This window comes from Pseudomonas sp. Leaf129 (genome assembly GCF_001423465.1).
Lineage (GTDB): Bacteria > Pseudomonadota > Gammaproteobacteria > Pseudomonadales > Pseudomonadaceae > Aquipseudomonas > Aquipseudomonas coleopterorum.
Genome location: NZ_LMOC01000001.1, coordinates 1,200,697 through 1,256,206 on the forward strand (window position 1 = coordinate 1,200,697; position 55,510 = coordinate 1,256,206).

Sequence of the window (55,510 nt, forward strand, 5' to 3'; positions counted from 1 at the left end):
TCTGGCACGGTGACGCCCAGCGCATGCCGGAAGTGGTGCCGCTCTGGCGCGAAATGACCGAGTCGCGCGGCTTCGTGCCCTTCGGCTACGGTGCGATGTTCGATCTGGACAGCAACGCCGACGCCCCACTGCAGACCGGCCGAGTCCTGCGTGGCGGCCGCCATGCCCTCAAGCAGTTCTTCGCGCAGCAACGCGATGCCGGCATCAACCACGTCGCCCTGAACCTCAAACCCACCCGGCGCCCGGCGCTGGAGGTGATTGCGGAGTTGCAGGAAGAAATTCTCCCCGAGTTTTCGGTGAAGGCGACTTCCTGACAAGAAGTGACCTGAGCGAGCGGCCAGAATGAAAGCCCGCATTCGCGCTGTCGCCAGCTGACGTTTTACCCCGCAGCGCTCGGGGTTTTGCAACGGGTGTACTCCAACTGGTAAAGCGTCGCTTCCGGGGTGCTGGATTGCCCTTCCAGCAACCGGTGCAGCTCGACCAGAAAGGCCTCGCCCGCGGCCTCGACATAGTCGGCAGCACAGCCTTCGATCATGACGATCCAGGCCGGAATCTGCGTGCCTTCGGCGCGGGCCTTTTTCTCGGCGGTTTCGACCTTGCTGACCGCCTCGTCAGCCACGCACAAATGCACGCCCGTGATGCCCTGCCTGTCAGCCAGCGGGGCCAGGACCCGTTGACGCAACGCATCGGAAACGGGCTTGTGCTGCTCCTGTTCAACGTCGAAGCGGACAGTCAGTAGATAGGCGCCCTGCCCCACGCCGCTGGTGTACGTCACATCGCAGATCGAGCGTGCGACGTTGCGATAGGATTTCACCGACTGTTGCGTCCAGGGCGTCGGCGTATTGAGACGCGACAGGTAGTCCTGTCCGCCCAGGACCTGCACGCTGTCAGCCTCGTAAAGGTTGAAGTAGGTCGGCCCCGCATTCAGCGCAATGTAGCGACGCCCGCGCAGAAAGCCTGGAATACCGGCACGCTCGGGCATGTGCTCGCGGTTGTGCCATTCATAGAACTCATCCCGCGCTTCGGGCAAAAGATCGTGCCAGATCGCGACTACACCTGTTCCTGCAAAACTCATGGTGTTCCCCTCTGGTAGTAGTCAGTCAACGTTCGGATGGCGACCGGCTACCCAGGCAGCACCCATTTCGGCCACGTAAGGCACCACTGCCTGAGTTTGCTCACCCAGCCCCTGGCCGCCGACGCGCATGATGTCACCTGCCTTGAGGAACACCGGTGGCTTCTGCCCCAGGCCGACCCCCGGTGGCGTGCCGGTAATGATCACGTCACCTGGCATCAGCGGCATGAAGCGGCTCAGGTACGCGACAATGTGGGCGACGCTGAAAATCATCGTGCGGGTGTTGCCGGCCTGCAGGCGCTTGCCGTTGACGTCGAGCCAGAGGTCGAGCGTCTGTGGGTCGGCGATCTCGTCACGGGTAACCAGCCATGGCCCCAGCGGCGCGAAGGAAAAACCGCTTTTACCCTTGGTCCACTGACCTTCGTACTCAAGCTGGTAGGCCCGTTCCGACACATCGTTGGCCAGGCAGTAACCGGCGATATGTTCCAGCGCCTGCGACTCCGGGATCTGCCAGGCAGGCGTGCCGATGACGATGGCCAGCTCCACTTCCCAATCGAGCTTTTCGGCACCGGTCGGCAGGATGACCGGATCGTCGGGACCGCTGATGGAGCCGGTGTGCTTGTTGAACACCACCGGCTGGCTCGGGATGGGTGTATTGGTTTCTGCAGCGTGGTCGGAGTAGTTCAGGCCGATGCAGATCAGGTTCGGCACACTGCCCACGCAGGGACCCAGGCGAGTGCCGGGCGCCACCGGTGGCAATTTTTCAATGTCGACGCCGCGCAACTTCTGCAGCACATCCGGGCTGAGGGCCGATGCATCGATGTCATCGACGATGCCCGAAAGGTCGCGGACCTCTCCCTTCGAATCCAGAATGCCTGGTAGTTCCTGCCCCGGTGAACCGAAACGAACTAAGCGCATGTATTACTCCTTGAGCGTTGAGAAATGGACAGACATGGAGCCTGCACGGCCGAACCGAATGTGCAGCGGCTCATTGATGGGTACATCGAGCACACCGGCATAGGATCCGGTGATGATCACCTGGCCTGCCCGCAGGCCTATGCCCTGTGTAGACAGAAAATTGGCCAGCCAGACGATGGGCAGAATGGGGTCGGCGTCCGGGTGTCGCCCGTTGATTTCGATTGGCTGGGCGGCACCGCGCACTGAAATGTCCAGTTCGGCTGGCAACCTTGCACAGGACAACGTCGTCCGCGGCCCAAGGACCAATCCGTGGTTGAACAGGCCGTCGGCCAGCAATTGCTCGAACGGCAGCGATTGCGGATCGGTGTATCGGCAGCCGATCACCTCCAGGGCCAAGTGGGTATCGCCGATGGCAGCGATGATGTGTTCGGCGGTGTAGGGTTCGCCTCTTACCGGCAGATCGCGGGTCAGGATGCAGGCAAGCTCGGGCTCGATCCGCGCCTGCTGGGTATCGGCGGGTAACTCATAACGCTCGCCGCTGACGATGCTGTCGCTGTAGAGGGGCGCCACGATCCACTTGCCGGTGGGTGGCAATGCACATTTCCATCCGCCCACGGTCTTGCCGGCCAATGGCCCGACGCGCTGCTGAATGGCGAAGCCTTCGGCCAGGCTGGTGGGCCGGCCAGACTCCGGCAGCGCTGTCAGGCGGATACCTTCGCGGCGGGCGTGGACCAGGGCAGCGGCTGCGGTGTCCAGCGCAGTTGCTGTTTCACTATGGACAGTTTCACTGCGGGCGCAAGGCTGCTCGTTCATGGACTCACCGAGTGCACATCGTTCTGCCGCGGCCACACCGTGCCCACCTTGTGGGCGGCGTCTTCGAGCAGTGCATGCAGCTCTTCGTAGCGATCCGGCTGCATGCGCATGACCGGGCCTGCGATGCTCATGGTGCCCACCACCGACCCGCCGGGAATGAGCCTGACCGGCACCGCGATCGCCCACACCCCGGCTTCGGCCTCTTCAACGACCAGACCATACCCGCGCTCGCGCGTTAGCTTCAGGTCGCTGAGCAGCGATTCGATGGTGCTGAGCGCTTTGGGCACCTGACCGGGATTCGCCTCGGTGCTCCCCAGTCCACTGCGCAGCGCAAGCTCGACGGCCTGCTCATCGGGCATCGACGCCAGCCAGGCCTTGCCGTTGGCTGTCGCGTACAGATTGATCGGGTGATCAATGGCGGGCGAATAGACCAACCCCGGCGCCGCGCCTTGCGCTGACGACAGCCAGGACAGGCTGCCTTCGCTGACGACGGTGAGCCGCACCAGTTCCTGGCACTGCCTGGCAACCTGCTCGATGATCGGCTGAACGCGCTCGGGCAAGCCGATGCCGTGCAGGTAACGCTGGCCCAGCAGCGCCAGCTTCAGGGTCAGGCGATACTGCGACGTTGCCTCGTCCTGTTCCGCCCAACCCTGTTCGACCAGTTGCGCGAGCACGCGGTGAGCCGGTCCCTTTTCCAGGCCCAGGTCGGCAGCGATGTCGGACATACGCATCCAGCGGGCTTCACGTGCCAGCAGCTCGATGGCTTCAAGACAACGGTCGACGGCACCTTTGACGACTCTCATATTTTTCTCGACTTATCTTTGACATCACGGTGGATTTGATCAACATTGCTCTTAACGGAACAGTGTTCCAGCAGTATGCAGTCCCCGTTGGATAAGTCAAACCGCTGCGGATATTCCATGCATGTACCAGAGAATCCGACCTTGCCTACAGCAAGCCGCGTGCCGCGAGGTTATGCATCAGTGCCCTCAGGCCATAGGTCCATGGCGCCGCTTCATGGCTGTAGGTCACCGTATTGCGCAGGCTGCCCAGCAGCGCGCTGCCGATGCTCACCTCGTCACCCTGCTTGTGGGTGAAGCCGCTGCCTGGGGCTTCACGATCCTGGGTGGGCGCAAAGAGGGTGCCTAGAAACAGCATGAAGCCATCGGGGTATTGATGTTCACCGTTCAGCGTCTGGGCCACGAGTTCCAGTGGATCCCGGCTGATCAACGCCATGGAGCTGCTGCCTTGCAGGGTGAATCCGTCCTCACCCTGAACGTGCAGATCGACCACACAGTTGCGCACGTCCTCGAGGCTGAAGGTCTCGTCGAACAACCGAATGAAAGGACCGATGGCGCAGGACGCATTGTTGTCTTTGGCCTTGCTCAACAGCAGTGCACTGCGGCCCTCGAAATCCCGCAGGTTGACGTCGTTGCCCAAGGTCACGCCATGCACGACGCCTTGGCTGTTCACCGCGAGCACGATCTCCGGTTCCGGATTGTTCCATTCGGATTTGCGATGGATGCCGATTTCGCTGCCACTGCCGACTGCAGCCATCACCGGGGCCTTGGTGAAGATCTCCGCATCCGGACCGATCCCCACTTCCAGATACTGCGACCACATCCCCTGCTCGATGAGCACGGCTTTCAGACGCATCGCCGCAGGCGAGCCGGGCTCGATGGCGCGCAGGTTGTCGCCTATCGCTTCCTGAACCAGGCGCCTCACGCTTTCGGCCTTGCCTGCGTCACCACGCGCCTGCTCCTCGATCACGCGCTCGATCATGCTGGATGCGAAGGTCACACCCGCCGCCTTGATCACCTGGAAATCGGCCGGCGGCAGCAGCGACGGCGCATCCGGGCTAATGTGGCTGCCGGTATTGGCCAGCAACGCCTCGACCGTGCCGATGTACCGGCCCGGCGTCAGACGAACCGCCGACACCGGCGAGCGGTGCTCCAACAGGTCGCTCATCGTGGAAAAGCTGTCGGAAAGATCGAATACGCCCTCAGGTCGAATCACGATCGGCGAAGGTCCTGCGATAGCACCTGGGACCCAGGCGCGGCCAATCAATGTGCCGGCTACGCCATCCACCGGCAGTGTGTTCTGGCGCGTCAGTTTCGAAAGTCCCATCGCAGGTTCCATTTCAGTCGGCTATCGGAGCCTTGAAAGTGCTGGACGGGCTTCGAAAATCCCAATGACTCAATCTCACCCATCAATGCTGTTTCGTTATCGACGCGCAGGGGCTCACCGACATGCACAGCGACCACATCACGTTTTCCAGCGTCACACGGTGGCTGAAGATTAAGCACTTGGTTCTGGTCAACAGCCTGGCCAAGACCCGGAACATGCACACCACTGCGCAACAGATGAATGTCACGCAGCCCGCCATCAGCAAACTGCTGCGAGACCTGGAAGAGCTGTTGGGATTTCCACTGTTCGAGCGACAGACCCGCAATCTGGTGCTGACCGAACTGGGCGTATTCGTCGCCCGCTACGCACGCGTCACCCTGGAAGACACGGAGTCATTCGTGGACCAGGTCAACAAGCTGCGCAAAGGCGGCCATGGCCACTTGAAGATCGGCACCATCTTCGCAGCCACCTCGGTCGTGCTGCCCGAGGCCATCGCCTGCATCAAACGCAAACGTCCGCTGCTGGCCATCGAGGTGATCGAGCAAACCAGCAATCAGTTGCTGGAGATGCTGGAGCAGAAAAAACTCGACCTGATCATCGCGCGCTTCACCCACGACGATTGCCAGTCGTTCGAATTCGTCCCGCTGGGGCCCGAGCCGCTTTGCCTGGTCGCCAACCACGCCCATCCGCTCTGCCAGCTCGACGAAGTACCCTGCGCAGCGCTGAGCGAGTGGCCATGGGTCATGTACCCGTTCAATACCCCCATTCGCAGGCGCATGGAGCGTGCCTTCCGGCTGTTCGACATCGCGTCGCCCACCAATACGGTGGAAACCATTTCGATGCAGACCTTCCTGCAGCTGCTCCAGTCCGGCCCGATGCTGGCCATGCTGCCGGAGTCGATGGTCCAGTCGCACGTGCAGAGCGGACAGTTGCGAGTGCTCAGGACGCCCTTCAGCGTCGAGTCCCAGGATTACGGTGTCATCACCCGAAAGGACGAGCAGGTATCGGAACCGACGCAGAGCTTCATCGATACACTGCTCTGGTTCGCCAGCCAGAGGCGCGCTGCCACCGGCGATGGATGAGCGCGTCGAACCCTGCCATGAGACAAAGTTATCGAGCAATCGAAAGCTCTCATTGGGCAGCCTTTGCGCCGAATCCTATAGTGCCGGCACAAGAATGCGGCGCGCACTGGCGACCGCGCATCACCCCGCAGCCCGTGAGGATGCAATGGACCTGATCATGAAAACCGGCGCCGCCCCCGTGCTGCGCTTGAATGCCCTGGACGATGTGTTGATCGCCAGACGACCCTTGCTGGAAGGCGAAGTACTCGAGCAGGAGGGCATCACCGTTCGGCAATCGATCGTTCCGGGCCACAAGGTTGCCTGCCGCCGTATCGAAGCCGGTCAACCGGTGAAGCGCTATGGGCAGATCATCGGTTTCGCCATCGCCGCCATCGAACCCGGCGATCACGTCCATGTACACAACCTGGCCATGGGTGAGTTCTCGCGTGATTATGCATTCGGTGTCGATGTACGGGCTGCGTCGACGCCGGCCCGGATTCCCACCTTCATGGGCATCGTACGCCGCGACGGACGCGTGGCGACGCGCAACTTCATCGGCATTCTCACGTCGGTGAATCGCTCGGCCACGGTGGCCCGCGCCATCGCCGACCATTTCCGCAGGGACATCAACCCTGCCGCCCTGCAGGCCTATCCGAACGTGGACGGCGTCGTGGCACTGACCCACTCGGCCGGTTGTGCGGTCGATGCCTAGGGCGATGGCCTGAGCCTGCTGCGGCGGACGCTCGCCGGCTACGCGACCCATCCTAACTTCGCAGCCGTCCTGGTCATCGGCCTGGGCTGCGAGACCAACCAGATCGACGCCTTGCTCAGCACTCAAGGCCTCTCGCGCAGTGACACCCTGCGCACATTCAGCATTCAGGATACTGGGGGCACCTCCAAATCGATTGCCAAGGGAATCGCCCAGGTCCAGGCACTGCTGGGCGAAGCCAATCGGGTCCGACGCGAGCCGGTCGGCGTGCAGCACCTCACCGTGGGGCTGCAGTGCGGCGGTTCGGATGGCTACTCGGGCATCACGGCCAATCCCGCGCTGGGCAATGCGGTGGATCGGCTGGTGGCCTGCGGGGGCACCGCGAGTCTTTCCGAAACGCCGGAAATCTACGGCGCCGAGCACCTGCTCACCCGTCGAGCCGTCAGCCGCGAGGTGGGCGAAAAGCTGATCGCGCGAATCCACTGGTGGGAGCATTACTGCGCGCGCATGGGCGCCGAGTTGAACAACAACCCCTCGGCGGGCAACAAGGCAGGCGGCTTGACCACCATTCTTGAGAAGTCGCTGGGCGCGGTGGCGAAGGCCGGCTCGAGCAACCTGACCGATGTCTACGAATACGCGCAAACCGTGACGGCCCATGGCCTGGTGTTCATGGACACCCCTGGCTACGACCCGGTGTCCGCCACAGGGCAAGTGGCCGGCGGGGCCAACCTGATCGCCTTTACCACGGGCCGCGGATCGGCCTATGGATGTGCGCCCGCCCCCTCGATCAAGCTGGCGACCAACAGCGCCCTGTGGGCTCGACAGCGCGAGGACATGGACATCAATTGCGGCGAGATCGCCGAAGACAAACAGACCATCGAAGCCTGCGGCGCGGCGATATTCGACGCGATGCTGCGTATTGCGTCAGGCGAGCGCAGCATGAGCGAGCAACACGGGTACGGGCAGAACGAGTTCGTGCCGTGGCAGATCGATGCCGTGACCTGAGTGTGCAGCAACGCTTTCGACACCGCGCCTATCATCACCGGACATTGGGCAATCATGGCCACACACATCAAAGGCTCCACTCGACTCTACGGATTGGTCGGCCATCGGTTGGCCGCTGCCAAATCCCCACAGCTGCTCAATCCCGTGTTCATGGACCAGGGCGAAGACGCGGTCTGCATTCCGTTTGAGGTAACGCCCGATGGCTTGTCCAACTTCGTGATCGGCGCCAGAGCCTTGAACAACCTGGCAGGCCTGCTGGTCACCATGCCACACAAGCAAAGCATGTTGGCCCTGGTCGACGAGCTTCACCCAACGGCTCGCCAGGTGGGTGCGATCAACGTGGTCCGATGCGAAAGCGATGGACGCTGGGTCGGTGCGGTGTTCGACAGCCTGGGCTGTGTTCTGGGCATGCAACAGGAAGGTCACGAGCCTGCGGGCAAGAGCGTGCTGTTGGTGGGCGCGGGCGGCGCCGGCCGCGCGATTGCCTTCGCTGTCGCAGGCGCGGGCGCCCGGTCACTCACGGTGTGCGATGCCGACGAGCAGCGAGCTCGGAGCCTGGCCGAGTCCGTGGCGGCAGAAACGGGCTGCGCCACACGTGTGGGCCCACCTGATCCGCGCGGTCACCATATCGTGATCAACGCAACCCCTCTGGGCATGGGCGCAGACGACCCCCTGCCCGTCGACCCGGAACGGCTCGAGCCCGACATGCTGGTCGTCGACATCATCAACTCGCCGCACTCGACACCCCTTTGCCGAGCGGCCCGCGACAGAGGCTGCAGTACCCAGGACGGCGGCTATCTGCATCGCGGCCAGGCACTCTTGGTGCTGCGCTTCCTGGGATTCGATCAACAGGCGGGTAGCGAACCTGGAGGCTTGCCTCAAGAGCGTTGCGCTCGGTCAGGCTAACGGCAGCACAGCGGTGAAGCAGGTTGACGCCGTCATGCATCGGCGGTTGGCCCGGCAGCTTCAGCATGCTGCACACACAGTCGATTCTTGCCGCTGCGTTTGGCCCGGTACAGCGCATCGTCCGTGGCCTTGATCCAGTCACGCTCGCTGGCGTATTGGTGAGAGTAAGGCACCAGCCCGATACTGAGCGTCACATCGAGCGGCACGGTTGCGTCGACCCACTCGGAAAATTTTCTGCGGATGTCGTCCAACCGCTGAGTGGCTTCACCCAGGCTCATATCGAACAGCAGCAGACAGAATTCATCGCCGCCATAGCGCCCAGGTGCAGCCGATGCGCCCAGTCCCGAGCGCAGCAGATTGGCCAGGCGGCCGATGATCGCGTCGCCCATCAGATGGCCGTGCTCGTCGTTGATTCGCTTGAAGTTGTCGATGTCTATCAACGCCACCATCGCGATGACCTCACCTCGTCGGCATCGAGGAAAGATCTCCACCAGCTTTTCCATCCACGAAGCGTGGTGCAGCAGGCGGGTCATGCCGTCCAGCTTGCTGATGAGCTTGAAGGCTTTCTTGTGCACCGCCAGTTGCACTGAAACGTCGTAGCTGGCGCGGGCCACGATCAGCGGATAGATGATCAGCATCGGCAGGCAGGCCAGTTGCTGCAGCGCGCTGGTCGCCAACGACAACTCGAAGCCCCTTAAGCCCAAGGCCAGAAGCAGTCCCACCCCCTGCAACCCGACAGTGATCCGCAACAGGCGCCATCCGCCCGCTGCCATCGCGTTCATGGCGACCATGGACAGCAGCAGCACGGATGGCAGCAGGTTCAGCGCCATCAGCCCCGCCCAGCCGCCGGCGAACAGGCCATCCAGCGCGAGGCTGCGCAGCTCGACCGAGAACGGATCTGCGGCTCTGCGTGCGAGGAGGTAGGCAAGGGTCGGCCAGACCATGAGGTTGGTCAGCATTGCGGCCCACGCCCACATCGGCGTGTCGGGGTCGACCCCCAGCACCGTACCGATGAACGTTGCACTCAACAGGCAGCCAATGGAACGGGGCCCGTAGATGCGGCGTGCAAACGTTTCTCCCAACTCACGACGACTGAGTGGCATTCCAAGGCTCTCCGGCGCTGCAATCGAGGTGCCCTATCAGAGCTTGGCAGTGCCGGTGATCCGCCAGGAACTTCAGGTCAGGCGGGATGGCACTTTGGCATCGATTTTATAGCAAGCCGGGCATGCAGTCAGCAGCCATTCGGTAGATACAAACAGGTTGGCGACGAACGCCGGACCGCACCTTCACTGCGCCTTTCCGTAGTCCTCGTCGGTGACCTGCTCCAGCCACTCCACGACATTGCCGTCCAGCGCCTCGGCAATGGCAATGTGGCTCATGCCGGTATCCGGCGTTGCGCCGTGCCAATGCTTGACCTGGGGAGGAATCCAGACCGTGTCGCCGGGACGAATCGATTGCCGAACCTGACCCTCCTGCTGCACGTAGCCGGCGCCTGCGGTCACGATCAGCGTCTGCCCCAGTGGATGGGTGTGCCAGGCAGTCCGCGCACCCGGCTCAAAGGTCACGGTGGCGCCGCCGATGCGCGCGCCGTCGGTGCCTTTGAACGGCGCATCGACGCGTACCTTCCCGGTAAAGTATTCGACGGGTCCGACGGCGGACGGCTGGGAACCTGCGGGCGTGACGGTGATATTCATGGGCTGAGCTCCTTCACTTTCGAAAGCTGACAAGGACAATGAGAGCGCGGCGATCGCGAGTGTTTTCATCAAGCGTCCTTTTGGGGTTCGTGCAAGGGCTTCCAATCTACCGGTTACCTGCCCGTTCGATTAGTCGTCGCAAGCTGCATGCATAAGTGAACGGGGCTCATCAATGCGGCGAGAAGACGCCCATGGGCTGCTCGCCTTTCTCGCGTTAATCGATAAGCGAGGTTGCAGGCTTCGGCCGCAACAGGTGGTTACGTCGTACCACCTTCAGCAACGCCACCCTGGTCACTCGTAATACCAAGAATTTTCCCAAGACAGAACAAGGCGTGCAGGTGCCGTATCACCTGTAGCGTTTTCAGAAAAATAGCGCCGAAGCCCCGCTGTGGCGCCGAGCTGACTCGGGACTGAGGCTCAAGGCAGCGGTACAGACTGACAACTGTTAGGTCATCTATTGACGGTCTATATGTGAAGGGCTATGTTTCACCTACCTAACACACGTTAGGTAAGAACGTTTTCTCTTCAGGACCCGCCCATGACCACCAAACCGCAGCTCTTTACCTCCCCTTCCGCCTTCCCCAATCCGCAACGGCTGCGGTTGTTCATGCATGAGAAGGGCATCGCCGATCAGTTTGACGAGGTTATCTATGACATGGCCCCGGGTGGGCAGCAGCGCGGCTGGCGCCACCTGAACATGAACCCGTGGGGCGAAACGCCGACGCTGCAACTGGCCGATGGCAGCTACCTGGCCGAAACGGCGGCCATCGCGCGTTATCTGGACCAGACTTATCCAGGCCGCAAGATCATGGGCGACAGCGCGCTGGAACAGGGTCTGGACACTATGTGGGACAACCGCATCTGGGTGCACATCCTCTATCGCATCGTCACCGCGTTCCATGTGTTGCACACCGGTCTGGGGTTCAAACTCGAACTGACCAAGAACGAAGCATGGGGCGAGCATTGCCGCAAAGAAGCGCTGGCCCATGCGGCCCTGGTAAACCGTCATCTGGCCGATGGCCGTGAATGGCTACTGGGCGGCGCCGAGCCCACGTTCGCCGATATCACCTTGGCCACTGCCATCGCTTTCTCCAAGTTCCCGGTCAACGCCACCCCGCTCGACGAGCGTTTCGAACACCTGGACGCCTACTGGCAGCGCTGGCAGCAACGCCCGGCCTTCAAGGCGGCCTACGCGGATCGCAGCAGCGGCATCCCGGAGCTGGACTCGCCTGCTGCGTGAGGTGCCGCAAGGGGTATCGATAACCGCGACCGCCAACCCATGGCGGTCGCGGTGTGAGTCATGCCGGTCCCTTTTGTTTTAAGATGACCGGCTTCCCCGAGAACACGTCCGACGCACACAAGGCACGACAATGAGCATCAACGCCCGCGAGGCCATACTTCTGGCTGCCCGCAACATTGCCCAGTCACAGGGCTACAACGGCCTGAATTACCGCGATTTGGCCAGCGCCGTGGGCATCAAGCCGGCCAGCATCTATTACCACTTCCCCAGCAAGGCCGACCTGGGCATTGCCGTGGCTCGACGGTACTGGGAAGACGGAGCGGCGGCACTTGAAGTCATCTGCGAGCAAACCCCGAACCCTCTGCAGGCACTGCAACGCTTCCCGGAGATCTTTCGGCGCTCGCTCGAGGCGGATAACCGGCTGTGCCTGGGCAGCTTCGTAGGGGCCGAAACCGATAATCTTCCCCCTGCCATGGCCGAGGAGATCCAGGCGTTTGCCCAGGTCAACATTGCCTGGCTGAGCCGTCAGCTAGTCGCTGCACAGGTATGCGAAGCATGCGACAGCGACGCGCGGGCACGGGCCATTTTTTCGGCCGTGGCCGGTGCACAACTCATCGCCCGAAGCCGGGCGGACATCTCGTTGTACGACACGCTGATCGAATCCTATCGAGCCTATGGGCCGTTGCCGGCGTGACGCCGCTATCGACTCAACTCCACGCTGCGGAAATAAAAGTGGTTACTCATCGGCTTTGCCAACTATTTACTAAACGTTGATTGAGCTTTGCGATGAGCGGTCGATACCCCTTGAAGAGGGATACATCCAATCCGAGGGTAACAACGTGTTCAATTCAGCGCTGAAACGTAAGTTGCAATCCCAGGACGCTGAAATCATCAAACACCAAGGATTGGTGAATGCTCTGGACCGCTCGATGGCAATCGTCGAGTTGGGTCTGGATGGCAAAGTCATTCGTGCCAACGATAACTTCTTGAGGATCATGGGCTATCGCGCCGAGCAGATTCTCGGCGTGGCGCATTCGGATCTTTGTCCGACCGCGTTGGTTCGCAGCTCGGCGTATAACGAGTTCTGGGGCCGTCTTCGAGCCGGAGAGTTCGTGTCCGGCACTTTCCAGCGGGTCGGTGCCGACGGGCGAAAAGTGTGGCTGGAAGCCAGTTACAGCCCGGTGCTGGATGAGCAGGGAAAAGTCTGCAAGGTCGTCAAGTTCGCACTGGATGTCACGCAAAAGGTGCTGCAGGATGCCGAGGCCAACAGCAAGCTCAACGCGCTGGATCGGGCAATGGCGGTCATCGAGTTCGACCTCAAAGGTAATATTCTTCAGGCCAATCAGAACTTCCTGAACACCATGGGCTATGCCCAGGCTGACCTGAAAGGAAAACATCACCGAATGTTCTGCGAACCGGATCTGGTCGCCAGTAGCGAATACAGCGAGTTCTGGAAGCGGCTCAATTCCGGTGAGTTTTTCAGCGGGCAGTTCAAGCGCATCGGCAAGCACGGAAGGACGCTGTGGCTTGAAGCGACCTACAACCCCGTCTTCGATGCGGATGGCACGCTGACCAAAATCGTCAAGTTCGCCAGCGACATCACCGAGCGTGTGGAGAAGTTCGAGGAAGACTCGCGCAGCGCGTCACGCGCCTACCATATCTCGGCCGAAACCGAGAAAGTCGCCGAGCAGGGCGCAGAAGTCATTCAGCAAACAGCGGTGGAAATGCGCCTGATTGCCGACCATATCGAGTCCTCTGCGCGCCTCGTGGGCCAACTGGGTGATCGCTCGGAGCAGATCACCGCGATCGTCAACACCATCCGCAGCATCGCTGATCAGACCAACCTGCTGGCCCTCAACGCGGCCATCGAAGCGGCGCGCGCTGGCGACCAGGGTCGCGGCTTTGCCGTGGTGGCCGACGAAGTCAGGCAACTGGCGGGGCGCACCAGTCGGTCGACCAGCGAGATCGCCGAGATGATCGGCAAGATTCTGGCCGAGACCCGGGATGCGGTGACCAGCATCAACTCCACCCACGAAGGCGCGCAACGCGGTGTCTTGCTGGCGGAACAGGCCGGCCTGGTCATTCTGCAGATCCGCACCGGTACCAGTGATGCCGTGGAGGCGGTCAGCATGTTCGCGTCCAAACTGGATGAATCGGAGGTGATTCCAAAGACGGCAGTTGGCTGGATGGGCTGATTCACATAAACACATTCGAATGTGTTAATGTATGGCCACTTTCAGTAGCCCTACGGAATCACCATGACCGACGCCAGCTTGTTCACCCCTCTCCCACTCGGTGGCCTGACGCTCAAGAACCGCATTGCCCTCCCTCCTCTGACGCGGTCCCGGAGCAGCCAGCCGGGCGACGTCCCCAATGCCTTGATGAGCACCTATTACCGGCAGCGCGCCAGTGCAGGGTTCATGATCACCGAAGGCACGCAGATAGAACCACGCGGCCAGGGTTATGCCTGGACGCCTGGCATCTACAGCCAGGAGCAGATTGCCGGCTGGCAACAGGTGACCCGCGCCGTTCATGAAGAAGGCGGTGTGATCTTCTGCCAGCTCTGGCACGTCGGGCGCGTGTCCCATAACAGCCTGCAACCTGACAACCAGCCACCCGTCGCGCCCTCCGCCATTACAGCAACGGCGGTGAAAGTGTTCATCGAGACCGGTCCTGAAACGGGCGAGCTGGCAGACCCCAGCCTGCCTCGCGCACTGTCCACGGCAGAGGTCAAAGCGCTGGTGGAGTTGTACCGCGTGGCCGCCGTGAACGCGAAGGAAGCAGGCTTCGACGGCGTCGAACTGCATTCGGCCAACGGTTACCTGCTCAATCAGTTCCTGTCCGAACACACCAACCAGCGCACCGACGAATACGGCGGCTCTCTGGAAAACCGTCTGCGTTTTCTGCGTGAAGTGACCGAAGCGGTGATCTCCGTGTTCGGCCGCGAGCGTGTCGGCGTGCGTTTCGCGCCGCTTTTCGAAACCACCGAGGAGGCCCGTGTCTACCTGGGCCTGGTGGAAAGCGATCCTCATGCCACCTACGTTCAGGCGGCGGCCATGTTGAATTCGCTGGGGATCGGTTACCTGTCCATTGCCGAAGCCGACTGGGACAACGCTCCGGAGTTGCCTGTGAGCTTCCGCCAGGCACTGCGCGAGACCTTCGACAATCCGATCATGTATTCCGGCTGCTACACCCGGGAGAAAGCCGAACGGGTGCTCGCTGACGGTCATGGCGATCTGTTCGGATTCGGGCGCACGTTCATCGCCAACCCGGATTTGCCGAAGCGCTTCGCGCACGGCGCACCCCTTAATCCGGTCGACCACGCAACGCTTTATGGCGGTGGAGAACGGGGTTACATCGACTATCCGCTCATGACCCCTTAAAATAAATGCTTCCGGGCGGGTTCACCCTCGCCCATCCACAGGGTCAGGCATCCACATGACGGCGTTGAACGAGGCATTGAAAGTTCTATCCAGCCCTACGCGGCGAGCCGTCCTGACCTGGCTCAAGGATCCTCATCGATCGTTCGCAGGCTACAGCCAGCTGTACGATTTCAGTGTGCACGGCGTCTGTGCCAGCCTGATTCAGGACAAGGCCGGGCTGTCGCAGCCGGCCACCTCCATCTGCCTCAAAGCCTTGCTCGACCAAGGTTTCGTCGAAGCCATCAAAGTGGGCAAATGGACCTACTACAAACGCAACGAGGAGCAGATCACGGCGGCGATGGCCGGGTTGCTGACCGATCTGGAAGTCGACATCGCGGATCGATAGCGCACGCTCCGTCATGCCGAGTTCTGGTCCTGCGCTTCGCGCCCTCTTTTGAAATCCATGATCTGGGGCAGGTTGTCCTCGATCCAATCCACCACCGTTTCCAGCTTCGTAGCGGCCTGAGTGCCCAGCGGCGTCAGGCTGTACTCGACGTACGGTGGTACCACCGGCAGCGCCAGACGCTGCACCAGTCCGTCGCCTTCGAGCCGTTGCAGCGTCTGCGCGAGCATCTTCTCGCTGACGCCGCCGATCTTGCGCCGCAGCTCGCTGAAGCGATGGGTGCCTCCCAGCAGCACCACCAGCACCAGCACGCCCCAGCGACTGGTCATGTGCTGGAGGATCTCCCGCGAAGGACAGTCCGCCTGCAACACTTCGCCGCGACGCAGCTTCTCGGCAAACCGGTGCGAATCGCTTTCAGCATGAGACATGGCACTTACCTTTTCGTACGTACTTACTTTTCGTAAGCTTGTATTCTAGCATCGGATTTTCTTCAACGAGAATCGAGGTGCTTTCATGATCGCCATTACCGGTGCAACGGGCCAACTGGGCCGCTTGGTCATCGATGCATTGCTGAAAAATCAGAAACCCGCAGCCCTGATCGCGTTGGTGCGTGACCCGGCCAAGGCGCGTGACCTGGCCGCCAAAGGCATCGACGTGCGGGCAGCGGACTACAACGAACCCGAAACCTTGCACAGCGCGCTGACAGGCGTGGAGCGTCTGTTGCTGATCTCATCCAGTGAAGTCGGGCAACGCCGTGCACAGCACCGCGCCGTCATCGAAGCCGCCCGGTCCGCAGGCGTGAAATTGCTGGCCTACACCAGCCTGCTGCATGCCGACACATCGGCGCTCGGCCTGGCGTCGGAGCATCGTGACACCGAACAGGCACTGGCCGAGTCTGGCCTGCCCCACGTCATCCTGCGCAATGGTTGGTACAACGAGAATTACACTGCCGGCATTGCACCGGCTGTCGAACACGGCGCGATTCTGGGCAGCGCGAGGGATGGTCGAATTTCCTCGGCAGCCCGTGCCGACTACGCCGAGGCCGCAGCGGCGGTGCTGACCCGCGACGACCAGGCCGGCAAGGTCTACGAACTGGCCGGCGACGACAGCTACACCCTGGCCGAGCTGGCTGCCGAAGTGGCGCAACAGTCAGGTAAGGCCGTCGTCTACAACGACCTGCCGCAAGCGCAGTACCAAGAGGCGCTGGTCAGTGTCGGCCTGCCTGTCGAATTAGCGGCGATGCTGGCCGACTCGGACGCCGGCGCAGCCAAAGGTGACCTGTACGACAACAGCCGGCAGTTGAGCCAACTGCTGGGTCACCCGACGACACCGATTGCCCAGTCGGTCAGCGCCGCCCTGAAACACTGATCAACGCTTCAGGGATCGGCAGGGGCAAGGGCGAGCCTGAGGCAGCGCCCCTGCCCGCCTACCTTCAGTGACCGCTGACCACTTGCGCGGAAACCCGACCTCCCCCAGCAAATCCATGCACTCGCGCCTGGTAGGCAATGCCCAGGCCGATGAGCGTCAAGGCCAGCAACACCCAGGGAAACGTACCCACGCCCCAATGGCCCAGCAAGACGCCCCCGAGTAACCCACCACCTGCGATCGCGCTGTTCCAGACCACGACATTCATCGACAGGGCCACATCGGCGCCCCGGCCCGCGGAGTCGGCCAGTGCCGTCTGCAACAGGGTGGCGGCGCCGCCAAACGTCAGCCCCCAGATCGCCACGCCCAGATAAATCGCGATCGCCGAGGTCATGAACAGGCCGAGGAATACCGCAACGGCGGCAAAGCTGGCCAGACTGAACAGGACCGCTGTGCGCAGATGACGATCGACCAGACGCCCCGTCACCCAGATCCCCGCCAGCGCGGCGATGCCGAAGGCCAGCAGGACCAGATCGACATCGTTGGCCAGTCCCGCCTTGGCTACGAAAGGTGCGATGTAGGTGTAGAGGATGTTGTGCGCCAGCATCCAGGTGAACACCACGCCCAGCACCGGCCGCACCCCGGGGGTGAAAAAGACCTCGTGCAACGCCAGCCGCTGGGTCGAGGACTGCCCTGGATAGTCAGGCACCTTGACCAGCACCCAGCCGATCAGCACTAGCGTCAAGACGGACATCAACGCAAACGCCATGCGCCAGCCCATGAAACCGCCCAGCCAGGTACCCAGGGGCACGCCCAGCGACAGGGCAATCGGCGTGCCTATCATCGCCACGGCCAGCGCCCGGCCCTGCAATTGCGGCACGACCATGCGTCGCGCATACCCGGCAATCAAGCTCCAGGCCAGACCCGCCGACACACCCGCAAAGAACCTGGCGACCAAGGTCAGTACGTAATGGGACGACCAGGCCGTGATGGAATTGAACAGCAGAAATCCTGCGATCGTCAGCAGCAGGACGGTTCTGCGCCGCCAACTCTGCGTCGCGATGGTCAACGGGATGGCCGCCAGCAACGATCCCAAGGCATAGACGGTCACCATCTGACCGGCCAACGAGGGCGAAATGCCCAGGCCGCTGCCGATCTGCGGGAGCAGACCAGCGGGCAGCGTCTCGGTGACGATGCAGATGAAACCGGTCATCGCCAGTGCCAGTAAAGCGCCGAGCGGGAGTGTGTCGCGTTGTGTTTCATCCGTGGTCATCCGGTGTGCTCCTATGGATTTATATATCGATCGGTATAAATCTAAAGAAGCTGCTCGTCGTGGTCAACCATTTATGTATCGTTTAGTATCTATGTGCCACCGAAGGAGATACGACATGGCTCAGATGGGACGCCCTCGTACGTTCGACCGCGATGAGGCAATCACTCAGGCGATGCACCTGTTCTGGGAGCATGGCTACGACGCCACCTCGCTCAGCCAGCTCAAGGCCAGCATTGGCGGGGGTATCACCGCGCCCAGTTTCTACGCCGCCTTCGGCTCCAAGCAGGCGCTGTTCCATGAGGTTGTCGAGCGCTATCTCGGCACCCACGGCCGCGTCACGGAAAGTCTGTTCGATCCCGCCCTGCCTCCCAGGACGGCCATCGAACTGACCCTGCGCCGCTCGGCCAGCATGCAGTCCGAGGCCGGTCACCCAACCGGATGTCTGGTCGCGCTGGGTCTGATGAGCGCCTGTTCGGCCGAGAGCAAAATCATCTCCAATCCGTTGGTGAACGCGAGAAATGCCAATCGGGCCGGCCTGCGCACCTGCGTCGAGCGCGGAATCAACACCGGTGAACTCCCGAAAACCGTGATCCCTGAAGTGCTTGCCACCGCGTTCGACAGCTTTCTGCTGGGTTTGTCGACCCTGGCTCGCGACGGTGTGACGGCGGCCACCCTAGACGCAGCCGTCGATCAAATGATGGGACTGTGGGACAGCCTGAGCACAGGTCACACTGCCTGATCGCTGTTCGGGTCAGCCTCGGATAGCGGTGCGATGAACGTCAGCCTCTGTGATTTTCTCTCCACGCCATTACTGAGCGCCATTCACTGCTTCATCCCGCCCATCGACGTTATCGTCACTCGCCTGATGCCTTAACCTTGAAGGGTGTAGGGGATCTGCTTCAGCAGCTGCTGGATTCACCTGCCTCAATCCGACGTGTCCTTTGCGTGGGTCATTGTTGTTCGTGCCGACGGGCATTGCTGAAGGAGAGAGTGATTTGGATCATCTGCAGCCCAAAGACGGCCTCAGGCTGTCTCGCCGACAGGTATTGGTGGGAACGGCAGGCTCGGCCGTGTCGATGGCCCTCTCGGCTGCGCCCGTGAACGCCGTCGAGCCGGGCAAGACGGCCCCGCACGCACCGGCTAGCTCTTCTGTGACCTTCACGTTGAACGGTCGCCGGCAGACCCTTGAGGTGGACAACCGAACCACGTTGCTGGATGTGTTGCGCGAGCGCCTGAAACTCACCGGGACCAAGAAAGGCTGCGACCATGGCCAATGCGGCGCCTGCACCGTGTTGGTGGAGGGACGCCGGATCAATGCATGCCTGAGCCTGGCGGTCATGCATGAAGGCGACAGCATCACCACCATCGAAGGCCTGGGCACGCCGGAGCGTCTGCACCCGATGCAGGCCGCCTTCATCAAGCATGACGGCTATCAATGCGGCTACTGCACGCCTGGACAGATCTGCTCGGCGGTGGCGGTGCTGGCCGAATTGAAGGCCGGCATTCCCAGTCACGTCACCCAGGACCTGATCGCGCCGGTGGTGCAGACCCCAGCCGAACTGCGTGAACGCATGAGCGGCAACATCTGCCGCTGCGGCGCCTACTCCAACATCATCGATGCCATTGCCGAGGTTGCCACGGGGGAAACCGCATGAGGTCATTTACCTACGAACGTGCGACGTCGCCCGAGCACGCCGTCGCGGCAGCAGCGGCCAACCCCGCAGCGCGCTTCATTGCCGGGGGCACCAATCTGCTGGATTTGATGAAGCTGGAGATCGAAACCCCACAGCACCTGATCGACGTCAACGGCCTGGCCTTCGATACCCTCGAGGCCACGCGCGAGGGTGGTTTGCGCATCGGCGCGCTGGTGCGCAACACCGACCTGGCTGCCGCGCCCGAAGTCAGGCGCGACTATGCCGTGCTGTCCAGGGCCCTGGTGTCGGGCGCATCCGGGCAGCTGCGGAACAAGGCGACCACGGCGGGCAATCTGCTGCAGCGAACGCGCTGCTCTTACTTCTACGACACCAACCAGCCCTGCAACAAACGCCGTCCCGGTACCGGTTGCTCAGCGCTGGGCGGCATGAGCCGTCAGCAGGCCGTGATCGGTGTCAGCGATGCCTGCATCGCCAGCCATCCCAGCGACATGGCGGTGGCCATGCAGGCACTGGATGCCGCTGTCGAAACCCTGAACGCCAGCGGCCAGACCCGCACGTTTCCGCTCGCGCAGCTCTACAAGGCGCCCGGCGATACGCCTCACCTGGAGTACACCTTGACCCCGGGCGAATTGATCACGGCGGTCATCCTGCCCAAACCGGCAGGCGGCAGACACATCTACTACAAGGTCCGTGACCGCGCCTCGTACGCCTTTGCCCTGGTCTCGGTGGCGGCAGTGGTGCAGCCGGATCGAACGGGACGGATCGTGCTCGGAGGCGTCGCCTACAAGCCGTGGCACGACGTCGCCGCAGACGCTTTGCTGCCTCAAGGCGCGGCCGCAGTGAGCGCCCGCCTGCTCGGCGACGCCCGCCCCACGGCGCAAAACGCATTCAAGGTGAAACTCGCCGAGCGCACGCTGGGTCTGGCACTGGCTCAAGCGTCGTCGTAACGCCGCCCATTGCATGTCGCGCTAGCCGACCGGCGAACCGAACAGGAAGATTGCCCATGAAATTCGATACGCCCGCGACGACCAATCCGATCGATCAGCTCAATGTCATCGGCCAGCCCAAAGACCGCATCGATGGCAAGCTCAAGACCACCGGCACTGCCACCTACGCCTATGAGCAGAATGCGGCGGTCACCCATCCTGCCTATGGTTATGTGGTCGGGGCGGCGATCAGCAAGGGGCGCATCTCGTCGATCGACTCGGAGCAAGCCAGGCTGGCATCGGGCGTGATCACTATCGTCACTCATGAAAATGCCGGCAAGCTGGACAAGGGCGAGTTCTATGTCAGCCGGGCGCTGGGCGGCCCCCAGGTGGATCACTATCACCAGGCCGTGGCCATCGTGGTGGCCGAAACCTTCGAACAGGCTCGCGCGGCGTCTGCACTGCTGCGCATCTATTACGTTCGGGAGGCTGGACAGTTCGACCTGAAAGCCCAGAAAGACGCGGCGCAAACGCCGCCGCCCGCCGCCTTCGGTCCCCCCGCGCAAACCGACGTCGGCGATTTCGACGGCGCGTTCCAACGCGCGGCGGTGCAACTCGACGAAACCTACAGCACCCCGGATCAAGCTCACGCCATGATGGAACCCCATGCCACCATCGCTCAATGGCAAGGCGATCAGCTGACCCTCTGGACCTCGATCCAGCAGATGAACTGGGGCGTTCGCGACTTGGCCAAGACACTCGGCATCGCCAAGGAGCAGGTCCATTTGATCTCGCCCTACATCGGCGGCGGTTTCGGCGGCAAAGGTACGATCCTGTGCGACGCGGTGCTGGCGTCGCTCGCGGCCAGAGAGGCGCGGCGCCCGGTCAAGGTCGCCCTGCCCCGGCCGCTGATGTTCAACAATCTGACCCACCGCCCGGCCACCCTGCAGCGTATACGCCTCGGTACGGACAGCAATGGCAGCATCACTGCCATAGGTCACGAGAGCTGGTCGGGCAATCTACGCGGAGGCCGTACCGAACCGGCGACGGCGGCGACCCGCTCGCTGTACGCAGGTGCGAATCGTCTGACGCGCCTGAAACTGGCCGTCCTGGATCTGGCCGAGGGCAACGCCATGCGCGCGCCCGGTGAGGCGCCGGGCATGATGGCGCTGGAAATCGCCATGGATGAAATGGCCGCCAAGCTGAACATGGACCCTGTCCGGTTTCGGGTCATGAACGATACGCAGGTCGATCCCGAACAACCCACCCGACCCTTTTCCAAGCGTCAATTGATCGAGTGCCTGACCCTCGGCGCCGAGCGCTTCGGATGGAGCAGACGGCGCCCGGCGCCGGCTCAGGTCCTGGACGACGGCTGGTTCATCGGCATGGGGGTGGCCTCAGCCATCCGGGGCGCGCCGACGAGTAAATCCGCCGCTCGCGTACGAGTCGACCGGCAAGGCCGGGTCACCGTGGAAACCGACATGACGGACATCGGCACCGGCACGTACACCATCATTGCCCAGACCGCCGCTGAAATGATGGGCGTGGATATCGATCACGTCGAGGTCCGTCTCGGTGACTCGCGATTCCCCGAGTCTGCCGGGTCAGGCGGCCAATGGGGGGCGGCCTCCTCCACCGCGGGTGTCTATGCCGCCTGTGTGAAGCTGCGCGAAGCCGTTGCGCAGAAACTCGGCCTGGACCCGGTGACGGCCGAGTTCGTCGACGGCCAGGTGCGCGACGCCGACGCCAGCTTTGCGCTGGCCAGCGCTGCGGCGCACGGCGATATCGAGGCTGAGGATCTGATGGAATATGGCGATCTGGCCAAACGCTTCTCCCAGCAGACGTTCGGTGCGCACTTCGTCGAGGTCGGGGTGAATGCAGCCACCGGCGAGATTCGCATCCGCCGCCAACTGGCGGTGTGCGCCGCCGGCCGTATCTTGAATCCGAAAACGGCACGAAGCCAGATCATCGGCGGCATGACCATGGGCGCCGGCGCCGCCTTGATGGAGGACATGGTGGTGGATCGCCGCCTGGGTTTCTTCGTGAATCACGACCTGGCGGGTTACGAGGTCCCCGTGCACGCCGACATTCCCCATCAGGAGGTCATCTTTCTCGATGAAGTCGACCCGTACGCAACGCCGTTGAAAGCCAAGGGGGTGGGTGAGCTGGGCATCTCCGGTGCGGCCGCCGCCATTGCCAATGCCATCTACAACGCCACTGGGGTGCGGGTTCGGGATTATCCGATCACCCTGGACAAGCTCATCGATCAGTTACCCGCTTCTGTATGATTGCCCTTTCAAGTGCTCCGCTAGCGAGTGATCCATGCAACTGAGTCGTGCGAACCTGGCTGACATCATCTATTTCCTGGCCATTGCCAAGCACCAGAGCTTCAGCCGCGCGAGCGTTGAGGTCGGCATCAGCGCTTCGGCGCTCAGCCATGCCATGAAAGGCCTGGAGGCACGCCTGGGCGTTCGCCTGCTCAATCGCACCACCCGCAGCGTGACCCTTACCGCTGCCGGGGAAGAGCTGCAGGGGCTGGTCAGCCACCCACTGACCGACATCAGCAACGCCCTGGAGACCCTCAACCGGTTGCGCGACGAGCCCGCGGGTCGCATTCGTTTGAACGTCCTCAGCGATGGCGCGAAATTACTGCTTGGCCCTGTCCTGCCGGTGTTCGTGGAGCGCTATCCCGACATCGAAGTGGACCTGACCGTTACCAACCGGATGATCGATGTGATTGGCGAGGGCCACGACGCAGGTATTCGTTTCGGCGGCACGGTGCCCAGCGACATGATCGCGCAGCGACTGTCCCCGGACGTGCGCTGGAGCGTGGTGGGCACACCCGGCTATCTTGAGCGTTTCGGTGTGCCCACCCATCCCGAGCAGTTGAAAGAGCATCGGTGCCTGAAGATCCGCCTCGGCAATGCGCGATTGTATGACTGGGAGTTCGTCAAGGACGGCCAGAAACTCGAGGTGCAGGTACCCGGCGCGATCACCATCGACGAAACCCGCGTCGGCGTTGCATTGGTGACCCGCGGAGCCGGTCTGATGTACGTACCTGAACGTGTCATCGCCCGGTACATCGAGGACGGTACCGTGCAGGAGGTCCTGAAGGACTGGGCCCACACCGATCCCGGCTTCCACATCTACTACTCGAGCTTTCGACAGGTGCCCGTCGGCCTCCGGCTGCTGATCGATCTGATCCGGGAGCTGGAGCCCATGGGACCGCTGCCTTGACGCCAGGATCGTCGGGTGACCGGGCGGAATACGATCTGATTGCGCGCTAAATATATCGACGCTAACTTAGGCTCATTTGCAGTTCAGGATGATTCCATGAGCGTCGACGACAGCCGTCCCATTGCACCCGTCGCAGAGCGCAGCCACCTGTTGCTGGCCAACCAGCTGTGCTTTTCCCTGCACTCCACGTCGCTGATGATGACCAAGGTGTACAAACCGCTGCTTCAGGCCCTCCACCTGACCTATCCTCAGTACCTGGCCATGCTGGTGCTATGGGAGGAGGACGGGCTGACCGTGTCGGACCTCAGCGCCAGGCTGCTCACCGATCCGGGCTCGATGACGCCCCTGCTTAAACGGCTTGAAGCCGAAGGCTTGATCATGCGCACCCGCAGCAGGGACGATGAACGGGTCGTCCGGCTTGTGCTGACCGACGCCGGCAAGGCGCTTCGCCAGAAAGCCGAGAACATCCCGGCCTGCATTCTGGCGGCGTGCGGCATCGCGCAGCAGAAACTGGAAGCCCTGCAAGGGGAGCTTCTGACACTTCGCAGCCAGCTTCAGACGAGCCTGACTCCGCCAGATCAGTAAAAAATCCAGGCGAATCAGAGCGTTGTCGACGCGCATGAAAAACTTCGAAATATTATCTTGCGAACTAAGCATTAGCGCGATAAATTAATTCTAGCTGCCCAGCCCGCACAGGTAAAGCTGGCGGCACCTCAATCCTGTCCTGAAGAGATAAATCCATGAACGTTCTCTATACCGCAACCGCAACTGCCACCGGTGGCCGTGATGGCCGTGCTGTCTCCAGTGACAAGATCCTCGACGTGGCACTGGCAACGCCGAAAGAACTGGGCGGTGCCGGCGGTGCAGCGACCAACCCGGAGCAGCTGTTCGCGGCTGGCTACTCGGCCTGCTTCATCGGCGCCCTGAAATTCGTCGCCGGCCAGACCAAGCGCAGCGTGCCGGCCGACACCTCGATCACGGCCAAAGTGGGCATCGGCCAGATCCCCGGCGGTTTCGGTCTGGACATCGATCTGCACATCCACCTGCCAGGTCTGGAACAGGCCGACGCCGAAGCGCTGGTCGAAGCGGCCCACCAGGTCTGCCCGTACTCCAATGCTACCCGCGGCAACGTCGACGTTCGTCTGCACGTCACTGTCTGATGCACCCCTGCGATCGCTCTGATCGCAATGGCTGGCCCCGCAGTTCGCCTGAACTGTGGGGCCTCCTTACACGCTACTGATGTGATATCGACGACAAGCAAACTTCGCTGTCCTGCCTCCTGCTTGCTGGCCTAGAATGCCGCAATGCCCATCTCCACTGTCTCCCTCGTATTATTCGCCGCCCTGTTGCATGCCGGTTGGAACGCCCTGCTGCGCGGTGGCGCGGATCGGCTGTGGTCGATGACCGTCATGTGCCTGGCCGTGGCCGCGACCTGCATCGTGCTGGCCTTGTTCATGCCTGTCCCCGCCCAGGCAAGCTGGCCCTATGCCGTGCTCTCGGGCGTGCTGCACGTGGGCTACAACCTGTTTCTGGTGCGCAGCTACCGGATGGGCGACCTCGGGCAGACCTATCCGGTTGCCCGCGGCTCGTCGCCGATCCTGATCGCGCTGGGTGCAGCGATATTCGCCGGCGAGCACATCCAGGCCAGTGCCTTGGCCGGCATCTGCCTGGTCTCGGGAGGGATCATTCTGCTGGCCTTCAGCAAGGGCAAACTGGCCGTTCCCAGCTTGCCGTACGCCCTGGGCACCGGCGCGTTCATCGCGGCCTACAGCGTCACCGACGGCATCGGTGCGCGCCTGTCCGGCGCCCCCATGGCCTATACCGTGTGGATGTGTGTGCTGTGGGGGGTGCTGATGCCGATGGTGTATATCGGTCGGCGCGGAGCGCGCAGCCTGTTTGCCTATCGTCCCGGAATGGCGACGGCTGCCGCCGGTGGCCTGGTGTCGCTGCTGGCCTACGGCATCGTCATCCAGGCGATGACCGATGCGCCCATGGGCATGGTCTCGGCGCTGCGCGAGACCAGCGTGCTGTTCGCAGCCTTGATCGGCTGGTTCTTCCTGGGCGAAAGCCTGACCGTGCGCAAGGTGCTGGCGTGTACGATCATCGCCGCAGGCACCATCATCATCGGTTGACCGCCCAGGCTTGGTATCACCCGCTCGCCGCTCCTTGGAACGGCAACAGTTCCACCACCCACTCGATGAACACCCGAAGTTTCAAGCTGATGTGTCGATTGGGCGGATAGGCGATGTACATCGGCATGGACTCCAGTTGCCAGTCCTGGAACAACGCAACGAGCTCGCCGCGCGCCACGGGTGCGCTGGCCATGTACTCCGGCAGCCACAAGACACCCATGCCGGCCAGCCCGGCAGCCAGATAGGCATTGCCGTCGTCGACCGAAAGCACCGCTTGGCCGCGTACGGTCACGCGCTCGCCGTCACGCTGCAGGGTGTAGGCCAGCGCCCTGCCCGTCCGCGCCCAGAGAAAGCCGATCACGCGGTGATCGGACGCTTCCAGATCGCCGGGATGCTGGGGCGTGCCGAGTCGGCGCAAATAGCCGGGCGCTGCATAGACCCCCAGTTGCAGGTCGCCCAGGCGGCGCGCCATCAGCGATTGATCGGTCAGTTCACCACCGCGCACGACACAGTCCACGTTCTCGCCGATGATGTCGACCATACGGTCGCTGACGCCCATGTCGATCTGGATATCCGGGTAGCGGCGATGAAACTCGGGCAGGGCCGGCATCAGCACATGGCTGGCGAAGGGACTGGGCACGTCGACCCGCAGCCTGCCACGCGGCACGGTGGCGGCACTGGACAGACCGGTCTCGGCGTCGTCCAGATCGGCCAGCAGACGCACCACCCTGTCGTAGTAGGCGGCGCCGTCGGCGGTGACGTTGACCCGGCGCGTGGTGCGGTTGAGCAGCTTCACCCGCAGACGCGCTTCGAGCTGCTGCACCAGCTGGGTCACCGTGGTCTTGCTCATGTGCAGGGTGTGCGCCGCCTGGGTGAAACTGCCCGTCTCCACCACTCGCGCGAAGGCCTGCATGGCATCGAAACGGTCCATCGGTACCTCGTTGTCAGGAGCCATTGTTTGGGAAACGCAAACAGTCCTGGTCAGACTTGCTCGTTTATCCCGCCGGGGCAAGCCTCTACTGTTTCCCTTCGATAGATAACGGGTCGCCCGGCCCGCTTACGGAGGCAATCCCATGACTCAACGTGACGTCGTTTTTCCAATCGGCCGCCAGGCCCTTTATGAACGCAACCGCTATTCACCCGCCGTTCGCAGCAATGGCCTGCTGTTCGTGTCCGGCCAGGTCGGCAGCCGCGAGGACGGCTCACCCGAGCCGGACCTGCGAGACCAGGTACGCCTGGCCTTCCAGAACCTCAACGCCGTGCTGCACGCGGCGCAGTGCACCTTCGACGATGTGGTGGACGTGACGGTGTTCATCGTCGACCCGCAGTCCCGGTTCGAAACCATCTGGGAAGTGGTGCCTGAATACTGGGGCCAGGCGCCTTTCCCGAACATCACCTGCGTGGGGGTGACGTGGTTGTATGGCTTCGATTTCGAGATCAAGGTGATAGCGAAGCTGCCTGAGGTTTGAAGGGTCCAAGGCGACAAGCGTGCGTTGTATCGGCGTCATGGCGGATAACGATGGAAACCAAGACTCAAGACGTTCAGAAGAGTCCAACGTCATGCCTATGAGGTATGCATGTCATCGGGTCTGGATGAAGTTTGCGCGAGATAGTTTCGAATGTATTCGAGTACCTGATTCGCACCCGAGTGAGAGTCGATCATATCGATCGGGCGTTGATCGCCCAGATAGGGGTTCACTTGCTCCATCCATTTGAATACGGCTGCCTTGCTTCCGCGTACAGGGGCAGCCAACTCCAGAATCGCTTTGAGCAACTTAGGTTGGGCATACCAGGATTCAGGCTTTATGGTCGCCTTTCTCCCCGGAATGACACGGGGTAATTGGCAAGTTGCCAGCTCTTGAGGATTGGTATGCTCCCGTTTCCAGTGGGCAAGCTTCACCAGATCGGTATTGGGAGGGCGGCGCTGGTCGATGGTTGGTACGACTACACCGATCAGCACGGTGGTATGGGCTCTGATCATTTGCAGCGCTGGAGCGATATCGGTGTCGTTGGTGACGATGACGGCGTGGTCAATCTGGCCAGTAATGGCGTCATGATAGGCTTGCAGAGCGAGGTTCACGTCACTTTGCTTTTCTTCGACTTTCCAGGCCTGTACCTCCCGGCACTCGCGTGGAGCACGGTTCGGGCAATCAGGATCGACGACCTTCACCTTCATCTTGTTGACCGCGTAGTAACCTTCGACCAACTCGACACGCGTTTCATATAGCTTTCTCAACGCAGTGTGATAACGCGCTTGCGACGAAACGGAATCGGCCGCGCGAGCGACTGACTCGACGATTTTCGCGGTAAAGAACTTTATCGAAGGGGATTCAAGCAGGATCGATTGTCTGATCCGGCCCTCTTCATCCTTCACCAGTGCTGACGGGAGGATATGTCTTTCAAAGAGAGGCAGCAGATCCAGCCACTTGTAAGGGGTGCCCCTCAGACATCCGTAGTAAAAGTTGTATCCATCAATGTAAATGCGAGTGCGCAGAGGCTCCGGCTGGGGCGGTAGCTGCATTTGCCATACTCCAGAAACGAAAAAACCGGCTCGCGCCGGCTTTTTCCTCCTCCAACCAGATGGCCAAACCACGCCAGTCACGAGGATTAGTTGTTGGAAGCGATTATCGGCCAGTACCGAATGTGATGCAAGCCAATCGAGCAAACCGTTCCCCTATCACCCGCGCCGGATGGATGAATCCGAAACATCGGTACAACCCTCTTTGGACCTACTCCCCCGCCCGCGCCGCAGCCATCTGGTCGTTGAAGTTCGTGAAGAGCTGTCCATAGCCGCCATTGGCTTCGGCGAAACGCAACGGCTTGACCCGCTCGACGAGAATTTCCTCGGCATCCGGCGAGCGTTCGAAAATCGCCATGACTTCGTCGATGAACTCCGCCAGCGGCATCGCGTGGGGGTCGTTGGCTTGGCGCTGGCCCATCAGTTCGGTCTGGACGTACGGCGGCACCAGTTCGTGGACCTTCACGGCGGTGTCCTTGAGTTGGTAGCGCAGCGACTGACTGTAGGAATGGACCGCCGCCTTGGTTGCGCAGTAGCTTGGGGTCAGGGCCAACGGAACGAACGCCAGCCCGGAGGAAACGGTCACGATAGCCGCGTGGGGTCGAGTGAGAAAGTGCGGCAGCAGCAGGCCATCCAGGTGAATGGGGCCCAACAGGTTGGTAGCGACCGTGGCTTCAAGTTCGGTAGCGCCTGCCTGCAATGACTCGCCGCGCATGATGCCGGCCGAGTGAATGACCGTGTTGAGGCCCGGGTGGCGTTCGATCAGTTGTTCGACGACTCGTTGCCGGTCCTGCGCATCGCTGGTGTCGAGTACGGTGTAGTGCAAGCCCGGATTGGCCGCGACTACCTGTTTGAGCAGCGCTTCTCGGCGTCCTGCGATGATTACCTCGTTGCCTCGGGCCAGAAAGGCTTCGGCCAAAGCGCGACCGATGCCGCTGCCGCCACCGGTGATCAGGATCGTGTTGCCCGTGGTTTGCATGGGAGTCTCCAGTGAGATGGGGAAGTCATTGCGCTTGAGTCTGGTCTACCATAGGACGCGCGGGAGCAAGGCGCCAGCTGCCCCGCATCTCCGTTCATTCGTTTGCCTTGCGAGCCACTCATGCAGATCGTCCTCATCGTCAACGGCCAAAGGTTGCAACCTCCTCATCAGACGGAGCATGCAGTGCCATGGTGGAGCTTCACCAAGACGGTGCTGGCGGCCACGGCGCTGGCTCTGGTGCGTGACGGACGGCTGCGTCTGGACGACCCGCTCGCCGGCGCCCGCTACACCTTGCGCCAACTGCTGCGGCACGAGGCAGGGCTCGCAGACTACGGCGAGCTCGCCGACTACCACGCCGCCGTCGCGCGTCACGAGACTGCGTGGCCAGCGCAGGAAATGCTCGAACGATTGCAGGCCGAGCGTCTGCGGTACACCCCTGGCGAAGGCTGGCGCTATTCGAACGTCGGCTACTGGCAGGTGGCCCGGCTGATAGAGCGCACCAGCGACCTGTCGCTGGCCGACGCCGTCCGCACGCGCGTGCTGCAGCCGCTGAACATCGCTGACACGGTACGTTTCGCGACGTCCAGGGTAGAGCTCGGGCAATCCTGCGCCAGCCTTGCCCGCTATGATCCGGGCTGGGTGTATCACGGCTTGCTGATCGGCCCGCTGTCGCAGGCGGCGCTGCTGGTCGATGGTCTGCTGGGGGGTGATCTGCTGCCCGCCGGGTTGCTCCAGACCATGCAGGACACCACGACACTGGGCGGGCCGATACCCGGTCGACCGTGGCTGGCGCCAGGCTATGCGCTGGGGCTGATGCGTGGGCCCGTGGCTGGGGGCCTGGTATTGGCGGGACACACCGGATGCGGGCCCGGCAGCGTCCTCGCGGTGTACAGGGACGTCATGGACAATCGATCGGTGAGCTGTGCTGCTTTTGCCGAGGCCGCAGGCGAAGGTGAGGTCGAGGCCGCCGTGGTCGAGCAGATACGCCAGCATGTCTCAGGGTGATGCACCACGGCAGTCTCTTCACGGTCATCAAGCGCTCCGGCGAGAGGGTGAACCCTGGTCACCAGTCCGCAGATACCGTCATCGATGCAGCCGCGCCGCTCAGTCGAGTCCCGGCGGCAGCGGATGAAGGTCCCGATTGCGCCCCGCCTTCGCCACCTGCCCCGGCATCTCATGCCCCAACAGTGCCGGCAAGGTGCGGGACAGCTCGAGCAGACGGGGCAGATCGATGCCAGTGGGAATGCCCATTTCCTCGCACAGGTTCACCAAGTCCTCAGTGCAGATGTTGCCCGACGCGCCGGGTGCGAACGGGCATCCGCCCAAGCCACCCAGCGATGCATCGAAGCGCCGGGCACCGGCTTCATAGGCTGCCAGCACGTTGCTCAGCCCCAGCCCGCGGGTGTTGTGAAAGTGCAGCGTCAGCGCATCGGCGGGCAGTTGTTCCAACACCCGCCGGACCAGTCCATATACTTGGCGCGGATTGGCCATGCCGGTGGTGTCGGCCAAGGTTACGCCTTGCAGGCCCAACTGCTGGTAGGCATCGACCAGGCCCATCACAACCTTTTCATCGATGCGCCCTTCGAACGGACAGCCGAAGGTCGTGGCAACGGTGCCGTTAAGGCTGACCGACGTGCCGCGAGCCAGCTCGATCACCTCGGCGAAGCCCGCCAGGGACTGCTCCCGACTCATGCGCATGTTGGCGAGGTTATGGCTCTGGCTGGCCGACAACACCAGGTTGAGCTCGTCGGCCTTGGCTGCGAGGGCACGCTGCGCACCCTTGAGGTTCGGGATCAATGCCACGTAGGTGACGCCCGGCTGGCGTACGATGCCGCCAAACACCTGCTCACCATCGCGCAAGGCTGGCACGGCCTTGGGCGAAACGAAGGAGCCAGCCTCTATACGGCTGAAGCCGGCGAGCGAGAGCTGGTCGATCAAGGCGATCTTGTCTTCGGTGGCGACCCACATCGGTTCGATCTGCAGGCCGTCACGCGGCGCCACCTCCTGAACGATGAGACGTTGCGAGTAATCGCTGATCATTGCACGATGCCCTCATCCTTCAGGCGCTGGATCGCGCGCTCGCTCAAACCCAGCTCGGTCAGTACGGCCTGGGTGTGTTGGCCCAGGCTCGGCCCTTGCCAGTTGATCACCCCGGGAGTTTCGGACAGTTTGGGCACCACGCCGGGCATTTTCGTTTCCACCCCACCGGGCAGTTGCGCGTCGAGAATCATGCCCCGTGCCTGATAGTGCGGGTCGGCGACGATGTCGGCGACCGAGTAGATGCGCCCGGCAGGCACCTCTGCCGCTTCCAGCACGCGCAGCACTTCATCGATGGGACGCTGAGTGCTCCACGCGCTGATGGCACCATCGAGCAGATCGCTCTGCGCGGCGCGGCCGTCGTTGTGGGCAAACGCAGGGTCGTCGCCCAGATCGCCTCGACCGATGGCGGTCATCAGGCGCTTGAAAATAGGATCGCTGTTGCCCGCAATCACGACATACCCGCCATCGGCGGTCGGGTAGGTGTTGGACGGCGCGATACCGGGCAACGCGCCACCGCTGCGCTCGCGCACGTGGCCGAGCATGGCGTATTCCGGTACCAGGCTTTCCATGACATTGAAGACGCTTTCGGCCAGCGACACATCGACCACCTGGCCGTCACCCTGGCCGGTCTTGACCCGCAGCAACGACATCAGCGCGCCCATCACCGCATGCATGGACGCCAGCGAGTCGCCCAGGCTGACACCCACTCGCGCCGGCGGTGAGTCCGGATTCCCTGTGGTGTAGCGAATACCGCCCATGGCCTCGCCGATCGCGCCGAAACCCGGCCGATCACGATACGGGCCGGACTGGCCATAGCCGGAAATACGCACCAGGGTCAGCTTGGGATTGAGCGCATGCAGCACGTCCCAGCCCAGGCCCAACTTTTCCAGAGCGCCGGGGCGCAGGTTCTCGATCAGCACATCGGCGCTTTCGGCCAGTTGCTTGACGATCTCGATACCCTCGGCGGACTTGAGGTTCAGTGCCAGGGATTTCTTGTTGCGCGATTGCAGGTACCACCACAACGAGGTGCCTTCGTGGAGTTTACGCCACTTGCGAAGGGGATCACCCTGCCCCAGGGTTTCGATCTTGATCACCTCGGCACCGAACTCGCCGAGCAGACGCGCAGCGAACGGTGCAGCGATGAGGGTTCCGATTTCGATGACGCGGATTCCGCTCAGAGCAGTCATGGGGGCAGCCTCGATATGCCTTGGAATTTGCACCAAGACTAGAGGCATACCCCCGGCAATTACCAGCCGCGGGTCAACGATCGGTGAACATCCGTCACCATTCAGCCCTGATTGACACCCTCGGGCACCAGTTGATCCTCACCCAGGAAACCGCCGCTCTGGTGCTGCCACAACCGGGCATAGATGCCGTTTTTGGCCAGCAATTCGGCGTGGGTGCCCTGCTCTAGAATCCGCCCTTGATCCATGACGATAAGGCGATCCATGGCAGCGATGGTCGACAGGCGATGCGCGATGGCGATCACGGTCTTGCCCTGCATCATGTGATCCAGGCTTTCCTGGATCGCCACTTCGACTTCCGAATCCAGCGCGCTGGTGGCCTCGTCGAGCAACAGGATCGGCGCATTCTTGAGCATCACCCGCGCGATCGCCACGCGCTGGCGCTGGCCGCCGGACAGCTTGATGCCGCGCTCGCCCACCAGGGTGTCGTAGCCACTGTGGCCCTGACGGTCGCTCAATTGGCTGATGAATTCGTCAGCCTGAGCGCTCGCCGCGGCGCTGCGTACTTGCTCGTCGGTCGCATCGGGACGGCCATAGGCGATGTTGTCGCGAATGGAACGGTGCAGCAGCGAGGTGTCCTGGGTGACCATGCCAATGGCGCTGCGCAGGCTGTCCTGGGTCACGTGGGCGATGTTCTGCCCATCGATGCGGATCTCGCCGCTGTCGACATCGTAGAAGCGCAGCAGCAGGTTGATCAGCGTCGACTTGCCCGCCCCCGAACGCCCCACCAGGCCGATCTTCTCGCCCGCGCGGATGTTCAGGCTCAGGCCGTCGAGCACCTGACGTTCACCGTTGTAGTTGAAACTGACGTTGTCGAATGTCACTGCACCGCCTGTGGTGCTGAGTTCGCCGGCATTGACCGCGTCCTGCACCTTGGCGCCCCGGGTCAGGGTGCCCATGCCATCCTGCAGGGTGCCGATGTTTTCGAACAGCGAAGTCATCTGCCACATGATCCAGTGCGACATGCCGTTGATGCGCAAGGCCATGGCCGTGATCGCCGCCACGGCGCCGGTGCCGATCTCGCCCAGGTGCCAGAGCCACAGGGCATAGCCACCGGCCGCCATGAGCAGACCGACCACCAGCGCCTGATTGACGATCTCGAACTGGCTGACCAGACGCATCTGGCGAAAGCCGGTGTTCTTGAAGTCTTCCATGGCCGCGCGGGCGAAATGCGCCTCGCGGTTGGAATGGGAGAACAGCTTGACGGTGGCGATGTTGGTGTAGGCATCGGAGATGCGTCCGGTCATCGACGAACGCGCATGAGCCTGCTCCTGGCCGACCTTGCCCAGGCGTGGCACGAAGTACCACATCGCCAGGCCGAACAGAATGAGCCAGGCCACGAACGGCAGCATGAGCTTGGGCGCGAAGCCGCCGGCCAGCGCGATGATGGCGATGAAATACACGCCGATGCCGGGCAGGATCTCGATCAGGGTGAACAGCACGTCGCGCACGGCCAATGCCGTCTGCATCACCTTGGTGGTAACCCGTCCGGAAAACTCGTCGGAGAAGAACGACAGGCTTTGCCGCAGCATCAACCGGTGAAAGTCCCAGCGCAGCCTGAGCGGCAGGTTGATCGCCAGAATCTGGTGCTGAACCATGGTACGTAGCGCGACCAAGGCGATGCTGCCGATCATGACCAGCCCCATGCCCCACAGCACACGGCTTTCCTGGGCGGCAGCCTCGCCGCCCTGCTGCCAGGTGGTGAGCAGGTCGACGACCTGGCCCAGGAAGGAAAACAGCCAGGCTTCATAGATCGACACGGCGGCGCTGAGGACGGCGAAGGCGATGATGTAGCCCCGCGCACCGCGGGTGCAGGCCCATAGAAAGCGCGCCAGACCGGTTGGCGGTGGTGGCACTTCGTCAGGTGGAAAAGGGTCGAGCCTGCGTTCGAATGCGCGAAGCATGGGGGTCTCCATTGGAATCAAGTGGCGCAGATTCTGCCACTTAATGACCGCCAGGTGGGTCGCAATGGATGGCTTTGCCAACAATGGCCTGGTTCTGGATCCACGTGACCAGCTCTTCGGCGGGCATCGGCATGGCGATGAAGTACCCCTGCCCCTCGTCGCAACCCCAGCTTTTCACCGCGTCGAAATTGGTCTGGTTTTCGATACCTTCGGCCACGACCTTGTAGCCCAGGCGCTGGGCCAGGTCGATGAGCGTGATGACCAGGCGCCGGTCCCGTTCCTCGTTCTGGATGTCCTTGATCAGTGAACGGTCCAGCTTCACCGAGGTGGCCGGCAATTCGCGCAGGTAGGTCCAGTTGCTGTAACCGGTGCCGAAGTCATCGATGGAAATCTCGACGCCCAGTGCCCGCAGGCGCGTCAGCTGGTTGCGGCATTCGGCGGGATTTTTGATCAGCGCGCCCTCGGTGAACTCGATCTCCAGCGTCGTGGCCTCGACACCATGGCGTATGAGCGCCTGGATCAGCCGGTCGGTGAAGGCCGGCCCCTCGAGGTCACAGGGGCTGACGTTGATCGCCACCTTGAAGTCGTACCCGGCATCTCGCCACTGCCGCGTCTGCTGGATGGCCGCCTCGACCACCCAGACGCTCAACAGACGGATCAGATCGGTCTTTTCCGCGAGCGGCACGAACTCATCCGGCCCGATCGAGCCCAGGGTCGGATGGGTCCAGCGCAGCAACGCCTCGACCGCACAGCAGCGTCCACTGGCGAAATCGATGCGCGGCTGGAACACCAGCCCCAGTTGCTCGGACTCTTCCAGGGCATAGGACAGCGAACTGAGCAACACGAAGGCACGCTGCTGGGCGATGTCCAGCTCGGCCTGGTACCTGGCCCAGCCGATGCCCCGGTCGCGTGCGTAATCGGCAGCGCTGACCACGAGGCGGACCCAGTCGCGGTCGTCAAGGGTATGGCGGTCGAGTTCCAGCGCGCCCATGCCGATCTGGGCGCGAATGGGAATGCCATCGTGCTCGACCGGCAGGGCGAATGCCGTGGAAAACTTTTCGTACAAGGTCGACAGGCACTCGTCCCGCGGCTTGATGAACGCGAAGCGCGTGAGGCCGATTCGATAGAGCACGCACTCAGGCCCGATCAGGCTGGCCACCCGGCGGCTGATTTCACTGACCAGGTGCTGGGAAAACGAATAGCCCAGTGCCTTGACGATATCGTTGACGAAGCCGGGCGAGAGGAAATCCACCGCGATCAGCAGCGGCTCTTCGCGCTGACTGAGGTGGCGGTGAATGTCTTCTTCCAGGCGGATGCGGTTCATCAGGCGCGTGGGCCGGTCAATGAACGATGCGGCACGCAAGTCGTGCAGCCGCAGCACCACCAACTGGGACAGATGATGCAGGCTTGCTAGCTGAGCCGCCGACATCGGCGGGCGCGGTTTCTGGTCGATGACGCACAGGCTGCCCAGGGCGAGACCGTCGTGGGTCAGCAACGGAACGCCGGCGTAATAACGGATGCCTGGTGCGCCTGTGACCAGTTCGTTGTATCGAAAGCGTGGATCGAGGTGGGTGTCCGGAATTTCGAAGAAGTCATCGACCAGAATGGTGTGGCCGCAGAACGACACGTCTCGCGATGTGGAAGTCGCACTGATGCCGATCTTGGCCCGGAACCATTGCTGCTGCTCTTCGAGAATGGAGATGATCGCGATAGGTGCGTCGAACACCTCCACGGCCAGGGCAACGATCCGGTCCAGCACCTCATCATTGACCGCATCGCGGTAGCACAGGTCGGCAACACGCCGAATGCGCTCACGCTCGTTGTCTGGCAAAGGTGGAGCGAAATGGGTCATCACTGTGGTCGTTGCCCGATGGTCAGTCGCAAGGGGAATCACTCGAAACGAGGCTGCATAGGATGTATCGGCAGCCTTTCCCCAAACTGTATACGGCTTTGCGCAAAGCGTTCCACTGCCCTTTGTCCGCCTAGACCGCGCCGAAGAAGGCCACCTTCTGCGATAACCGATCCGCCAGGCGCGCCAGCTCGGTGCTGGCGGTGGCGACCTGTTGCGAGCCGGTGGCCGACTGCACCGTCGAGCCGTGGATCCGTGTGATGTTCTGCGAGACATCGTCGGCCACCGCGCTCTGTTGCACCGAAGCACTGGCGATCTGCGCGTTCATCAGGTTGATCGCGCCCACCTGCTCGCTGATCTTGGCCAGGGCGTCCTGGGCACTGCGGGTCTGGGTGACGGTCTGCCCGACCAGTTCACAGCTGCTGCGCATGGTCTGCGCCGCCGCTTCGGTACCCGACTGCAGGGTGCTGATCATCTCGCGGATTTCTTCGGTGGACTGCTGAGTGCGGTTGGCCAGTGAACGCACTTCGTCGGCGACCACCGCGAAGCCACGACCATGCTCGCCGGCGCGAGCGGCTTCGATCGCGGCATTGAGGGCCAGCAGGTTGGTCTGCGCGGCAATCGAATTGATCACATCGATGACCGACTCGATCTTCTCGCTGTGCCGCGAGACCTGGTCAACGGTCTCTGTAGTCTGTTCCAAGGTCACCGCCAGTTGCTCGATGGCTTGGGTGGTGCTGGCTACCAACCGGTTGCCGCTCTCCACTTCGACATCCGCCAGCCGCGATGCATCCGCAGCCTGTGCGGCGTAACCAGACACTTCACTCACGGTCGCCGCCATCTGCGTGATGGCCGTGGCCACCTGCTCTGCTTCGCGGGTCTGCAGGCGGATGTGAGCGTCGTTGGACGTCGAGGTGGCGGACAGCTGTGCAGAGGAGTGATTGACCTCCCGCGCGGCAGTGCGCACCTGCTCGATGGTTTCGGCCAAGTGGCCCAGCGCGGTCTTCAACACGCCCATGACGCTGCCGGGGTGTTGGGTGACGATGGTCTGGTTGAGGTTGCCCGCGGCCAGTTGCTCGATGGCCAGCGCCACCTCGGCCGGCTCGGCGCCCAGTGTCGACTTGACGAAGCGAATGATCACGATCGACAGCACGATGCTCAGCAACAGCGCGATGCCGGTCGCCACCAGCATCAGCGTGCTGAACTGACTGGCTGTGGCCTGCACTGCGCCTAGCTTGGACTTGATCGAGGCCTCCTCGTAATCGATCAGCGCATTGATGCGTTTGAGCCATTCGCTGTAGTCGGCCGAGGTCTGGCGCAGCAGCAAGGCCTGCGCGCCCTGGATATCACCGGAGCGTCGCAGGTCGATCAGGGTACGGCTGGAGTCAAGGGTCTGGCGCTCGATGCTCTTGATCGCACCCAACAACTCGCGCTCTTGGGGCGTCACGGAGGCCTTGTCGTAGAGCTGATCCATCGGCGCGGCCGAGTCGATGTAAGCCTTTTCCAAGGTGGCCACTTCCGCCAGGTGTTTTTCCAGGTCACGGTCGTTGTCCACCAGCACCGCATCACGGATCGCGATGGCCCGGTTGTGCACACTGCCGCGGAAATTGATGGCGTAGCGCTGGATCTTGGCGGCATTTTCGCTGACGTCACTCAATGTCGAGTCGATGAAGGCGACCCGTTGAATGCCGATGGCAGTGATCATGATCAACAAGGCAAGGATGGCTGCGAAGCTCAGGGCTATGCGCGTGGCCAGGGACAAGGGTCTTTTCATGGGAGGCTCGGCAGTAGTCCCGGCGAGGACTGAATAGGTGCGCGATGCTGAACTGCGATCACGCCGACGTGGCGGACTTTACGGCGCCACCGATCCAGAAACCAATTGCAATTTCACTGAAAAATAATAGCAAAATGCTATCAAACTTATGAAGCCTGCAACTGTATCACGCACTTGACAGGTAAAACGATCGCTTTACACTCGATTCATGGACAAACGAACTGAAATTCTCGCCGGCGCCGCCCGTACCTTTGAAACTCAGGGACTGCGCGGTGTTGGCATCGATCAGGTCCTTGCGCCCTCAGGTGCTTCGACGCGTACCCTCTACAAACACTTCGGCTCACGCGACGGTCTGGTGATGGCCGTGCTCGAAGACCGCCATCAGCAATTCATGGCCAAACTGGCCAGCGAGCGTGCAGACGGCGGGGCGATCGCATCCCTGTTCGATACGCTGGCGCATTGGGTGAACGCGCGCGGTGCCAGCGGCTGCATGCTGCTGCGCGCGCGCAGCGAATACGCCCAGGCCAACGAGGCCATCGTCGCGTTGGTACGCGAACAGAAAGCCCAGTTCCATGCCGAGATCGCAGCCCGCGTAGACATCGATCTTGGCCGTGAAGACGTCGCGCTGGCCTTGCAGGTCTGGCTGCTGTTCGAGGGGGCCACGGCCGCCGCCACGGTAGCAGGCACGGCAGTGATCGAGGCGGCCAAACAGGCGGCGCTAACCCTGATGGCGTGTGCCAAAGCCGCTCGGTCATGAAGCGCGGCCTCAATCTGGTCGCGGCCGCTTTCGCCCTCACCGCGCTTTCATATGGACTGGCGCGCTTCGCCTATGGCCTGTTGCTGCCGCAGATCCGCGCGGAGCTGGCGCTGGACGCGACCGCCGCTGGCTGGATCGGCAGCGGTGCCTTTGCCGCTTACTGCGTCGGCATCGTCCTGACGTTCGTCTGTAATGCTCGCTTCACGCCCCGTGCCCTCGCCGCCTTTGCTGGCCTGACCGCCACGGCTGGCATGGCTTGCATCGTGGTCGCCACGTCAGGATGGACGTTGGGCGCAGGCGTTGCATTGGCGGGGCTGAGCACCGGCTTGACGTCTCCACCGCTGGCGAGCGCGGTCGCCGTGCACTTCGTCGATGAAGGCCGGGCCAAGGCAAACGCCACGATCAATGCCGGTACGGCCGTCGGCATCGTCTTCTCGGGCGCTGCAGCGGTCATGACGGTGAGTGCATGGCGTGAGCTGTATGCCCTGTTCGCCCTGATCGGCGCCGCAGTCACGCTGTGGCTGTGGTTCGCCCTGCCGAAGGCGCGGAGCAGCGAAACCACTGCGGGCTTCTCGCTGCAGATCCTGCGCCGCCCAGGGCTGGCAGTGCTCTGTGCCAGCGCCTTCGCCATGGGCCTGTCGAGCACCGCCATCTGGACGTTCGGCGCCGACATTCTGCGCGGCACCTTTGGCCTGAGCGACACCGGCATCGCCTGGGCCTGGATCGTACTGGGGACTGCCGGTGTCAGCGGCGCGGCCACCGGTGTATTAATCGAGCGTTTCGGCACGGCACGGGTCCACGTCTTTTCGCTGCTGGGTATCGTTGCGGCGATCCTGACCCTGGCGGCAAGCGGATACAGCCTCGCCTTCGGCTTCGTGGCAATGGGCGTATTCGGTGCTGCCTATATCGTGTCGTCCGGCACCTACCTGATCCAGGGCATCGCCCTGCTCCCGGATCGACCGGACCTGGGCCTGGGATTCCCGTTCCTGTGCCTGGCGCTGGGACAGGCAACCGGCGCTCCGCTGTTCGGTGCAACTCTGGATGCCGTGGGGGTCACAGGGGCCCTTTTCGCCTTCGCCCTACCGGCCGTGGTGGCGATCTTTCTGAGGCCTCGAGTCGGCTAGAAAAATCTTCACCCGGTCGCACCGCTGCATCAGGAACTTACGCCCGTTTCGCCCACTCAGTTCTGTACCTGCCTGCCCTCATCCGAGACCACTGCCTTGGCCACATCTGCCACTTCGCGGCGTAACGCGCTGTCTCTCGACGGCCTGAATTTCTTCCTGGCCGATGTCCGTGACGGGCTCGGGCCGTATCTCGCGATCTACCTGCTGGCTGTGCACAAATGGGATCCCGGCAGCATCGGCCTGGTCATGACCCTGGCGGGGCTGGCGGCGCTGTTGACCCAGACCCCGGCGGGCGCGCTGATCGACCGGACCCGACGCAAGCGCGCGGTGGTCGTTGTCGCCGCCCTGCTGGTCACTGCCAGCTGCGTGGTTCTGCCGTTCATCACCTCGTTCGGCCTGGTCGCTGCCACCCAGGCACTGGGCGCCATCGCAGGCTCGGTGTTCGCACCGGCCATCGCCGCCATTTCCTTGGGCATCACCGGCCCGAAGGCGTTCACCCGCCGTACAGGGCGCAATGAAACCTTCAACCATGCCGGCAACGCTTTCGCGGCTTTGCTGGCGGGCGGTTTTGCCTACCTGTTCGGACCGGTCGCGGTGTTCTATCTCATGGCCGCCATGGCGCTGGCCAGCGTGGTGGCGGTGAGCTGCGTGAAAGCGGACGCCATCGATCACGACGTTGCGCGCGGGCTGGAAGCGCATCACCAGGACGGGCACGACCAGCCCTCAGGTTTCAAAGTGCTGCTCGGCAACCGCGCGCTGCTGGTATTCGCGGTCAGCTGTGCGCTGTTCCACCTGGCCAATGCGGCCATGCTGCCGCTGGTCAGTCAGAAGCTGTCACAGATCGACCTGAGCATGGCCACGCCGCTGACCTCGGCCTGCATCGTCGCCGCGCAACTGGTGATGGTCCCTGCGGCCCTGCTGGTGGGTGCGCGGGCCGATCAATGGGGCCGCAAGCCATTGCTGCTGGCAGGTTTCCTGATTCTGCCGATTCGCGGCGTGCTCTATACGTTTTCCAATGACCCTTACTGGCTGGTCGGCGTGCAACTGCTCGACGGCATCGGTGCCGGCCTGTTCGGCGCACTGTTTCCACTGGTCGTCAAAGACCTCACCCACGGCACCGGGCGCTTCAATGTCAGCCTGGGCGCGCTGACCACCGCATTCGGCCTGGGTGCCGCACTGAGTAACGGTCTGGCCGGTTTCGTCGTGCAGGAAGCCGGTTACAGTGCAGCCTTCCTCACCCTGGCTGGTGTCGCCGGCGCGGCCTTCCTCCTGCTGCTCACCGCCATGCCTGAAACCCTGCGCCGCGACACCGAAGAGGAAGCCGTACCTTGCCCCACGCCAGTCTGATCATCTGGGGCGTCAGCCTCTTCGCCACCTTGGGCATCATCACCCGACCCCTGCAGATTCCCGAATACGTCTGGGCACTGGCAGCTGCGATCGGGTTGGTCGCAGGTGGTCTGATCGCCTGGTCGGCGGCTCTGGCCGCAGTGCTCAAAGGTGCCGATGTCTACCTGTTTCTGGTGGGCATGATGCTGCTCGCCGAACTGGCCCGACGCGAAGGGCTATTCGACTGGCTGGCGACCGTTGCCGCCCGCCAGGCCCGTGGCAGCGCACAGCGACTGTTCGATCTGGTGTTTGCGGTGGGCACGCTGGTGACCATCTTTCTGTCCAACGACGCCACGGCCGTGGTGCTGACACCGGCGGTGTATGCAGCCACACGGGCAGCCAAGGTCAACCCGCTACCGTATCTGTTCGTTTGTGCGTTCATCGCCAATGCCGCCAGCTTCGTGCTGCCGATTTCCAACCCAGCCAATCTGGTGATATTCGGCGAGCACATGCCGCCGTTGCTGGAGTGGCTGGCCATGTTCAGCCTGCCGTCGCTGGCGGCCATCGGCATGACCTACCTGGTGCTGCGCCTGACTCAGCGACGGCATTTGCAGCAGCGTCTGGAACTGATCGAAGAACTGCCCCACCTGAGTATGGGCGCACGACTCACCGCCGCCGGGCTGGGCGTCACGGCCGTGGTGCTGCTGACCGTATCGGCGCTGGACGAAGCCTTGGGCTTGCCGACCTTCCTGGCGGCCTTCGCCACACTTGCGCTGGTGCACCTGTACAAGCGCAGCAATCCCTGGCCGGTCTGCAAGGGCGTGGCCTGGGGCGTGCTGCCATTGGTGGCCGGGCTGTTCGTGCTGGTGGAAGGCATCGGTCAGACCGGGGTGACCGCACACCTCGCCAGTTGGCTGGAGCAGGCGGCGAAGCAGGCGCCGGAACAGGCTCATTGGTGGGCTGGAATACTGGTCGCCATAGCCTGCAATATCGGCAACAACCTGCCGGTCGGCCTGCTCAGCGGATCCATCAACGAGCTGGGCCATCTGCCGCCCAATGTCACCGGGGCGCTGGTGGTCGGCGTGGACCTGGGCCCCAACCTATCGGTCACCGGCTCCCTGGCGACCTTGCTGTGGTTGATCGCGGTACGCCGCGAAGGGGTGCAGATCAGCGCCTGGACCTTTCTCAAGCTGGGCGCCGTGGTCATGCCCCCGGCCCTGATCGCCGCGTTGTGGCTGCTGTGAGAATTATCCGGAAGGCGTCCTTCAGAACTTCACGCTGGCCGTGAGCCGCGCCGTGCGCAGCGCACCCTCTTCCACCTGCAGGGTGCTGCTGCCGGTAGTGGCCGGGTAGTACTCCTTGTTGAACAGGTTGTCGATGTTCAACTGCAGACGCGTCTCGTAGCCCTGAGTCGGCAGATCCCACCGTACGAAGGCGTCTGCCAAGGTGTAGCTGTCCATCCAGAAGCTATTGGCGTTGTCACCCGGCCGCTCGCCCACGTAACGCGCACCAGCGCCTACATGCCACTGACCGGTCTGCGCCGGCAAGGCCAGATGGTGGGTCAGGTACAGGCTGGCCGTGTGCATCGGTGCATTGGGCAGACGATTGCCCTCCTGCTCGGGTGCTTCGGCGTTCTTCAGCACTTCGGTATGGCTGTAAGCGTAGGTGCCGATCATGCTCCAGTTCTGCGCGATCTCGCCGGTCACATCCAGCTCGATACCCCGTGAGCGGGCTTTACCGACGGCTTCGTCGAGGCTGTCGCCATTGCTCTGCAGCACGCTGTTGACCAGGTTCTTCTTCTCGATGTCATAGACCGCCAGGTTCACGTTCAGCGCCGCGGTCGGGGTGTACTTGATCCCCGCCTCATAGCTGCGACCCTCGGTCGGCTTGAAGCTGTTGCCCGCGTCGTCGGCATCGTTGGGCACGAAGGAACGGCTGTAGTTGGCATACAGCGCCACCGTTTCGCTGGGCTGGTAGACGATCCCGCCGAACGGAATGAATTCATCGCCATTGGAGTCCGCACCGGGTGCGTACGAGCGGCCCAGACCCTGGTCGCTGTACTGGTCCCAATGCGCCTGACGGCCACCGAACACCAGGATCCAACGGTCGTTCAAGTGCCAGTTGTCCTTGAAGTACAGCGAGGTGGTGACCAGGTTGTTCTCGGCATTGCTCTGCGCCGCACTGACCGTGGTCGGTTCGGCCAGACGGCCATAAACGGGGTTGCGGATGTCGATGTTGCCGGCGGCGGTGTTGGCGTTGCGGTAGGTCTTGCCGCGGTATTTGTCCAGCGACTCGTTGTCCACGCCCACCACGATTTCGTGGCGCTGGCCGAACAGCTGCTGATCGCCGATCAGATCCAGCGCGGTATAGCGGCTTTCATAGTCGTAATGGCCGCCGTTGGCGATGCGTCGCAGCGTGTTGCCGTTGAGGGTATTGGGCTGGGCGATGGCGAGGCTGTAACGGTCCTCGGTCCAGCCGTAGGTCAGGCGGCTGCGCCAGGCATCGCTCAATTGGTACTCGAACTTGGCGGTGGTGCTCTGGCTGATGCCGACTGTCTTGGCCCAGCGCTCGTCGAGGCGGTCACGGTAGCTGATGTCGGCCGGCCGCCCGCCGACGAACACGGTGCCGCGATCGAAGGGACTGGCATAGTCGTTGTAGGTGTAGGCCAGCGAGGCGCTGGCGCGCTCGCCGACCCAGGTAATCGACGGCGCGATCAGCGTATGTTCGTCGGTTCCGTAATTGCGCCAGTAATCCTCATGACTGCGCTCGGCCACCAGTCGGTAGGCCAGATCGGTATCGCCCAGCGGGCCGGTGGTGTCCACCGACAGCGAACCGCCGCCCTCGCTGAAACCCGAGGCGCTGAGGGTCGTGCTGCGGGTGAACTGGGGCTGCTTGCTGACGACGTTGATGACCCCGCCCGGTTCCAGTGCGCCATACATCAGCGACGCCGGCCCCTTGAGCACCTCGACATGGTCAGTGGTCGCGCCCAGATTGCGGCCGATGGCCGAGCGAATACCGTCGCGCAGGATTGAGTTGTCATCGTTGCTGCCGAAGCCGCGCTTGATCAGCGCATCCTTGGTGCCGCCCAGGGTGTTGGTCTGGGTGACGCCGCTAACGAAGCGCATGGCGTCGTTGAGATCCTTGACCTGGTAGTCGTCCAGCGTCCTGGCGGTGACCGCATTGACGGTTTGCGCTTCGTCGCGATTCTGCGTGGCGCTCTTGCTCGCCGTTTCCCCACGGGCCTGGGTGTAGCTGTCGGCGCCGTCAGCTTCGCCGGTGGCCTGGATGACACTGGAAGGCAACTCTGTGGCTGCAATGGCCAGGCCAGGCAGGACTGAGCACAACAGCACCCACGAAGGGGCCCGATTCAACGACTTGACCACGCATGTAACTCCGTACTGGATGAAAGACGCGAATGCGTCCCATCTGTATTGTACGGGTTACCGTGATCATTTGCCGAGCCCGTTGAACCATTTCGAACATTTTACAGACGGAAGCGGCTCACCAGATCGTTGAACGAGGTGGCCAGGCGCGACAGATCCTGGGTCGATGCGCTGGTCTGATGGGCACCAGCCGCGGTCTGCGTGGACAGGTCCTGAATGTTGATCAGGTTCCGGTCCACTTCACGGGCCACATGGGCCTGCTCTTCGCAGGCGCTGGCGATCACCAGGTTGCGGTCATTGATCTGCGCGATCCCGGTGGCGATGGATTGCAACGCCTCGCCGGTGGCCTTGGCCAGCACCTGGGTATCGCCCACCAGCCCCTGACTCTTGCCCATGGCGGCCACGGCCTGATCCGCACGCGAACGTACCGCCCCGATCATGCTTTCGATCTCGCCCGTCGAAGACTGGGTCCGTGCCGCCAAGGCCCGGACTTCGTCGGCAACCACGGCAAAACCGCGTCCCTGCTCGCCGGCACGGGCCGCTTCGATGGCCGCGTTGAGGGCCAACAGGTTGGTCTGCTCGGCGATCCCGCGGATCACATCGAGCACCTTGCCGATATCGCGCACCTGAACCGCTAGGTCTTCGACGATGGTGGTCGACGACTGGATCTCGACCGTGGCGTTGTTCACCGCATCCACGGCGTTGCGCGCCTGCGCCAGGCCGTCGGTGGCCTGGCTGCTGGCGGTCTTCGAAGCTTCGGAGGTGGAAATGGCATTGCGCGCGACTTCTTCCACCGCCGAAGTCATCTCGGTAACGGCCGTGGCGGCCTGCTGAATCTCGTCGTTCTGGCGCAGCAGCCCGCGACTGCCGTCTTCGGTGACCGCATTCAGTTCTTCCGCAGCCGAAGCGAGCTGGTTCGAAGCGTCGGCGATCTGGTGAATGGTCGCCTTGAGGCCTTCCTGCATCTCGCCCAGCGCCGTGAGCAACTGCCCGGTCTCGTCGCGCGCCGCGCTGCCGATGGTGTGGGTCAGGTCACCCTTGGCGATCAACTGGGCGCTGGCCACTGCCGTGGCGATGGGGCGGCTGATCAAGCGGCTGATGAACAGCCCGAGTGCCAGGGCAGCCAGGAATGCCAGGGCGATGCCGATGTACAGCACGGTGATTGCCGCCTGTTCCTGCTCTTCGGCATCACGTGCGCCCTCGCCGATCTGCCGGTTGTTGGACTCGACCATGATGGTCAACTCGTCCATGACCGTACGATAAGCCTGCTGGATCTCGCCGGACATGAGCGCGCGCGCTCCCTGGACGTTGCCGGAATCGAGAACGGTCAGCACTTTCTGGATCTGCGCCTGATAGATCGGCCAGTCGCGTTCCATCTGGTCGCCAGCGGCACGCTCGTCGTCCGCCAGCGGCGTCTTGCGATAGATCGCGAAGGCCTTCTCGCTGTCGGCCTGGTTGGTAGCCATGGCCTGGCGGATGGTGTCCTTGACGCTCTGCGCATCGTTTTCCGCGTGGGCGGCTATCAGGGCGTAGAGATCCTTGAGCTGGGCAATCGCTTTGCTCTTGGCTTCGGCCGTCTTGGAAACCGAGACCAGATTGTTGGAGAACACCAGTTTGAGACTGTCCGACAACTGGCTGACGCCTCGACTGCCCAGCAGGCCGACGCCCAGGGTGATGAGCGCACATAACCCGAAGGCCGCGATCAGTTTGGAAGATAACTTTGCATCGCGCAGCCACGTCATACGGAAATCCTGTCAGGTTGACCGAAAGCGCCGCGGAGTCGGCGCCTTGCATAAGGTCATGGGCGTTATGAGCGGTCTATCGGCGCGCACCATCGAAGCTTGAATGACGTTCGTCGCTTAGCCCATCGCACACACCCGGTCAGGTTTACGGCGACCAAATGCACACGAATGCCGATCAGCGGCAGGAACACTTATGGAATAATGGCTTTCTGACATCACTTCATCCTCCACCTGGCCCTGCGAGGCCATCATGACCGATCTACACCGCCGAAATCCGTGCCGCCTGCCCACGCTTCTGCTGCTCAGTCTGCTCACCGTGGTGGGTCTTTCCATGCTCTGGGAATTCCACCTCGAAGCGTCCGTCATGCATTGGCTGAAACTGCCCTACGACGGCGATTTCGAAGACGCCGAACGCTGGCGCTTCGTCTTGACGGCCTCGGGCTTTTCGATGCTGTCCCTGATCCTCCCCACCGTTGTGCTCAAGCGCCTGGTGGTCAATACGCAATCGAGCTATCGGCGCCTGCAGATCATCCAGGCGCAGACCGAAACCTTGGCCAAATACGATGCCCTGAGTGGTCTGATCAATCGGCGCGTGTTCATGGACATCCTGCATAAGGAGCTCGCTGAGCGGCGGCCGGTGGCCATCTTGTTGATCGATCTGGATCATTTCAAAGCCATCAACGATCAACACGGTCACTCGGCAGGAGACAGCGTGTTGGTCGAGATCGCTCATCGACTGCAGGGCATTGCCGCAATCCACGCGGGCACCGCCGCGCGCCTGGGCGGGGACGAGTTCTGCCTGATGTTCCAGGGCCACCGGGAAGAAAGCGAACTCAGCGAAATTGCCGAGCTGACGGTGCGCTGGCTGAGCGAGCCGGTACTGGAAGCCACCCTGTGCGGGCGCCTGGGCGCGACTATCGGCATTTCCCGTTCATGGATGGACGCCAAGGAAGCCTCGTCCCTGCTGCATTGCGCGGACACCGCCATGTACCGTGGAAAACACGCCGGGCGATCGACCTTCAATTTCTACGACAACCGATACGAACGGCAAATGCGCGCTCAAGCCGATCTGGATCTGGCCCTCAGGAACGCCGTGGACCGAGAGGAAATCGTGCCGTTCTTTCAACCCATCGTCACCCTGCCCTCGCAGCAGGTGGTGGGGTTCGAAATCCTCGCGCGGTGGCTCAAGCCCGATGGCAGCACTGGCATGCCCGGGGATTTCATACCGATCCTGGAGCGCCTGGGGCTGATCCCGGCGATGACGCGCTCGCTGGTCAGGCAGGCCTGTCGGGCGGCCGGTCGCTGGGATGACCATCTGCATCTGTCGCTGAACGTGAGTGCCACGATGATCACCGACGAACTGTTTCCGGATCATCTCTTCGATCAACTCAGACAAGAAAACTTCCCGTTCCAGCGATTCGAGGTCGAAATCACCGAAGAGGCACTGGTCGGTAATCTGGAAGCCGCACAGCGCAACCTCAGCAAACTTCACGGGCAGGGTATCAGCGTTGCCCTGGATGACTTCGGCATTGGTTACTCGGGCCTGTACCATCTGACGCGGCTGTCGATCGACAAGATCAAGATAGACCGTTCCTTTTTCGAAGCCGGAAACGTCGACCATCTGCCCATGGTCGAGGCCATCCTGGGGATGGCACGCAGCCTGAACATGAAGGTGACGGCCGAGGGCATCGAGGATTTCCACCAACCCTACCTGCCCAAATGGCTGGCGGAAAACGGCTGCCACTATGCCCAAGGCTACCTCTATGGGTATCCGCAGGCAGGCAGCACGATAGCGACTGCCGTTCATGGGCCTTCGATCGCCTGCATCGTGGCTCAGAACTGAACGCGGCGACCCGTTACCGGATAGCTGGGGTCGGTGTACCCCGGCGTCGAACTATGGCCTGCCACGACCAGGCCATCGACGAACGCCTCGTCTTCTTCGGTGAACCGGTACTGCAACGCTGGCACATAGTCCCGCCATTGTTCCTCGGTACGCGGGCCGGCAATCGTCGAGCTGATCAACCGATTGTTCAGCACCCACGCCAAGGCGAACTGCCCGGACGTGATGCCCCGCGCCTGGGCGTGATCCTTGATTCGCTGGGCCAGGTCGAGCGACTCGGGACGCCATTCGGTCTGGTGCAATCGCGGATCGCTGCGCCCTGCCCGCGTGTCGCTGCCGGGCTCGGCTCCGGGCTCGTACTTGGCGGTCAGCACGCCGCGCGCCAACGGGCTATAGGAAACCACACCGATGCCGTAATGCTCGGCCGCCGGCAGATGCTCGCTCTCGATCTGCCGATTGGCCAGGTTGTACAACGGCTGGCTGACGGTGGGCCGCTCGACGTTCAGCAGGTCTGCCACACGGCAGAATTCGGCAAGCTTCCAGCTGCTGTGGTTCGACAACCCGTAACCCCGAATCTTGCCGGCACGTATCAGATCGGCCAAGGCACGCACCGTTTCCTCCACGGGGGTGAACGGGTCTTCGCGGTGCACGTAATACAGATCCAGATAGTCAGTCTGCAACCGGCGCAGGCTGCCTTCCACCGACTCGACCACACTGTGCCGCGATGCCCCACGCCCGTTCGGCCCCAGGACACCGGGGTTGGGATTGACGAACTTGCTCGACAGCACCCAGCGCGAACGCTGGCCGGCGATCAGCTTGCCCACTGTGATTTCCGAGGCACCGTCGTTGTAGTTGTTCGCCGTGTCGATAGCGTTGATGCCTTGCTCCAAGGCGTCGTCGACGATGCGCTTGGCAGTGGCGTCGTCGGTCTGGCCGCCGAACATCATGGTGCCCAGGGTGATTTCGGAAACCTGAAGACCATGACGGCCCAGGCGGCGGTATCTGATGTCACTCACAGGTACATTTCTCCATTCACGGAAACAGCCATCGCTATGGCTCGGTTCCTCGATGCTGGCCTATCCCACGCGATCCATCAAGCTCGGAGCCTATCGCCAACATCGACAAATACTATTGAAGTTCAGCCAGGCATGGCCGATAGACTGGTCATACCCCTAACAGAACGACGTGCTCATCGATTGGCCAGGACGCCAAAATAACGATAGAGCCTATGGAGCATCTCGTGGCCGCCACCCACCTCAAGGAAATGCAAGCCGACGTGCAAGATGCCGCACTCCAGTTGGAGCTGCTGTATCAGATGCTCAGCGGACATGCCCTCTTCCTGCGCAGCCGAAACATCGACCATCTGATCGATGACGTGTTGCTGATCGAAAACCAGGCAGGTGCCCTGGCACTGTCGATCCAGGACTTGAAAGGTGCAGCATTGAGAATGGGCAAAGCCGCGTAGTTCTGGCGCGTATCATTTGCAGCTGTCATTTATTCCATTCAGTTCTTTTTAGAGAGCCTTTGGTGATTATCCAGACATAAGCGTCAGTGCTACTGTCGATCCCATAACGATCAGCAGTTGCGTGACTTCTTATGCCTAACTATCTGGATGCCCATCACCGACACTCCATCCTGCAATTGCAGGCCACCTGGACCGCGCGCAGCGAGTGGCCTACGTGGCTGTTGCTGTTGGGCATCACCGGCGGCTGGTGGGTTGTTGTCACGCTGAGCCCCTCCATCGGGCGTGTGCTGACCCTGCTGCTGTTGATCCCCCTCATCACGCTGTGGATGTCGCTGCAGCATGAACTGCTCCACGGGCATCCCACGCGCTGGCGCGCCGTGAACAAGTTGCTGGGCTACGCGCCGCTGGCCATCTGGTATCCCTACACGCTGTATCGCGACAGCCATCTGGCCCATCACCGTGATGAAACCATCACCGTGCCGCAGCACGATCCCGAAAGCCGCTACCTCGATGCCCAGGCCTGGTCGGGCAGCGCCGGGCTGGGGCGAGCGCTGCACTGGCTGAACAAGACCCTGCTCGGTCGTCTGAGCGTGGGCCCGGCGCTGGCGCTGGCCGGGCTGGCCAGAGAGCAGTGCAATCGACTGGTGCGCGGTGACAGGCAGGCCTGGCTGATGTGGACGACCCACCTGGCGTGCGTGGCGGTACTGTTCTGGTTCATCACCCGTCACGGCGTGCCGGTGATCGACTACCTGCTGGCCAGCGTGCTTGCACTTGCGTTGTCCATGGTCCGTTCCTATTACGAACATCGTCCCGCCGATGCCCCCGAGCAGCGTTCGGTGCTCAACGAAGCGGGCTGGCCGTGGCGCTGGCTGTTCCTCAATCTCAATCTGCACCTGGTCCATCATGACCTGCCGGGGTTGCCTTGGTACTACCTGCCCCGGGTCCACCGCGAGCGGCGGGCCGACTGGCTGCAACGCAGTGGGCATTTTCTGGTCAATGGCTACAGCGAACTGTTCCGCAACTATGCGGTACGCCCTGTGGACAGCCCCCTGCACCCGCGCAGCGCCAGCGCCAGCGCCTGAACATGAGTCGTGAAGTGATCGCCGAACTGTCGATGTACCCCGCACCCACCGCGGTCGGGAGCGCCTACCAGCGCTGGCTGGAAGAAACCCTGCAGTTGCTGGGCATTCAACGACGGGACAACTGGCAGGGTTCCCTGCACGAGCTCTGGCTGCATCCGCAATTGGTGCTCGCGCAAACCTGCGGTTTCCCGCTGGTCACAGAGCTCAGGAAACAAGTGCGCGTGGTGGGCCGACCCTGTTTCACGTTACCCGATGCATCAGCTGGACAGCACTGCAGCCTGTTGATCGTCCGTCATGATGACCCCAGGCAGACCCTCCCCGAGTTCTTCGATTGCCGCGGCGCCTACAACAGCATCGACTCCAACAGCGGCATGAACCTGTTGCGTCACGCGCTCACTCCCCATGTGCGCGACGGTCGATTCTTCAAGCGTCTCGAAGCGACCGGCAGCCACCGCCAAAGCATCGCTCACGTCGCCCTGGATCAAGCCGACCTGGCCGCCGTCGACAGCGTGACGTTCGCCTACCTGGCTCGGCATGCACCGAGCGAGGTGGCGGGCGTGCGCGTGCTGGCCCGTACCGCCAATGCGCCGACCCTGCCGTTCATCACCGGCTTTCAAGGGCCGGAGCCGGAATCGATCCGAGCGGCGATGAACGCCGCCTTGGCCAATCTACCCGAGGTGGCTGAGGTGCTGGGCATCGTGACGGTCGAGGAAACCGCACTGGAGGATTACAACGTATTGCTGGGGTACCGGGAAGCAGCTCGGCTGGCGATCACCCAGCAGGGACTGTGGTGAGCATCCTCGCCGTGGCGCTGACTTCGTGCCTGCATCGCTATTCTGGACGGTAATGCGCTGGTCCCGCCGTTGTCACAGCCTCATCACCCACAGGAGAATGAGCCAGTGAAAATGATTCAAGCAGGCGTGCTCAACGTCGCCTACCGGGACCTTGGCCCAGCCGATGGGCCCGCGGTCGTGCTGTTGCATGGCTTCCCGTACGACATCCGCGCCTACGACGCGGTGGCCGAACGGATCACCGCTGCCGGTTGCCGATGCATCGTCCCCTACCTGCGCGGATACGGCGGCACGCAGTTCATCGCTGCCAACACGCCTCGCTCGGGTGAGCAGGCGGCCTTGGGGGCGGACCTGCTGGCATTGTTGGATGCTTTGAACATTCCACAGGCTGTACTTGCCGGCTACGACTGGGGCGGCCGCGCCGCATGTGTGGTGTCCGCCCTATGGCCCGAGCGCGTCGCGGGACTGGTCAGTTGCGAGCCGGGCTACAACATCCAGGACATTGCCCATGCGACCCGCCCCGCCGCCCCGGAAGCCGAACATCGCTTGTGGTATCAGTACTACCTGCACAGCGCCCGTGGCTGCGCCGGCCTTGAAGCCAATCGGGATGCCTTCTGCAAGCTGCTGTGGCACCTATGGTCGCCGACCTGGGGATTCACCGATGAGGTGTTTTCGGCCTCGGCGCAGTCGTTCCACACCCCCGACTTCGTCGACGTGGTCACGCACTCCTATCGCCATCGCTTCGGACTGGTCGACGGCGATCCGCACTACGCGGCTATCGAACAGAGGCTGGCCAAGCAACCCGTCATCACCGTGCCGACCGTCATCCTGGCGGGTGCCAGCGACGGTGTCACTCCGGTTCAGGATGAGCAGCAGGCGCTACGTCGATTCGGCGGCCCTGTTCGTCGGACGATTCTCGAAGGCGTGGGCCACAATGTTCCGCAGGAGGCACCGGATGAATTCGCTCGGGCGGTGTTGAGCCTGGTGGGGATTTGAAGGACTGACCGTTCTGCGCACCCGGCAGCTGGCGCCAGGAGTGCCTTCACTCATCAGCGTGCGCAGCAGCGCCATCATGGGCTCGACCGCCGCGCTCCCCGCTGATCACATCATAAGCATGCTCGCACGGCTGACCGGCTATTCGGGCGCGGTCATAAGCCTTCGCCAAGTCTCCCGCTCGCGCATCAGCGCGCTCGAGCAATTGGGAGAGCACCAGGGCGGCGCGGGCGGCTGACGGGCCTCGGTCGGCAGCGCCGGCAGTGCTGGCGCAGGTACCAGCGTTGGCGGCAAGCTTTCCGGCCTGGATGCGCAAGCGGTCAGCAGAAGCATCGAGACCAACAGCATCGGCATGGGCAGCAGCGTTTTCCTTTCTTGCATCGATTCCTACCTGATTGGCTTCGCGTTGTAAGCGTTGCTCATGGTCGCGAGCAGCCTGGACGGCGCGCACCTGTTCCACCTGCTGGGCGGCTACGGCCTGCGCCCACTGTGCGTCTCTGGCAGCATGGGTGACCGTCACCCCATGGCGGTAGGCGCCATACAGCGCGGTGGCGCCCAGCCCCAGCACGATGACGAGTCGGACTTGCGCTACCCCTGACATCACGTGATGCCCAGAAACAGCGCGCGCTCGGCCGCGCGACGCTTGACCAAGCCAGGCAGGACCTTCCCGCCAGCGCTCACCCACCGGCTGAACTGCTCGGCCGCGCCAGCGGTATCGCCCGCATTCAACCGATGCAGCAGTGTCGATTCGGCAAAGCTGGCTTCGCCGACGTTGTAGGTGAAGGACACCAGTGCATCGAATTGCCCTTGGTCGAGTGGCACGATCACCCGCCGCTCCACAGCCCGCTCGAATCGAACGAGATCCTCGCCCAGCATTCGCTCAGCCTGGGCCTCGGTGATGACACTGTCAGGGGTAACGCCCAATGTACTGCCATATCCGATCGTCCAGGGCGGCCCGCCAGTGCCAGGGTCCGGGTACGCTTCGAGTCTCAAACCCTCAGCGGACTTGATCAAAGCGATGCCTTTTGCGGATGTCTTCATGTGTTCCTCCAGACGAAAAAAAGCCCGCACGCGGCGGGATGGGAGATGTGAGGGGTGAGGTGCGATACGCGCCATTGCGCTTGTGTCTATCAAACCGAGCCACCGAGCTGTGATCGCAGTCGAGCGATCTCGGCACTTTGCGTGGTGACCTTGTCCGTGAGCTGGGCGACCTGCCCGGTGAGGGCCTCTATCTTGCCTTCCATGCGGCCCACGGCAGCGGCAAGTGCATTGCGCTCCTTGGCGAATTGATCGGCGCGGGCGTCGGATTCCCTGCGGGCCATGCGTTCGGCGTCGAGCAATTCCGTCAGTCGGCGGACGGTATCGATATCGGCTTTGTCCATTGCCCTGTCGGTGGCATCCCTGGACAGGAACTTGCGCAGCCAGAGAAATCCGCCCAGCAATACGGTGCCCGTCCCGCCCAGCCACGCGGCTGTGCCCGGGCCAAGGTCGTTAGGGTCCATAAGTGCTCCGGTAAGTTTGAAGCGGGATACAAACGCTCTTTGCAATAAAGCGTTTGATGGGGTTGCGAGCCGGTCGAGACACGTTGTCTCCCGGCCTCGCTGAAATAGGGTGTGACGCTTGCTGTTGCGCAGGGATGTCGCGGATGCTCGCCGTTATGGCAGCAGCATCCGCGACCTCCAAGGCCGTCAGGCGTGAGTAGTGGTCAGTTTATAAAACAGCGCTTCGGATTGGTTGGCGTCCTCCACGGTGCTGGTAGCAGTGGAGTTGTTGTAGACACCGGCCTTAAAGTAGAACAGCGGCGCCGTGCTCTGTTGCAGCCACAACGCCAGATCCCCGGCAAAGTTCTCGCGCACCTCGCCCACCTGAACATAAGCAGTGAGTTTCCCGGTCGAACTGACTTTGACGTAGTACTGGATCCGGGCGCCCTTCGCGATGCCTTTGAACAGATCACTGTTGACAGGATCCTTGTCAGGATCTGCACGGAAGGAGGCCACCACCTTGTATGTCGTCGCAGGCGCGCGCTCTTTTTCGTAGGTGAATTTGAAAAGCGGACTCTCGCCATTGTCGACATGGATCTGGCCGATATACACCGAGCCTTCTCGCGTGCCTACCTTGTCGGGAACACTGTTCACGACCAGCGAAGCACCCATGGCATGGGTGCCGCCGGTAGCTTCCCAGTTCCACTCCTGATTGGTGCCGGGCTTGTATTCCCGGAACTCGCTACGGGTCTTGGTGGATCGTGCGGTGGTGAAACCATTGACCGGCGCCGTGAACCGCAGGTAGCTGTCGGTGATCTCGAAGTACTTGTTGCCGGTGATAGTCGCTACTTGCGAGGGCGTGTAGGTCTTGGCCGAGTCGCCGTCAGCTTCTGGGGTGGTCAGGGACCAGTGAAGATCGATTGGGGAAGTTGCCATGTGAAGTCACCTTTGGGTTGAGTTTGATGCGGAGAATTCCGCTTTCGTGTCGCTCAAAGGCGATCGCTCGAGGCTCGTGGCCTTCACATGATTCAACGTCCCGCAGCGGGTACATTTGATCTGGAGCTCAATGAACTCGCCCATGCGGGCAAGCAGTCGTTTGCATTTACCGCATCGGCAATCTTTCAACATCTGCTGATTCCTTCTATTTCGGTCACGCTCGCTGTTGGGCGTAAAAACGTAGCGAACGGGCAGGCGGGTGCCTTGCGAGTTGCATCACCCGCGAAAGCGACCTTTCGTTTTTGCAACGTGCAGAAACGCGAAGGCCCCGAAATGTTCGGGGCCTTCGCGTTTCTGTCAGGCATAAAAAAACCCGACGCTGGG

At 62.5% G+C, this 55,510-nt stretch carries 53 protein-coding genes and 3 pseudogenes (2 of these 56 running past the window's edge); 31 read left to right on the forward strand and 25 right to left on the reverse strand.

Going from position 1 to position 55,510, the window contains the following annotated elements; all coding sequences use genetic code 11:
* On the forward strand, positions 1 to 314 hold the final stretch of the coding sequence (locus tag ASF66_RS05145; protein WP_056842989.1) for an LLM class oxidoreductase. 667 nt of this gene lie to the left of the window's left edge; only the last 314 of its 981 coding nucleotides appear in the window; its start codon lies beyond the left edge, outside the window; the stop codon is at positions 312 to 314.
* Between the two features lie 65 nt (positions 315 to 379).
* Here the strand turns inward: ASF66_RS05145 and ASF66_RS05150 are convergent, their stop codons facing one another.
* The 5 genes from ASF66_RS05150 to ASF66_RS05170 all read right to left on the reverse strand — a co-directional run bounded on the left by ASF66_RS05150 (position 380) and on the right by ASF66_RS05170 (position 4,930).
* Positions 380 to 1,075, reverse strand: a complete 696-nt coding sequence (locus ASF66_RS05150; protein ID WP_056842990.1) for a hypothetical protein — start codon at positions 1,073 to 1,075, stop codon at positions 380 to 382.
* 21 nt (positions 1,076 to 1,096) lie between these two features.
* Positions 1,097 to 1,990, reverse strand: a complete 894-nt coding sequence (locus ASF66_RS05155; RefSeq protein ID WP_056842991.1) for a fumarylacetoacetate hydrolase family protein — start codon at positions 1,988 to 1,990, stop codon at positions 1,097 to 1,099.
* Positions 1,991 to 1,993: 3 nt separating this feature from the next.
* Positions 1,994 to 2,803: a 2-keto-4-pentenoate hydratase gene (locus tag ASF66_RS05160; protein WP_056842992.1), complete on the reverse strand. Its 810-nt coding sequence runs from the start codon at positions 2,801 to 2,803 to the stop codon at positions 1,994 to 1,996.
* Positions 2,800 to 3,606 carry an IclR family transcriptional regulator gene (locus tag ASF66_RS05165; RefSeq protein WP_056842993.1) on the reverse strand — a complete coding sequence of 269 codons (807 nt, stop codon included), beginning with the start codon at positions 3,604 to 3,606 and terminating at the stop codon, positions 2,800 to 2,802. The genes ASF66_RS05160 and ASF66_RS05165 overlap by 4 nt, the downstream gene beginning before the upstream one ends.
* 145 nt (positions 3,607 to 3,751) lie before the next feature.
* On the reverse strand, positions 3,752 to 4,930 hold the full coding sequence (locus ASF66_RS05170; protein ID WP_056842994.1) for a fumarylacetoacetate hydrolase family protein: 1,179 nt from the start codon (positions 4,928 to 4,930) through the stop codon (positions 3,752 to 3,754).
* Between the two features lie 122 nt (positions 4,931 to 5,052).
* On the opposite strand from ASF66_RS05170, the gene ASF66_RS05175 reads away from it, so the two are divergent.
* The 3 genes and pseudogenes from ASF66_RS05175 (at position 5,053) to ASF66_RS05185 (ending at position 8,611) form a co-directional block, all read left to right on the forward strand.
* The gene (locus ASF66_RS05175; RefSeq protein WP_056842995.1) at positions 5,053 to 6,012 is read left to right on the forward strand and encodes a LysR family transcriptional regulator; all 960 of its coding nucleotides are present in this window, start codon (positions 5,053 to 5,055) and stop codon (positions 6,010 to 6,012) included.
* Between the two features lie 145 nt (positions 6,013 to 6,157).
* A pseudogene (locus ASF66_RS05180) lies at positions 6,158 to 7,705 on the forward strand (UxaA family hydrolase).
* Positions 7,706 to 7,759: 54 nt separating this feature from the next.
* The gene (locus ASF66_RS05185) at positions 7,760 to 8,611 is read left to right on the forward strand and encodes a shikimate dehydrogenase family protein (RefSeq protein ID WP_056843443.1); all 852 of its coding nucleotides are present in this window, start codon (positions 7,760 to 7,762) and stop codon (positions 8,609 to 8,611) included.
* A gap of 32 nt (positions 8,612 to 8,643) precedes the next feature.
* Here ASF66_RS05185 and ASF66_RS05190 read toward each other — a convergent pair whose 3' ends face one another.
* Both ASF66_RS05190 and ASF66_RS05195 read right to left on the reverse strand, forming a co-directional pair.
* A complete protein-coding gene (locus ASF66_RS05190; protein WP_056842996.1) occupies positions 8,644 to 9,714 on the reverse strand; it encodes a diguanylate cyclase in 1,071 nt (356 codons plus the stop codon).
* A 183-nt stretch (positions 9,715 to 9,897) separates the two neighbouring features.
* Positions 9,898 to 10,374 carry a (R)-mandelonitrile lyase gene (locus tag ASF66_RS05195; RefSeq protein ID WP_056842997.1) on the reverse strand — a complete coding sequence of 159 codons (477 nt, stop codon included), beginning with the start codon at positions 10,372 to 10,374 and terminating at the stop codon, positions 9,898 to 9,900.
* A 469-nt stretch (positions 10,375 to 10,843) separates the two neighbouring features.
* Between ASF66_RS05195 and ASF66_RS05200 the strand changes: the two genes are divergently transcribed.
* From ASF66_RS05200 to ASF66_RS05220, 6 genes and pseudogenes are all read left to right on the forward strand, one after another.
* Complete coding sequence (locus ASF66_RS05200) at positions 10,844 to 11,545, forward strand: glutathione S-transferase family protein (RefSeq protein ID WP_056842998.1); 702 nt, start codon at positions 10,844 to 10,846, stop codon at positions 11,543 to 11,545.
* A 130-nt stretch (positions 11,546 to 11,675) separates the two neighbouring features.
* Positions 11,676 to 12,239 carry a TetR/AcrR family transcriptional regulator gene (locus ASF66_RS05205; protein ID WP_056842999.1) on the forward strand — a complete coding sequence of 188 codons (564 nt, stop codon included), beginning with the start codon at positions 11,676 to 11,678 and terminating at the stop codon, positions 12,237 to 12,239.
* 235 nt (positions 12,240 to 12,474) lie between these two features.
* Positions 12,475 to 13,152: pseudogene (locus tag ASF66_RS23155) on the forward strand (PAS domain-containing protein); the annotation flags it as partial.
* 114 nt (positions 13,153 to 13,266) lie between these two features.
* A pseudogene (locus ASF66_RS23160) lies at positions 13,267 to 13,740 on the forward strand (methyl-accepting chemotaxis protein); the annotation flags it as partial.
* A 63-nt stretch (positions 13,741 to 13,803) separates the two neighbouring features.
* Positions 13,804 to 14,928, forward strand: a complete 1,125-nt coding sequence (locus ASF66_RS05215; protein WP_056843001.1) for an alkene reductase — start codon at positions 13,804 to 13,806, stop codon at positions 14,926 to 14,928.
* 55 nt (positions 14,929 to 14,983) lie between these two features.
* Positions 14,984 to 15,313, forward strand: a complete 330-nt coding sequence (locus tag ASF66_RS05220) for an ArsR/SmtB family transcription factor (protein WP_056843002.1) — start codon at positions 14,984 to 14,986, stop codon at positions 15,311 to 15,313.
* A gap of 11 nt (positions 15,314 to 15,324) precedes the next feature.
* Here the strand turns inward: ASF66_RS05220 and ASF66_RS05225 are convergent, their stop codons facing one another.
* Positions 15,325 to 15,738, reverse strand: a complete 414-nt coding sequence (locus ASF66_RS05225) for a winged helix-turn-helix transcriptional regulator (RefSeq protein WP_056843003.1) — start codon at positions 15,736 to 15,738, stop codon at positions 15,325 to 15,327.
* An 85-nt stretch (positions 15,739 to 15,823) separates the two neighbouring features.
* Here ASF66_RS05225 and ASF66_RS05230 point away from each other — a divergent pair, with 85 nt between their 5' ends.
* Complete coding sequence (locus ASF66_RS05230) at positions 15,824 to 16,678, forward strand: SDR family oxidoreductase (RefSeq protein ID WP_056843004.1); 855 nt, start codon at positions 15,824 to 15,826, stop codon at positions 16,676 to 16,678.
* A 64-nt stretch (positions 16,679 to 16,742) separates the two neighbouring features.
* Here ASF66_RS05230 and ASF66_RS05235 read toward each other — a convergent pair whose 3' ends face one another.
* The gene (locus ASF66_RS05235) at positions 16,743 to 17,948 is read right to left on the reverse strand and encodes an MFS transporter (protein ID WP_056843005.1); all 1,206 of its coding nucleotides are present in this window, start codon (positions 17,946 to 17,948) and stop codon (positions 16,743 to 16,745) included.
* A gap of 115 nt (positions 17,949 to 18,063) precedes the next feature.
* On the opposite strand from ASF66_RS05235, the gene ASF66_RS05240 reads away from it, so the two are divergent.
* The 8 genes from ASF66_RS05240 (at position 18,064) to ASF66_RS05275 (ending at position 25,898) form a co-directional block, all read left to right on the forward strand.
* Positions 18,064 to 18,687 (forward strand): TetR/AcrR family transcriptional regulator, encoded by a 624-nt coding sequence (locus ASF66_RS05240; protein ID WP_056843006.1) that lies wholly within the window; start codon positions 18,064 to 18,066, stop codon positions 18,685 to 18,687.
* 265 nt (positions 18,688 to 18,952) lie between these two features.
* Positions 18,953 to 19,603 (forward strand): aldehyde dehydrogenase iron-sulfur subunit PaoA, encoded by a 651-nt coding sequence (gene paoA / locus ASF66_RS05245; protein ID WP_082484573.1) that lies wholly within the window; start codon positions 18,953 to 18,955, stop codon positions 19,601 to 19,603.
* Positions 19,600 to 20,550: an FAD binding domain-containing protein gene (locus ASF66_RS05250; RefSeq protein ID WP_056843008.1), complete on the forward strand. Its 951-nt coding sequence runs from the start codon at positions 19,600 to 19,602 to the stop codon at positions 20,548 to 20,550. The genes paoA and ASF66_RS05250 overlap by 4 nt, the downstream gene beginning before the upstream one ends.
* A 56-nt stretch (positions 20,551 to 20,606) precedes the next feature.
* Entirely contained in the window at positions 20,607 to 22,817 is a 2,211-nt protein-coding gene (gene paoC / locus ASF66_RS05255; RefSeq protein ID WP_056843009.1) for an aldehyde oxidoreductase molybdenum-binding subunit PaoC, read from the forward strand.
* 34 nt (positions 22,818 to 22,851) lie between these two features.
* On the forward strand, positions 22,852 to 23,766 hold the full coding sequence (locus ASF66_RS05260; RefSeq protein ID WP_056843010.1) for a LysR family transcriptional regulator: 915 nt from the start codon (positions 22,852 to 22,854) through the stop codon (positions 23,764 to 23,766).
* Positions 23,767 to 23,862: 96 nt separating this feature from the next.
* Positions 23,863 to 24,351: a MarR family winged helix-turn-helix transcriptional regulator gene (locus ASF66_RS05265; protein WP_056843011.1), complete on the forward strand. Its 489-nt coding sequence runs from the start codon at positions 23,863 to 23,865 to the stop codon at positions 24,349 to 24,351.
* A gap of 155 nt (positions 24,352 to 24,506) precedes the next feature.
* Positions 24,507 to 24,926 (forward strand): organic hydroperoxide resistance protein, encoded by a 420-nt coding sequence (locus tag ASF66_RS05270; protein WP_056843012.1) that lies wholly within the window; start codon positions 24,507 to 24,509, stop codon positions 24,924 to 24,926.
* A 144-nt stretch (positions 24,927 to 25,070) separates the two neighbouring features.
* Positions 25,071 to 25,898, forward strand: a complete 828-nt coding sequence (locus ASF66_RS05275; RefSeq protein WP_056843013.1) for an EamA family transporter — start codon at positions 25,071 to 25,073, stop codon at positions 25,896 to 25,898.
* Positions 25,899 to 25,914: 16 nt separating this feature from the next.
* Here ASF66_RS05275 and ASF66_RS05280 read toward each other — a convergent pair whose 3' ends face one another.
* Positions 25,915 to 26,829 (reverse strand): LysR family transcriptional regulator, encoded by a 915-nt coding sequence (locus tag ASF66_RS05280; protein WP_056843014.1) that lies wholly within the window; start codon positions 26,827 to 26,829, stop codon positions 25,915 to 25,917.
* Positions 26,830 to 26,971: 142 nt separating this feature from the next.
* On the opposite strand from ASF66_RS05280, the gene ASF66_RS05285 reads away from it, so the two are divergent.
* The gene (locus tag ASF66_RS05285) at positions 26,972 to 27,367 is read left to right on the forward strand and encodes a RidA family protein (protein ID WP_056843015.1); all 396 of its coding nucleotides are present in this window, start codon (positions 26,972 to 26,974) and stop codon (positions 27,365 to 27,367) included.
* Between the two features lie 95 nt (positions 27,368 to 27,462).
* Here the strand turns inward: ASF66_RS05285 and ASF66_RS05290 are convergent, their stop codons facing one another.
* Both ASF66_RS05290 and ASF66_RS05295 read right to left on the reverse strand, forming a co-directional pair.
* Positions 27,463 to 28,419, reverse strand: coding sequence for an antitoxin Xre/MbcA/ParS toxin-binding domain-containing protein (locus ASF66_RS05290; protein WP_056843016.1), 957 nt, complete (start codon positions 28,417 to 28,419; stop codon positions 27,463 to 27,465).
* A gap of 208 nt (positions 28,420 to 28,627) precedes the next feature.
* Positions 28,628 to 29,395: an SDR family oxidoreductase gene (locus tag ASF66_RS05295; RefSeq protein WP_056843017.1), complete on the reverse strand. Its 768-nt coding sequence runs from the start codon at positions 29,393 to 29,395 to the stop codon at positions 28,628 to 28,630.
* 120 nt (positions 29,396 to 29,515) lie between these two features.
* Between ASF66_RS05295 and ASF66_RS05300 the strand changes: the two genes are divergently transcribed.
* Positions 29,516 to 30,400 carry a serine hydrolase domain-containing protein gene (locus tag ASF66_RS05300; protein WP_056843018.1) on the forward strand — a complete coding sequence of 295 codons (885 nt, stop codon included), beginning with the start codon at positions 29,516 to 29,518 and terminating at the stop codon, positions 30,398 to 30,400.
* 99 nt (positions 30,401 to 30,499) lie between these two features.
* Here ASF66_RS05300 and ASF66_RS05305 read toward each other — a convergent pair whose 3' ends face one another.
* The 5 genes from ASF66_RS05305 to ASF66_RS05325 all read right to left on the reverse strand — a co-directional run bounded on the left by ASF66_RS05305 (position 30,500) and on the right by ASF66_RS05325 (position 38,206).
* Positions 30,500 to 31,435, reverse strand: a complete 936-nt coding sequence (locus ASF66_RS05305; protein WP_056843019.1) for a hydroxymethylglutaryl-CoA lyase — start codon at positions 31,433 to 31,435, stop codon at positions 30,500 to 30,502.
* Complete coding sequence (locus ASF66_RS05310) at positions 31,432 to 32,622, reverse strand: CaiB/BaiF CoA transferase family protein (RefSeq protein ID WP_056843020.1); 1,191 nt, start codon at positions 32,620 to 32,622, stop codon at positions 31,432 to 31,434. The genes ASF66_RS05305 and ASF66_RS05310 overlap by 4 nt, the downstream gene beginning before the upstream one ends.
* A 101-nt stretch (positions 32,623 to 32,723) precedes the next feature.
* Entirely contained in the window at positions 32,724 to 34,583 is a 1,860-nt protein-coding gene (locus ASF66_RS05315; RefSeq protein WP_056843021.1) for an ABC transporter ATP-binding protein, read from the reverse strand.
* A gap of 40 nt (positions 34,584 to 34,623) precedes the next feature.
* Positions 34,624 to 36,435 (reverse strand): putative bifunctional diguanylate cyclase/phosphodiesterase, encoded by a 1,812-nt coding sequence (locus tag ASF66_RS05320; protein ID WP_056843022.1) that lies wholly within the window; start codon positions 36,433 to 36,435, stop codon positions 34,624 to 34,626.
* 130 nt (positions 36,436 to 36,565) lie between these two features.
* Complete coding sequence (locus ASF66_RS05325; protein WP_056843023.1) at positions 36,566 to 38,206, reverse strand: methyl-accepting chemotaxis protein; 1,641 nt, start codon at positions 38,204 to 38,206, stop codon at positions 36,566 to 36,568.
* Between the two features lie 208 nt (positions 38,207 to 38,414).
* Here ASF66_RS05325 and ASF66_RS05330 point away from each other — a divergent pair, with 208 nt between their 5' ends.
* The 4 genes from ASF66_RS05330 to ASF66_RS05345 all read left to right on the forward strand — a co-directional run bounded on the left by ASF66_RS05330 (position 38,415) and on the right by ASF66_RS05345 (position 42,657).
* Positions 38,415 to 38,963, forward strand: a complete 549-nt coding sequence (locus ASF66_RS05330) for a TetR/AcrR family transcriptional regulator (RefSeq protein ID WP_056843024.1) — start codon at positions 38,415 to 38,417, stop codon at positions 38,961 to 38,963.
* Positions 38,960 to 40,087, forward strand: coding sequence for an MFS transporter (locus ASF66_RS05335; protein ID WP_056843025.1), 1,128 nt, complete (start codon positions 38,960 to 38,962; stop codon positions 40,085 to 40,087). The genes ASF66_RS05330 and ASF66_RS05335 overlap by 4 nt, the downstream gene beginning before the upstream one ends.
* A gap of 96 nt (positions 40,088 to 40,183) precedes the next feature.
* Positions 40,184 to 41,434 (forward strand): MFS transporter, encoded by a 1,251-nt coding sequence (locus tag ASF66_RS05340; protein WP_056843026.1) that lies wholly within the window; start codon positions 40,184 to 40,186, stop codon positions 41,432 to 41,434.
* Positions 41,416 to 42,657, forward strand: coding sequence for an arsenic transporter (locus ASF66_RS05345; RefSeq protein WP_056843027.1), 1,242 nt, complete (start codon positions 41,416 to 41,418; stop codon positions 42,655 to 42,657). Before ASF66_RS05340 ends, ASF66_RS05345 begins: the two co-directional genes overlap by 19 nt.
* 21 nt (positions 42,658 to 42,678) lie before the next feature.
* On the opposite strand, the gene ASF66_RS05350 is transcribed toward ASF66_RS05345, so the two are convergent.
* The gene (locus ASF66_RS05350; RefSeq protein ID WP_442962757.1) at positions 42,679 to 44,763 is read right to left on the reverse strand and encodes a TonB-dependent siderophore receptor; all 2,085 of its coding nucleotides are present in this window, start codon (positions 44,761 to 44,763) and stop codon (positions 42,679 to 42,681) included.
* Between the two features lie 134 nt (positions 44,764 to 44,897).
* Entirely contained in the window at positions 44,898 to 46,538 is a 1,641-nt protein-coding gene (locus ASF66_RS05355) for a methyl-accepting chemotaxis protein (protein ID WP_056843029.1), read from the reverse strand.
* Positions 46,539 to 46,788: 250 nt separating this feature from the next.
* Between ASF66_RS05355 and ASF66_RS05360 the strand changes: the two genes are divergently transcribed.
* Positions 46,789 to 48,381, forward strand: a complete 1,593-nt coding sequence (locus tag ASF66_RS05360) for a putative bifunctional diguanylate cyclase/phosphodiesterase (protein WP_056843030.1) — start codon at positions 46,789 to 46,791, stop codon at positions 48,379 to 48,381.
* On the opposite strand, the gene ASF66_RS05365 is transcribed toward ASF66_RS05360, so the two are convergent.
* Positions 48,372 to 49,394, reverse strand: coding sequence for an aldo/keto reductase (locus tag ASF66_RS05365; protein WP_177331286.1), 1,023 nt, complete (start codon positions 49,392 to 49,394; stop codon positions 48,372 to 48,374). The two genes, ASF66_RS05360 and ASF66_RS05365, sit on opposite strands and share 10 nt — an antisense overlap.
* Positions 49,395 to 49,618: 224 nt before the next feature.
* On the opposite strand from ASF66_RS05365, the gene ASF66_RS05370 reads away from it, so the two are divergent.
* From ASF66_RS05370 to ASF66_RS05385, 4 genes are all read left to right on the forward strand, one after another.
* Entirely contained in the window at positions 49,619 to 49,843 is a 225-nt protein-coding gene (locus ASF66_RS05370; protein ID WP_156463136.1) for a hypothetical protein, read from the forward strand.
* Between the two features lie 131 nt (positions 49,844 to 49,974).
* A complete protein-coding gene (locus tag ASF66_RS05375; protein ID WP_056843032.1) occupies positions 49,975 to 50,925 on the forward strand; it encodes a fatty acid desaturase in 951 nt (316 codons plus the stop codon).
* A gap of 2 nt (positions 50,926 to 50,927) precedes the next feature.
* Positions 50,928 to 51,719, forward strand: coding sequence for a phosphate/phosphite/phosphonate ABC transporter substrate-binding protein (locus ASF66_RS05380; protein WP_056843033.1), 792 nt, complete (start codon positions 50,928 to 50,930; stop codon positions 51,717 to 51,719).
* A gap of 111 nt (positions 51,720 to 51,830) precedes the next feature.
* Entirely contained in the window at positions 51,831 to 52,712 is an 882-nt protein-coding gene (locus ASF66_RS05385; RefSeq protein ID WP_201782768.1) for an alpha/beta fold hydrolase, read from the forward strand.
* A gap of 46 nt (positions 52,713 to 52,758) precedes the next feature.
* Here the strand turns inward: ASF66_RS05385 and ASF66_RS05390 are convergent, their stop codons facing one another.
* From ASF66_RS05390 to ASF66_RS21950, 5 genes are all read right to left on the reverse strand, one after another.
* Complete coding sequence (locus ASF66_RS05390; RefSeq protein WP_056843035.1) at positions 52,759 to 53,310, reverse strand: DUF2514 family protein; 552 nt, start codon at positions 53,308 to 53,310, stop codon at positions 52,759 to 52,761.
* Positions 53,310 to 53,750 (reverse strand): lysozyme, encoded by a 441-nt coding sequence (locus ASF66_RS05395; RefSeq protein ID WP_056843036.1) that lies wholly within the window; start codon positions 53,748 to 53,750, stop codon positions 53,310 to 53,312. The genes ASF66_RS05390 and ASF66_RS05395 overlap by 1 nt, the downstream gene beginning before the upstream one ends.
* A gap of 89 nt (positions 53,751 to 53,839) precedes the next feature.
* Entirely contained in the window at positions 53,840 to 54,211 is a 372-nt protein-coding gene (locus tag ASF66_RS05400; protein WP_049859186.1) for a chemotaxis protein, read from the reverse strand.
* A 186-nt stretch (positions 54,212 to 54,397) separates the two neighbouring features.
* Positions 54,398 to 55,126, reverse strand: coding sequence for a polysaccharide lyase family 7 protein (locus ASF66_RS05405; protein WP_056843037.1), 729 nt, complete (start codon positions 55,124 to 55,126; stop codon positions 54,398 to 54,400).
* A 6-nt stretch (positions 55,127 to 55,132) separates the two neighbouring features.
* A complete protein-coding gene (locus ASF66_RS21950; protein WP_236707071.1) occupies positions 55,133 to 55,270 on the reverse strand; it encodes a Com family DNA-binding transcriptional regulator in 138 nt (45 codons plus the stop codon).
* Between ASF66_RS21950 and ASF66_RS22865 the strand changes: the two genes are divergently transcribed.
* Positions 55,214 to 55,510 carry the 5' portion of a hypothetical protein gene (locus ASF66_RS22865; protein ID WP_056843038.1) on the forward strand. 12 nt of this gene lie beyond the right edge of the window, so 297 of the gene's 309 nt are visible here — the first part of the coding sequence; the start codon lies at positions 55,214 to 55,216; its stop codon lies off the right edge, out of view. The two genes, ASF66_RS21950 and ASF66_RS22865, sit on opposite strands and share 57 nt — an antisense overlap.

What these genes read in the sequence shown, in the direction of transcription:
- ASF66_RS05150 (WP_056842990.1), bottom strand. Translation starts at nt 1,075, where the DNA reads ATGAGTTTTGCAGGAACAGGTGTAGTCGCGATCTGGCACGATCTTTTG.
- ASF66_RS05155 (WP_056842991.1), bottom strand. Translation starts at nt 1,990, where the DNA reads ATGCGCTTAGTTCGTTTCGGTTCACCGGGGCAGGAACTACCAGGCATT.
- ASF66_RS05160 (WP_056842992.1), bottom strand. Translation starts at nt 2,803, where the DNA reads ATGAACGAGCAGCCTTGCGCCCGCAGTGAAACTGTCCATAGTGAAACA.
- ASF66_RS05165 (WP_056842993.1), bottom strand. Translation starts at nt 3,606, where the DNA reads ATGAGAGTCGTCAAAGGTGCCGTCGACCGTTGTCTTGAAGCCATCGAG.
- ASF66_RS05170 (WP_056842994.1), bottom strand. Translation starts at nt 4,930, where the DNA reads ATGGGACTTTCGAAACTGACGCGCCAGAACACACTGCCGGTGGATGGC.
- ASF66_RS05175 (WP_056842995.1), top strand. Translation starts at nt 5,053, where the DNA reads ATGCACAGCGACCACATCACGTTTTCCAGCGTCACACGGTGGCTGAAG.
- ASF66_RS05185 (WP_056843443.1), top strand. Translation starts at nt 7,760, where the DNA reads ATGGCCACACACATCAAAGGCTCCACTCGACTCTACGGATTGGTCGGC.
- ASF66_RS05190 (WP_056842996.1), bottom strand. Translation starts at nt 9,714, where the DNA reads ATGCCACTCAGTCGTCGTGAGTTGGGAGAAACGTTTGCACGCCGCATC.
- ASF66_RS05195 (WP_056842997.1), bottom strand. Translation starts at nt 10,374, where the DNA reads ATGAAAACACTCGCGATCGCCGCGCTCTCATTGTCCTTGTCAGCTTTC.
- ASF66_RS05200 (WP_056842998.1), top strand. Translation starts at nt 10,844, where the DNA reads ATGACCACCAAACCGCAGCTCTTTACCTCCCCTTCCGCCTTCCCCAAT.
- ASF66_RS05205 (WP_056842999.1), top strand. Translation starts at nt 11,676, where the DNA reads ATGAGCATCAACGCCCGCGAGGCCATACTTCTGGCTGCCCGCAACATT.
- ASF66_RS05215 (WP_056843001.1), top strand. Translation starts at nt 13,804, where the DNA reads ATGACCGACGCCAGCTTGTTCACCCCTCTCCCACTCGGTGGCCTGACG.
- ASF66_RS05220 (WP_056843002.1), top strand. Translation starts at nt 14,984, where the DNA reads ATGACGGCGTTGAACGAGGCATTGAAAGTTCTATCCAGCCCTACGCGG.
- ASF66_RS05225 (WP_056843003.1), bottom strand. Translation starts at nt 15,738, where the DNA reads ATGTCTCATGCTGAAAGCGATTCGCACCGGTTTGCCGAGAAGCTGCGT.
- ASF66_RS05230 (WP_056843004.1), top strand. Translation starts at nt 15,824, where the DNA reads ATGATCGCCATTACCGGTGCAACGGGCCAACTGGGCCGCTTGGTCATC.
- ASF66_RS05235 (WP_056843005.1), bottom strand. Translation starts at nt 17,948, where the DNA reads ATGACCACGGATGAAACACAACGCGACACACTCCCGCTCGGCGCTTTA.
- ASF66_RS05240 (WP_056843006.1), top strand. Translation starts at nt 18,064, where the DNA reads ATGGCTCAGATGGGACGCCCTCGTACGTTCGACCGCGATGAGGCAATC.
- ASF66_RS05250 (WP_056843008.1), top strand. Translation starts at nt 19,600, where the DNA reads ATGAGGTCATTTACCTACGAACGTGCGACGTCGCCCGAGCACGCCGTC.
- paoC (WP_056843009.1), top strand. Translation starts at nt 20,607, where the DNA reads ATGAAATTCGATACGCCCGCGACGACCAATCCGATCGATCAGCTCAAT.
- ASF66_RS05260 (WP_056843010.1), top strand. Translation starts at nt 22,852, where the DNA reads ATGCAACTGAGTCGTGCGAACCTGGCTGACATCATCTATTTCCTGGCC.
- ASF66_RS05265 (WP_056843011.1), top strand. Translation starts at nt 23,863, where the DNA reads ATGAGCGTCGACGACAGCCGTCCCATTGCACCCGTCGCAGAGCGCAGC.
- ASF66_RS05270 (WP_056843012.1), top strand. Translation starts at nt 24,507, where the DNA reads ATGAACGTTCTCTATACCGCAACCGCAACTGCCACCGGTGGCCGTGAT.
- ASF66_RS05275 (WP_056843013.1), top strand. Translation starts at nt 25,071, where the DNA reads ATGCCCATCTCCACTGTCTCCCTCGTATTATTCGCCGCCCTGTTGCAT.
- ASF66_RS05280 (WP_056843014.1), bottom strand. Translation starts at nt 26,829, where the DNA reads ATGGACCGTTTCGATGCCATGCAGGCCTTCGCGCGAGTGGTGGAGACG.
- ASF66_RS05285 (WP_056843015.1), top strand. Translation starts at nt 26,972, where the DNA reads ATGACTCAACGTGACGTCGTTTTTCCAATCGGCCGCCAGGCCCTTTAT.
- ASF66_RS05290 (WP_056843016.1), bottom strand. Translation starts at nt 28,419, where the DNA reads ATGCAGCTACCGCCCCAGCCGGAGCCTCTGCGCACTCGCATTTACATT.
- ASF66_RS05295 (WP_056843017.1), bottom strand. Translation starts at nt 29,395, where the DNA reads ATGCAAACCACGGGCAACACGATCCTGATCACCGGTGGCGGCAGCGGC.
- ASF66_RS05300 (WP_056843018.1), top strand. Translation starts at nt 29,516, where the DNA reads ATGCAGATCGTCCTCATCGTCAACGGCCAAAGGTTGCAACCTCCTCAT.
- ASF66_RS05305 (WP_056843019.1), bottom strand. Translation starts at nt 31,435, where the DNA reads ATGATCAGCGATTACTCGCAACGTCTCATCGTTCAGGAGGTGGCGCCG.
- ASF66_RS05310 (WP_056843020.1), bottom strand. Translation starts at nt 32,622, where the DNA reads ATGACTGCTCTGAGCGGAATCCGCGTCATCGAAATCGGAACCCTCATC.
- ASF66_RS05315 (WP_056843021.1), bottom strand. Translation starts at nt 34,583, where the DNA reads ATGCTTCGCGCATTCGAACGCAGGCTCGACCCTTTTCCACCTGACGAA.
- ASF66_RS05320 (WP_056843022.1), bottom strand. Translation starts at nt 36,435, where the DNA reads ATGACCCATTTCGCTCCACCTTTGCCAGACAACGAGCGTGAGCGCATT.
- ASF66_RS05325 (WP_056843023.1), bottom strand. Translation starts at nt 38,206, where the DNA reads ATGAAAAGACCCTTGTCCCTGGCCACGCGCATAGCCCTGAGCTTCGCA.
- ASF66_RS05330 (WP_056843024.1), top strand. Translation starts at nt 38,415, where the DNA reads ATGGACAAACGAACTGAAATTCTCGCCGGCGCCGCCCGTACCTTTGAA.
- ASF66_RS05335 (WP_056843025.1), top strand. Translation starts at nt 38,960, where the DNA reads ATGAAGCGCGGCCTCAATCTGGTCGCGGCCGCTTTCGCCCTCACCGCG.
- ASF66_RS05355 (WP_056843029.1), bottom strand. Translation starts at nt 46,538, where the DNA reads ATGACGTGGCTGCGCGATGCAAAGTTATCTTCCAAACTGATCGCGGCC.
- ASF66_RS05360 (WP_056843030.1), top strand. Translation starts at nt 46,789, where the DNA reads ATGACCGATCTACACCGCCGAAATCCGTGCCGCCTGCCCACGCTTCTG.
- ASF66_RS05375 (WP_056843032.1), top strand. Translation starts at nt 49,975, where the DNA reads ATGCCTAACTATCTGGATGCCCATCACCGACACTCCATCCTGCAATTG.
- ASF66_RS05380 (WP_056843033.1), top strand. Translation starts at nt 50,928, where the DNA reads ATGAGTCGTGAAGTGATCGCCGAACTGTCGATGTACCCCGCACCCACC.
- ASF66_RS05385 (WP_201782768.1), top strand. Translation starts at nt 51,831, where the DNA reads ATGATTCAAGCAGGCGTGCTCAACGTCGCCTACCGGGACCTTGGCCCA.
- ASF66_RS05390 (WP_056843035.1), bottom strand. Translation starts at nt 53,310, where the DNA reads ATGTCAGGGGTAGCGCAAGTCCGACTCGTCATCGTGCTGGGGCTGGGC.
- ASF66_RS05395 (WP_056843036.1), bottom strand. Translation starts at nt 53,750, where the DNA reads ATGAAGACATCCGCAAAAGGCATCGCTTTGATCAAGTCCGCTGAGGGT.
- ASF66_RS05400 (WP_049859186.1), bottom strand. Translation starts at nt 54,211, where the DNA reads ATGGACCCTAACGACCTTGGCCCGGGCACAGCCGCGTGGCTGGGCGGG.
- ASF66_RS05405 (WP_056843037.1), bottom strand. Translation starts at nt 55,126, where the DNA reads ATGGCAACTTCCCCAATCGATCTTCACTGGTCCCTGACCACCCCAGAA.
- ASF66_RS21950 (WP_236707071.1), bottom strand. Translation starts at nt 55,270, where the DNA reads ATGGGCGAGTTCATTGAGCTCCAGATCAAATGTACCCGCTGCGGGACG.